This is a genomic window from Paractinoplanes hotanensis, from assembly GCF_023717965.1.
Classification (GTDB): Bacteria; Actinomycetota; Actinomycetes; order Mycobacteriales; family Micromonosporaceae; genus Actinoplanes; species Actinoplanes polyasparticus.
On sequence record NZ_JAMQOL010000040.1, the window covers coordinates 56264 to 111242 of the forward strand.

At 71.9% G+C, this 54979-nt stretch carries 53 protein-coding genes and 1 pseudogene (2 of these 54 cut by a window edge); 24 read left to right on the forward strand and 30 right to left on the reverse strand.

The window, feature by feature from the left end; genetic code table 11:
* Positions 1-689 carry the 5' portion of a KPN_02809 family neutral zinc metallopeptidase gene (ypfJ, locus tag LXN57_RS27760; protein ID WP_251801162.1) on the reverse strand. It extends 208 nt beyond the left edge of the window, so only the first 689 of its 897 coding nucleotides appear in the window; it begins with the start codon at positions 687-689; its stop codon lies off the left edge, out of view.
* 219 nt (positions 690-908) lie between these two features.
* On the opposite strand from ypfJ, the gene LXN57_RS27765 reads away from it, so the two are divergent.
* From LXN57_RS27765 to LXN57_RS27780, 4 genes are all read left to right on the forward strand, one after another.
* Positions 909-2513 (forward strand): ABC-F family ATP-binding cassette domain-containing protein, encoded by a 1605-nt coding sequence (locus tag LXN57_RS27765; RefSeq protein WP_251801163.1) that lies wholly within the window; start codon positions 909-911, stop codon positions 2511-2513.
* 426 nt (positions 2514-2939) lie between these two features.
* On the forward strand, positions 2940-3167 hold the full coding sequence (locus LXN57_RS27770; RefSeq protein ID WP_127501473.1) for a helix-turn-helix domain-containing protein: 228 nt from the start codon (positions 2940-2942) through the stop codon (positions 3165-3167).
* The gene (locus LXN57_RS27775) at positions 3164-3949 is read left to right on the forward strand and encodes an enoyl-CoA hydratase/isomerase family protein (protein ID WP_251801164.1); all 786 of its coding nucleotides are present in this window, start codon (positions 3164-3166) and stop codon (positions 3947-3949) included. The genes LXN57_RS27770 and LXN57_RS27775 overlap by 4 nt, the downstream gene beginning before the upstream one ends.
* 79 nt (positions 3950-4028) lie before the next feature.
* Positions 4029-5960, forward strand: coding sequence for an ABC transporter ATP-binding protein (locus LXN57_RS27780; protein WP_251801165.1), 1932 nt, complete (start codon positions 4029-4031; stop codon positions 5958-5960).
* 127 nt (positions 5961-6087) lie between these two features.
* Here the strand turns inward: LXN57_RS27780 and LXN57_RS27785 are convergent, their stop codons facing one another.
* The 4 genes from LXN57_RS27785 to LXN57_RS27800 form a co-directional block, all read right to left on the reverse strand.
* Positions 6088-6645 carry a TIGR03086 family metal-binding protein gene (locus LXN57_RS27785; RefSeq protein WP_251801166.1) on the reverse strand — a complete coding sequence of 186 codons (558 nt, stop codon included), beginning with the start codon at positions 6643-6645 and terminating at the stop codon, positions 6088-6090.
* 60 nt (positions 6646-6705) lie between these two features.
* Entirely contained in the window at positions 6706-7251 is a 546-nt protein-coding gene (gene mug, locus LXN57_RS27790) for a G/U mismatch-specific DNA glycosylase (RefSeq protein WP_251801167.1), read from the reverse strand.
* A 240-nt stretch (positions 7252-7491) separates the two neighbouring features.
* Positions 7492-8253, reverse strand: coding sequence for an SDR family oxidoreductase (locus LXN57_RS27795; RefSeq protein WP_251801168.1), 762 nt, complete (start codon positions 8251-8253; stop codon positions 7492-7494).
* 60 nt (positions 8254-8313) lie between these two features.
* Positions 8314-9093: a helix-turn-helix domain-containing protein gene (locus tag LXN57_RS27800; RefSeq protein WP_251801169.1), complete on the reverse strand. Its 780-nt coding sequence runs from the start codon at positions 9091-9093 to the stop codon at positions 8314-8316.
* Between the two features lie 124 nt (positions 9094-9217).
* Between LXN57_RS27800 and LXN57_RS27805 the strand changes: the two genes are divergently transcribed.
* On the forward strand, positions 9218-9580 hold the full coding sequence (locus LXN57_RS27805; protein ID WP_251801170.1) for a nuclear transport factor 2 family protein: 363 nt from the start codon (positions 9218-9220) through the stop codon (positions 9578-9580).
* 21 nt (positions 9581-9601) lie between these two features.
* Here LXN57_RS27805 and LXN57_RS27810 read toward each other — a convergent pair whose 3' ends face one another.
* The 4 genes from LXN57_RS27810 to LXN57_RS27825 all read right to left on the reverse strand — a co-directional run bounded on the left by LXN57_RS27810 (position 9602) and on the right by LXN57_RS27825 (position 12553).
* Positions 9602-10126 (reverse strand): SCO6045 C-terminal-like domain-containing protein, encoded by a 525-nt coding sequence (locus LXN57_RS27810; RefSeq protein WP_251801255.1) that lies wholly within the window; start codon positions 10124-10126, stop codon positions 9602-9604.
* 98 nt (positions 10127-10224) lie between these two features.
* A complete protein-coding gene (locus tag LXN57_RS27815) occupies positions 10225-11040 on the reverse strand; it encodes an MbnB/TglH/ChrH family RiPP precursor modification enzyme (RefSeq protein WP_251801171.1) in 816 nt (271 codons plus the stop codon).
* Entirely contained in the window at positions 11033-11905 is an 873-nt protein-coding gene (locus LXN57_RS27820; RefSeq protein ID WP_251801172.1) for a TIGR04222 domain-containing membrane protein, read from the reverse strand. Before LXN57_RS27820 ends, LXN57_RS27815 begins: the two co-directional genes overlap by 8 nt.
* Before the next feature lie 69 nt (positions 11906-11974).
* Entirely contained in the window at positions 11975-12553 is a 579-nt protein-coding gene (locus tag LXN57_RS27825) for a TetR/AcrR family transcriptional regulator (RefSeq protein ID WP_251801173.1), read from the reverse strand.
* A gap of 164 nt (positions 12554-12717) precedes the next feature.
* Between LXN57_RS27825 and LXN57_RS27830 the strand changes: the two genes are divergently transcribed.
* A complete protein-coding gene (locus LXN57_RS27830) occupies positions 12718-13371 on the forward strand; it encodes an HAD family hydrolase (protein ID WP_251801174.1) in 654 nt (217 codons plus the stop codon).
* Between the two features lie 143 nt (positions 13372-13514).
* Positions 13515-14432, forward strand: a complete 918-nt coding sequence (locus tag LXN57_RS27835) for a serine protein kinase RIO (protein WP_438870948.1) — start codon at positions 13515-13517, stop codon at positions 14430-14432.
* 58 nt (positions 14433-14490) lie between these two features.
* Here LXN57_RS27835 and LXN57_RS27840 read toward each other — a convergent pair whose 3' ends face one another.
* Positions 14491-14736, reverse strand: a complete 246-nt coding sequence (locus tag LXN57_RS27840; RefSeq protein WP_251801175.1) for a DUF2630 family protein — start codon at positions 14734-14736, stop codon at positions 14491-14493.
* A 61-nt stretch (positions 14737-14797) separates the two neighbouring features.
* Between LXN57_RS27840 and LXN57_RS27845 the strand changes: the two genes are divergently transcribed.
* The 4 genes from LXN57_RS27845 to LXN57_RS27860 are packed head-to-tail and all read left to right on the forward strand — an operon-like array spanning position 14798 to position 19687.
* Positions 14798-15484: a response regulator transcription factor gene (locus tag LXN57_RS27845; RefSeq protein WP_251801176.1), complete on the forward strand. Its 687-nt coding sequence runs from the start codon at positions 14798-14800 to the stop codon at positions 15482-15484.
* A complete protein-coding gene (locus LXN57_RS27850; RefSeq protein ID WP_251801177.1) occupies positions 15481-16821 on the forward strand; it encodes a sensor histidine kinase in 1341 nt (446 codons plus the stop codon). The genes LXN57_RS27845 and LXN57_RS27850 overlap by 4 nt, the downstream gene beginning before the upstream one ends.
* Before the next feature lie 56 nt (positions 16822-16877).
* The gene (locus LXN57_RS27855; RefSeq protein ID WP_251801178.1) at positions 16878-17597 is read left to right on the forward strand and encodes an LmeA family phospholipid-binding protein; all 720 of its coding nucleotides are present in this window, start codon (positions 16878-16880) and stop codon (positions 17595-17597) included.
* The gene (locus LXN57_RS27860; protein ID WP_251801179.1) at positions 17594-19687 is read left to right on the forward strand and encodes an MMPL family transporter; all 2094 of its coding nucleotides are present in this window, start codon (positions 17594-17596) and stop codon (positions 19685-19687) included. The genes LXN57_RS27855 and LXN57_RS27860 overlap by 4 nt, the downstream gene beginning before the upstream one ends.
* Here the strand turns inward: LXN57_RS27860 and LXN57_RS27865 are convergent.
* The 6 genes from LXN57_RS27865 to acnA form a co-directional block, all read right to left on the reverse strand.
* A complete protein-coding gene (locus tag LXN57_RS27865) occupies positions 19646-20488 on the reverse strand; it encodes an ABC transporter permease subunit (RefSeq protein WP_251801180.1) in 843 nt (280 codons plus the stop codon). The genes LXN57_RS27860 and LXN57_RS27865 overlap by 42 nt on opposite strands.
* Complete coding sequence (locus tag LXN57_RS27870; protein ID WP_251801181.1) at positions 20485-21381, reverse strand: ABC transporter ATP-binding protein; 897 nt, start codon at positions 21379-21381, stop codon at positions 20485-20487. Before LXN57_RS27870 ends, LXN57_RS27865 begins: the two co-directional genes overlap by 4 nt.
* Entirely contained in the window at positions 21378-22433 is a 1056-nt protein-coding gene (locus LXN57_RS27875; protein WP_251801182.1) for a hypothetical protein, read from the reverse strand. The genes LXN57_RS27870 and LXN57_RS27875 overlap by 4 nt, the downstream gene beginning before the upstream one ends.
* A complete protein-coding gene (locus LXN57_RS27880) occupies positions 22430-22969 on the reverse strand; it encodes a sigma-70 family RNA polymerase sigma factor (RefSeq protein ID WP_251801183.1) in 540 nt (179 codons plus the stop codon). The genes LXN57_RS27875 and LXN57_RS27880 overlap by 4 nt, the downstream gene beginning before the upstream one ends.
* Before the next feature lie 234 nt (positions 22970-23203).
* Positions 23204-23611 carry a pantetheine-phosphate adenylyltransferase gene (gene coaD / locus LXN57_RS27885; RefSeq protein ID WP_251801184.1) on the reverse strand — a complete coding sequence of 136 codons (408 nt, stop codon included), beginning with the start codon at positions 23609-23611 and terminating at the stop codon, positions 23204-23206.
* A gap of 222 nt (positions 23612-23833) precedes the next feature.
* The gene (gene acnA / locus LXN57_RS27890) at positions 23834-26635 is read right to left on the reverse strand and encodes an aconitate hydratase AcnA (protein ID WP_285904683.1); all 2802 of its coding nucleotides are present in this window, start codon (positions 26633-26635) and stop codon (positions 23834-23836) included.
* 175 nt (positions 26636-26810) lie between these two features.
* Between acnA and LXN57_RS27895 the strand changes: the two genes are divergently transcribed.
* The 3 genes and pseudogenes from LXN57_RS27895 to LXN57_RS27905 all read left to right on the forward strand — a co-directional run bounded on the left by LXN57_RS27895 (position 26811) and on the right by LXN57_RS27905 (position 30929).
* Entirely contained in the window at positions 26811-27200 is a 390-nt protein-coding gene (locus LXN57_RS27895; protein WP_251801185.1) for a DUF6841 family protein, read from the forward strand.
* A gap of 46 nt (positions 27201-27246) precedes the next feature.
* Positions 27247-30072: pseudogene (gene pulA, locus LXN57_RS27900) on the forward strand (pullulanase-type alpha-1,6-glucosidase); the annotation flags it as partial.
* 92 nt (positions 30073-30164) lie between these two features.
* Complete coding sequence (locus LXN57_RS27905) at positions 30165-30929, forward strand: class I SAM-dependent methyltransferase (protein WP_251801186.1); 765 nt, start codon at positions 30165-30167, stop codon at positions 30927-30929.
* On the opposite strand, the gene LXN57_RS27910 is transcribed toward LXN57_RS27905, so the two are convergent.
* Positions 30922-32151 (reverse strand): RNA polymerase sigma factor, encoded by a 1230-nt coding sequence (locus tag LXN57_RS27910; RefSeq protein ID WP_251801187.1) that lies wholly within the window; start codon positions 32149-32151, stop codon positions 30922-30924. The two genes, LXN57_RS27905 and LXN57_RS27910, sit on opposite strands and share 8 nt — an antisense overlap.
* Positions 32148-32567 (reverse strand): YciI family protein, encoded by a 420-nt coding sequence (locus LXN57_RS27915; protein ID WP_251801188.1) that lies wholly within the window; start codon positions 32565-32567, stop codon positions 32148-32150. The genes LXN57_RS27910 and LXN57_RS27915 overlap by 4 nt, the downstream gene beginning before the upstream one ends.
* Positions 32568-32706: 139 nt before the next feature.
* On the opposite strand from LXN57_RS27915, the gene LXN57_RS27920 reads away from it, so the two are divergent.
* Positions 32707-33195 (forward strand): hypothetical protein, encoded by a 489-nt coding sequence (locus LXN57_RS27920; protein ID WP_251801189.1) that lies wholly within the window; start codon positions 32707-32709, stop codon positions 33193-33195.
* A 37-nt stretch (positions 33196-33232) separates the two neighbouring features.
* On the opposite strand, the gene LXN57_RS27925 is transcribed toward LXN57_RS27920, so the two are convergent.
* Together LXN57_RS27925 and LXN57_RS27930 are read right to left on the reverse strand one after the other, a co-directional pair.
* A complete protein-coding gene (locus tag LXN57_RS27925) occupies positions 33233-34702 on the reverse strand; it encodes an aminopeptidase P family protein (protein WP_251801190.1) in 1470 nt (489 codons plus the stop codon).
* A gap of 50 nt (positions 34703-34752) precedes the next feature.
* Entirely contained in the window at positions 34753-35400 is a 648-nt protein-coding gene (locus LXN57_RS27930; protein WP_251801191.1) for a superoxide dismutase family protein, read from the reverse strand.
* Between the two features lie 96 nt (positions 35401-35496).
* Between LXN57_RS27930 and LXN57_RS27935 the strand changes: the two genes are divergently transcribed.
* A complete protein-coding gene (locus LXN57_RS27935) occupies positions 35497-36435 on the forward strand; it encodes a carbohydrate kinase family protein (RefSeq protein WP_251801192.1) in 939 nt (312 codons plus the stop codon).
* On the opposite strand, the gene LXN57_RS27940 is transcribed toward LXN57_RS27935, so the two are convergent.
* The 4 genes from LXN57_RS27940 to LXN57_RS27955 are packed head-to-tail and all read right to left on the reverse strand — an operon-like array spanning position 36428 to position 38986.
* Positions 36428-36817, reverse strand: coding sequence for a thioesterase family protein (locus LXN57_RS27940; protein WP_221381750.1), 390 nt, complete (start codon positions 36815-36817; stop codon positions 36428-36430). The genes LXN57_RS27935 and LXN57_RS27940 overlap by 8 nt on opposite strands.
* A gap of 25 nt (positions 36818-36842) precedes the next feature.
* Positions 36843-38240 carry a PH domain-containing protein gene (locus LXN57_RS27945; protein WP_251801193.1) on the reverse strand — a complete coding sequence of 466 codons (1398 nt, stop codon included), beginning with the start codon at positions 38238-38240 and terminating at the stop codon, positions 36843-36845.
* Positions 38237-38731 (reverse strand): PH domain-containing protein, encoded by a 495-nt coding sequence (locus LXN57_RS27950; RefSeq protein ID WP_251801194.1) that lies wholly within the window; start codon positions 38729-38731, stop codon positions 38237-38239. Before LXN57_RS27950 ends, LXN57_RS27945 begins: the two co-directional genes overlap by 4 nt.
* 9 nt (positions 38732-38740) lie before the next feature.
* Entirely contained in the window at positions 38741-38986 is a 246-nt protein-coding gene (locus LXN57_RS27955; protein ID WP_251801195.1) for a hypothetical protein, read from the reverse strand.
* 255 nt (positions 38987-39241) lie between these two features.
* Here LXN57_RS27955 and LXN57_RS27960 point away from each other — a divergent pair, with 255 nt between their 5' ends.
* Genes LXN57_RS27960 through LXN57_RS27970 form a run of 3 tightly spaced genes read left to right on the forward strand, consistent with a single transcriptional unit; the run spans position 39242 to position 42284 of the window.
* Positions 39242-40369, forward strand: a complete 1128-nt coding sequence (locus LXN57_RS27960; RefSeq protein WP_251801196.1) for an AAA family ATPase — start codon at positions 39242-39244, stop codon at positions 40367-40369.
* Positions 40351-41337 carry a DUF58 domain-containing protein gene (locus LXN57_RS27965; protein WP_251801197.1) on the forward strand — a complete coding sequence of 329 codons (987 nt, stop codon included), beginning with the start codon at positions 40351-40353 and terminating at the stop codon, positions 41335-41337. The genes LXN57_RS27960 and LXN57_RS27965 overlap by 19 nt, the downstream gene beginning before the upstream one ends.
* Positions 41334-42284, forward strand: a complete 951-nt coding sequence (locus LXN57_RS27970; protein ID WP_251801198.1) for a VWA domain-containing protein — start codon at positions 41334-41336, stop codon at positions 42282-42284. The genes LXN57_RS27965 and LXN57_RS27970 overlap by 4 nt, the downstream gene beginning before the upstream one ends.
* Before the next feature lie 347 nt (positions 42285-42631).
* Here the strand turns inward: LXN57_RS27970 and LXN57_RS27975 are convergent, their stop codons facing one another.
* Entirely contained in the window at positions 42632-43642 is a 1011-nt protein-coding gene (locus LXN57_RS27975) for an alpha/beta hydrolase (RefSeq protein WP_251801199.1), read from the reverse strand.
* A 244-nt stretch (positions 43643-43886) separates the two neighbouring features.
* On the opposite strand from LXN57_RS27975, the gene LXN57_RS27980 reads away from it, so the two are divergent.
* Genes LXN57_RS27980 through LXN57_RS27995 form a run of 4 tightly spaced genes read left to right on the forward strand, consistent with a single transcriptional unit; the run spans position 43887 to position 48557 of the window.
* Entirely contained in the window at positions 43887-45239 is a 1353-nt protein-coding gene (locus tag LXN57_RS27980; protein ID WP_251801200.1) for an MATE family efflux transporter, read from the forward strand.
* Positions 45236-46441, forward strand: a complete 1206-nt coding sequence (locus tag LXN57_RS27985; protein ID WP_251801201.1) for a hypothetical protein — start codon at positions 45236-45238, stop codon at positions 46439-46441. The genes LXN57_RS27980 and LXN57_RS27985 overlap by 4 nt, the downstream gene beginning before the upstream one ends.
* Positions 46438-47133: a hypothetical protein gene (locus tag LXN57_RS27990; RefSeq protein ID WP_251801202.1), complete on the forward strand. Its 696-nt coding sequence runs from the start codon at positions 46438-46440 to the stop codon at positions 47131-47133. The genes LXN57_RS27985 and LXN57_RS27990 overlap by 4 nt, the downstream gene beginning before the upstream one ends.
* Positions 47121-48557, forward strand: a complete 1437-nt coding sequence (locus LXN57_RS27995; protein WP_251801203.1) for a condensation domain-containing protein — start codon at positions 47121-47123, stop codon at positions 48555-48557. The genes LXN57_RS27990 and LXN57_RS27995 overlap by 13 nt, the downstream gene beginning before the upstream one ends.
* A gap of 55 nt (positions 48558-48612) precedes the next feature.
* Here the strand turns inward: LXN57_RS27995 and LXN57_RS28000 are convergent, their stop codons facing one another.
* From LXN57_RS28000 to LXN57_RS28010, 3 genes are all read right to left on the reverse strand, one after another.
* A complete protein-coding gene (locus tag LXN57_RS28000; protein WP_251801204.1) occupies positions 48613-50718 on the reverse strand; it encodes an MMPL family transporter in 2106 nt (701 codons plus the stop codon).
* Positions 50719-50843: 125 nt separating this feature from the next.
* Positions 50844-51509, reverse strand: coding sequence for a response regulator (locus LXN57_RS28005; RefSeq protein ID WP_251801205.1), 666 nt, complete (start codon positions 51507-51509; stop codon positions 50844-50846).
* Between the two features lie 26 nt (positions 51510-51535).
* On the reverse strand, positions 51536-52711 hold the full coding sequence (locus LXN57_RS28010) for a sensor histidine kinase (protein ID WP_251801206.1): 1176 nt from the start codon (positions 52709-52711) through the stop codon (positions 51536-51538).
* 168 nt (positions 52712-52879) lie between these two features.
* On the opposite strand from LXN57_RS28010, the gene LXN57_RS28015 reads away from it, so the two are divergent.
* Complete coding sequence (locus LXN57_RS28015) at positions 52880-53959, forward strand: inositol-3-phosphate synthase (protein WP_251801207.1); 1080 nt, start codon at positions 52880-52882, stop codon at positions 53957-53959.
* Positions 53960-54019: 60 nt separating this feature from the next.
* Here the strand turns inward: LXN57_RS28015 and LXN57_RS28020 are convergent, their stop codons facing one another.
* Together LXN57_RS28020 and LXN57_RS28025 are read right to left on the reverse strand one after the other, a co-directional pair.
* Positions 54020-54679 (reverse strand): 4'-phosphopantetheinyl transferase family protein, encoded by a 660-nt coding sequence (locus LXN57_RS28020; RefSeq protein WP_251801208.1) that lies wholly within the window; start codon positions 54677-54679, stop codon positions 54020-54022.
* Positions 54672-54979, reverse strand: the 3' end of a protein-coding gene (locus LXN57_RS28025) for an acyl-CoA dehydrogenase family protein (RefSeq protein WP_251801209.1). 850 nt of this gene lie beyond the right edge of the window; only the last 308 of its 1158 coding nucleotides appear in the window; the start codon falls outside the window, past its right edge; the stop codon is at positions 54672-54674. The genes LXN57_RS28020 and LXN57_RS28025 overlap by 8 nt, the downstream gene beginning before the upstream one ends.

Genomic DNA, 54979 nt, shown 5'->3' on the forward strand with positions numbered 1-54979 from the left:
CCCTTGGTGTCGGTCGTCTCGGTGGCCGCTTTCGACCACACCCCGGCGTAGCAGTCGGCCTGCAGCTCGAGCTTCACCGACAGCGCGTTCTGCTCGCTCTCGCTCGCGCCCTGCTGGGCCCGGCGCATCTTGGACTCCTGGCCGGTGATGTTCTGGATGTGGTGGCCGTACTCGTGGGCCAGCACGTACGGCTGGGCGAACTCGCCCGGCGCGCCGAGCTGCTCGGCCAGCACGTCGTAGAAGGTGAGGTCGATGTACACCTGGTTGTCGCCGGGGCAGTAGAACGGCCCGACCCCGGAGTCGGCGGCGCCGCAGGCCGTGTTGACCCGCTGCGAGAAGATCACCGTCTTGGCCGGCTCGTACTGCTTGTTGAAGTACTCCGGCGTCGCCTTGGTCCAGTACGCCTGGATCGAGTTGATGAAGAGGACGTTGCGGCACTCGAGCTGCTGGGTCGCGTTGTCCTGCGCACACGTCTGCTGGATGTTGGCGTTGTCGCCGGTATCACTACCGCCGCCGATCTGGTTGATGCCGAAGTAGCCACCGACCACCGCGACGACGATCGTGATGATGATGCCGACCAGGCCACCACCGCCGATCGGCAGGCCACCCAACCCGCCACCACCACCGCCGGAACCACGTCGGTCCTCGACCTGACTGGTGTCGATGTCGGCGTTCTCGTTGAGTTCCATCTCATCCTCACAGAGCCGGGGCGGCGGGGGTGTCCGATGCGTACCCGTTGATCTTGGTCGGTAATCGGGTGGGAGCTACACGGGGGTGCCCGGTACTATTACCCCGTGCTGCTCTGCGAAGGCTGACCTGCCCCGCGCCGGACCGTCGGGAAATTCGATGGCCGGCGCTCATCTGTGCCCGGAGCCAGCCTTCTTCCTCGAGAGCGAGAGCCAGCAAACATGATCACCGCCACCGGACTGGAACTGCGCGCCGGCGCCCGGATCCTGCTGTCCCCGGTCACCCTCAGGGTGCAGCCGGGCGACCGGATCGGCCTCGTCGGCCGCAACGGCGCCGGCAAGACCACCACGCTCAAGGTCCTGGCCGGCGAGGGCCAGCCCTACGCGGGCGCCGTCGAGCGCACCAGCGAGGTCGGCTACCTGCCGCAGGACCCGCGTACGGGTGACCTGAACGTGACCGGCCGCGACCGGGTGCTCAGCGCCCGTGGCCTCGACTCGATCATCGCCGAGATGCAGAAACTCGAGATCGAGCTGGAGGAGAGCGCCGACGACAAGCTGGTCCGGCGCTACGGCAACCTGGAGGACAGGTTCTCGGCTCTGGGTGGCTACGCCGCCGAGGCCGAGGCCGCCCGCATCTGTTCCAACCTCGGTCTGCCCGACCGCGCGCTGGCCCAGACCATCGGCACCCTGTCCGGCGGTCAGCGCCGCCGGATCGAGCTGGCCCGCATCCTGTTCGCCGACTCCGGCCAGAACGGCAAGGGCATCCTGCTCCTCGACGAGCCGACCAACCACCTCGACCAGGACTCGATCTCGTGGCTGCGCGGCTACATGGCCCAGCACAAGGGCGGCCTCGTGGTGATCAGCCACGACGTCGAGCTGCTCGAGGCCGCGGTCAACAAGGTGTGGTATCTCGACGCCAACCGCTCGGTCGTCGACATCTACAACGTCGGCTGGAAGAAGTACCTGGAGTCGCGCGAGACCGACGAGCGCCGTCGCCGCCGCGAGCGGGCCAACGCCGAGAAGAAGGCCGGCGCCCTGATGGCCCAGGCCGACAAGATGCGGGCGAAGGCGACCAAGACCGTGGCCGCGCAGAACATGGCCCGGCGGGCCGAGAAGCTGCTCGGCGGCCTGGAGGAGACGCGCGTCGCCGACAAGGTGGCCAAGGTGCGGTTCCCCAGTCCCGTGCCCTGCGGCAAGACGCCGCTGACGGCGACCGGCCTGTCGAAGTCGTACGGGTCGCTCGAGATCTTCACCGACGTCGACGTGGCGGTCGACCGCGGCTCGCGGGTGGCCATCCTGGGCCTCAACGGCGCCGGCAAGACCACGCTGCTGCGCATGCTCGGTGGCCTGCTCCGGCCCGACACGGGCGAGGTGCGCCCCGGCCACGGCCTGCGGCTGGGCTACTACGCCCAGGAGCACGAGACGCTCGACGTCGACCGCACGATCCTGGAGCACATGCGCAGCGCCGGCGGCGACCAGAACGACACCGAACTGCGGAAGATCCTCGGTGCGTTCCTCTTCTCGGGTGACGACGTCGACAAACCGGCCGGAGTCCTTTCGGGTGGCGAGAAAACGCGGCTGGCCCTGGCTACGCTGGTCTGCTCGGGCGCCAATGTGCTGTTGCTCGACGAGCCCACCAACAACCTCGACCCGGTCAGCCGCGAGCAGGTGCTGGACGCCATCGCGAACTACCCGGGCGCGATTGTGCTGGTCACGCACGATGCCGGGGCGGTGCAGGCGCTCAAGCCGGACAGGGCGATCCTGCTGCCCGACGGCGACGAGGACGCGTGGAGCGACGACCTGCTGGAGCTCGTCGAATTGGCGTGATCTGCGGATCATCGCCATCGTCTCTTGTCAACCAGTGCCCACACAGACAGTGCGACGTTCGGGCGTTTACGGTCAGGTCGGGCACCGATTCGGGCATCCCCAACTTGGCACAGCCGGCTCGGCAGCGGTGGGTAGGCGACGCATCGACGCTCAGTCATGCCGGGCGGCCGGTGGTCCTCGATCGAGAGTTTCCGCAGGTGATCGATGGTCTTGCGGAAATGACCGCGGATCCCGGCCCGGAGAGTGAAAGCTTTCACGGCAAACGACTGTTAACTGTCTGACATTGATGGACGCCGTCATCGTCAAGTTCCTGACAGTGATAAATGGGCACGTTGGCTACGCCTGGATACCTAGCGCATGATCGTTGGAGGCGGTCTAATAGGTGAGACCGTATGAACCGCACAGTCTGGGACGTGAGGATTCAACATGCCAGCCACGGGCACTGCCACCAGCACCGAGAAGGGTCGCCGAATCGTCGGCAGCGAGCGCCAGTCATTGGCGAAGGATCTGGTGAAGCGCTACACCTCGGGTGAGAGCATTCGTGCCCTTGCCGCATCGACCGGCCGGTCCTACGGATTTGTGCACCGGGTCCTCACCGAGTCCGGTGTGCAACTCCGCCAGCGTGGCGGCGCGCGTCGCCGCAAGAAGGCGTGACGATCGGCGACGCCGCATCCGGCCTCCCCGCCGACGAGTCGGGCGTTCGCTACGACCTGGACGGGCCGGTGGCAACGGTGACGTTGTCCCGGCCCGAGGTGCTCAATGCGCAGACGCCGGCGATGTGGTCCGAACTCTCGAACATTTCGCGGAAATTACCGGGTGACGTGCGAGTTGTCATTGTCCGAGGCGCCGGCCGTTCCTTTTCCGCGGGCCTGGATCTGTCGGTCGCGCGCGGTGAAGGCGATTCTTCACTCGCGAAGCTCGCGCAGTTGTCACCGGAGGAGAGCGCGGATCGGATTGCCGGCTTCCAGTCGGCGTTCACCTGGCTGCGTAACCCCGGGATCGTGACGATCGCCGCTGTGCAGGGCCATGCGATCGGCGCCGGTTTCCAACTGGCGCTCAACTGTGACATGCGTGTCCTGGCCGACGATGCCCGATTCTCGATGGCCGAGGTGACGCTCGGGCTCGTACCCGATCTGGGCGGCACGAAGCGGCTGACCGAGCTGGTCGGTCCCTCCCGCGCGCTCGAGATCTGTGTGACCGGTCGTCGCATCGGCGCGGACGAAGCTCTCTCCCTGGGGCTCGCCACCGCTGTCGTGCCGGTCGCTGAGCTCGAGGCCACCGTCGCCGACCTGACCGCCGCCGTGCTCGCCGCCGATCGGGGCGCGGTTGCCGAGATCAAGGCACTGCTGGCCGGGGCTACCCAGCGTACGTACGCCGAACAGGACCGCGCCGAGCGTGAGGCGCAGACCCGCCGCGTGCGTGATCTGACGGAATAGTCCCTTCGCCTTCCGGAGTTGTCATACCCGCCGGGCAGACTCTGACTGCCCGCACCGATGACGCCCGGGAGGTGACGAGATGAGCATGTCCGGTTGGAACATGCTGCGCTCGATTCAGAACTCGGACCGGGTGGCCGAACACAGTCTCCGCCGGGGCACGACCCGCCGGATCCTGCGCTACGCCCGGCCCTACCGCCGGGACATCCTGGTCTTCCTGTTCACCGTGGTGCTCGCGGCCGTCATCGGCGTCGCGACACCCCTGCTCGCCGGCGATGTGGTCAACGCCATCACCGGCGCCGGCCCCGACGCGGCCTCCACCGTGATCCGGCTCGCCGTGATGATCGCGGTGCTCGCCGTGGCCGACGCTTTCCTCTCCCTCGCCCAGCGGTGGTATTCGGCCCGCATCGGCGAGGGCATCATCCTCGACCTGCGCACCCGGGTCTACGACCACGTCCAGCGCATGCCGCTGCAGTTCTTCACCCGCACGCAGACGGGCGCTCTGGTCAGCCGGCTCAACAACGACGTCACCGGCGCCCAGCGCGCCTTCACGTCCACGCTGTCCGGTGTGGTCAGCAACGTCATCCAGCTCGTGCTCACGGCCGCGGTGATGTTCACCCTCTCGTGGCAGATCACCACGCTGTCGCTGATGCTCCTGCCGCTGTTCATCATTCCCGCGCGCCGGGTCGGCAAGCGCCTCGCCGAGATCACCCGCGAGTCGTACAACCTGGACGCCAAGATGAACGCGACGATGACCGAGCGGTTCAACGTCGCCGGCGCCATGCTGGTCAAGCTGTTCGGACGCCCCGGCGCCGAGGCCGACCGTTTCGGCGAGCGGGCCGCCCGGGTCCGCGACATCGGCATCCAGCAGGCCATGTTCTCGCGTACGTTCTTCGTCGCCATGCTGCTGGTCGCCTCGCTGGCCCAGGCCCTCACCTACGGGCTCGGCGGCTGGCTCGCGGTCACCGGCAGCGTCACGGCCGGCACGGTGGTCACCCTCGCCCTGCTGCTGACCCGGCTGTACGGCCCGCTGACCGCGCTCAGCAACGTGCGGGTCGACGTGATGAGCGCGCTCGTGTCCTTCGACCGGGTCTTCGAGGTGCTCGACCTCAAGCCCGGCATCGAGGAGCGTCCGGGCGCGGTCGCGCTGCCCGAGGGCGCGGGCCGGGTCGAGTTCCGCGACGTGCACTTCCGCTACCCGAGCGCGAGCGAGGTCTCGCTGGCCACGCTCGAAGACGTGGCGACCCTCGACCGTACGGAGAACGCACCCGTCCTGCGCGGGGTCGACTTCACCGTCGAGCCCGGCCAGATGGTCGCGCTGGTCGGCCCGTCCGGCGCCGGCAAGTCGACCACGTCCATGCTGGTCTCCCGCATCTACGACGTCACTACGGGCGCCGTGCGGATCGACGGGGTCGACGTGCGGGACGCGACGCTCGACTCGTTGCGCGACACCATCGGCGTCGTCACCCAGGACGCCCATCTCTTCCACGAGACGATCGCCGAGAACCTGCGGTACGCGCGGCCCGAGGCGACCGACGACGAGATGTGGGCGGCGCTGCGCGGCGCCCAGGTCGCCGAGCTGGTGGCGTCGCTGCCCGACGGGCTCGAGACGGTCGTGGGCGAGCGCGGCTACCGGTTCTCCGGCGGCGAGAAGCAGCGGCTGGCCATCGCCCGGCTGCTGCTCAAGCGCCCGTCGATCGTCGTGCTCGACGAGGCCACGGCCCACCTCGACAGCGAGTCCGAGGCCGCGGTGCAGCGGGCGCTGGCCGTGGCCCTCGAGGGGCGGACGGCGCTGGTGATCGCCCACCGGCTGTCCACGGTCCGCGACGCCGACCAGATCCTGGTGCTCGACGACGGCCGCATCGTCGAACGTGGCCGCCACGAAGAGCTCGTGGCCGCGGGCGGGCTCTACGCCGAGCTCTATCGCACCCAGTTCGCCACCGCCTCGCCACCACCGGCCTACGCCGACGACGTCGAGATCGTCACCGTCCCGGCCGGCCAGATCGAACCCTGATCGCCCGGCGCCGAACCCGGCCGACCGGCTCATCGGCTCGGGCCCCGGCCGCCTGGGCGCTTGTTCGGCCGGGCGGCGCCGTGCCGAGGGTCGGCGGTTCGGTGCGCACCCCGAGCCGGCGCGTGTGTCAGGCGACGGTGCGGCCGATCAGCGCCAGGAGGCGCTCGAAGATGCCGGCGTCTTCCGGGGCCGGCACCTCGTCGCCGAAGGCGCCCATCTGGCGGCCGGTCGGCGCCATCTGCTGAACGAACGGGAACAGGTGGTCCACGGCGGCGTCGGCCGGTCGATAGGGCTGGCCGGTCGCGGTGGCCAGATCCCAGCCGTGCACGGTCAGGTCGGCCAGGGCCAGGTTGCCCACCAGCGGCTGGGGCATGCCCATGCCGGGCGAGATGCCGTCGAGGGCCGCCGGATCCGACCAGGCGGCGATCATGCGCTCGGTCTCGGTGGCGAAACGGTCGCGCCAGCCCTCAGTCACGAAATCGGGCGTGGCGGAGAAGTCGAGCGGCTCCTTGCGGGCGGCGCCCTGAAAGCTGACGACCACCTGAAAGAGGTGGTTGAGCAGGTCACGCACCTGGAACTTGTCGCACGGCGTCGGATCGCCCAGCTGGTCGTCGCGAATTCCCTGGACGATGGGGACGGTCCGCTCAGCCGCCGCCGTCATCAACGTGCTGATCTCGGTAGTCATGACCCGACCGTAGCGATATCGCCCCCTGCGGTGGGGCCCTGACCCCCGATCGAGCGTGCGTCAGCTGCCGGCAGCCTCGCGCAGCTCGGCGTAGGCGGCGGCGAGAGTGTCCACGGTGTAGTGGGCGTTGAGGCCACTCGGGTTGGGCAGCACCCATACCGGTACACCCCCGACCCGGTCGGGCTGAAGGCCGATCGCGCCCTTGGGCTTGGCGAAGGCGGTGCGGTACGCCGTGACGCCGAGGACGGCCAGGTAGCGGGGCTCCCATTGCCGAGCCAGAGCGGCCAGCACCTCGCCGCCGGCGACCAGTTCGGCCGGCGAGAGTTCGTCGGCCCGGGCCGTGGCGCGGGCGACCACGTTGGTGATGCCGAGGCCCAGCGACGGCAACTCGAACTGCTCGGACGGGTGCAGCTGACGCTCGGTGAAACCGGAACGGTGCAGCGCCGGCCAGAAGCGGTTGCCCGGCCGGGCGAAGTGGTGACCGGTGGCCGCCGAGTAGAGGCTGGGGTTGATGCCGGAGAAGAGCACCCGGAGATCCGGGCCGATCAGGTCGGGGATGGTGCGGCCGGCAGCGGCCGCCACCTCCGCCGCGGTGGGCGCAGACACCGCACGAGCGTATCCACCGGCCCGCAGGCACCGGCAACCGTCCGCCGGGCTGCTCGACGTGCGGCGGTCACTGCTCCTGATGGCACGCCGCCGGGCTCGCGCCGTTAAGGGCTGTTTGGCGGGCGCCGGATCGGTGGTCGCCTGCGGCCTGATGGCACGCCGCCGGGCCGTGTCGGTGAGGGTTGTTCGACGGGCGCTGGACCGGCGGTCACCCGCGGCCTGGGCTGGTTGGGGTGCTGGTCAGAGGGTGCGGAGGACGCCGCCGTCGATGGCGATGGTGGTTCCCGTGATGTAGCTGGCGGTGGGGGAGAGCACGAACGCGGCGGCGCGGCCGAACTCGGCGGGCTCGCCCAGGCGGCGGAGCGGGATGCTCCCCGCTGCTTCGGCCGCCGCGGCTGAGGCGTCGCCGGAGGCCTCGAAGAGCTCGAGGTTGCGGTCGGTCAGGAAACGGCCCGGGAGCAGGCTCACGATCCGGACGCCCCGCGGCGCGTACTCGTCCGCCATGTCCTTCGCGGCCATGGCGAGACCGGGACGCAGGCCGTTGGAGAGTCCGAGATTGGTCATCGGCGTCTTCACCGTCGTCGACAGGACCAGGGCGATCGCGCCGCTCTCGGGCAGGGCTGCCGCGAACATCCGCGCCGCTCGAACCGAGCCCAGGAACACGGTCTCGAAAGCATCGCGCCACTGCTCGTCGCTCAGCGCGGCGGCCCGGCCCGGCGTCGGACCGCCGACCGAGATGAGGGCGCCGTCGAACCGGCCGAACTGCTCGCTGGCGGTGTCGATGAGCAGGCGAGGGGTCTGGGGATCGGTCAGGTCTGCGATCACACCCACCGCGTTCTCGCCGCCGCCGAGGGAATCGACCGCCTCGGCCACCCGCTTCTTGTCGCGGGACGAGACCACCACCTTGGCGCCGTCGGCCACCAGCGCCTCGGCCGTGGCGAAACCCAGCCCGCGCGAGGCTCCGGTGAGGACGTAGACGCGATCAGCGAGCCCGAGATCCATGGCCCCGATCCTGCCACCCCCGCGGCTCAACGGTGCAGTGCCGTCAGTGGCGCAGCGCGGTCAGTGGCGCAGTGGCGCAGTGCCGTCAGTGGTGCGGTGCAGTGCGGCGGCGGTGCTGGGATCGGCGGGCAGGAAGGACTCGATGGCCAGCTCGGAAAGGGTCACATCCAAGGGGGTGCCCAGCACCGACGTGATGCTGAAGAAGGACAGGTCGTCGAAGCGCAACGGCACGACCAGGCCGTTCGGCGGCGAGCCGGTCGCGGCCGGGCCGCCGGGGTAGGCCGTCAGCTCGGCCAGCAGCTCGCGCAGCACCGGGTCGTTGGTGGCCGTGGCCTGCTGGTCGAGGCGGTGCAGCAGGTGGGCCCGCCACTCGGGCAGGTTGCGGATGCGCGGGGCCATGCCGTCGGGATGCAGCGACAGACGCAGCACGTTGACCGGCGGTTCGAGCAGCCAGGGCGCGCAACCGCCGGTGAAGCGCCCGACCGCGTCGTTCGCGTCGACCATCGTCCAGTGCCGGTCGATGAGCACGGCCGGGTAGGGCGCGTGCCCGGCCAGCACGTCCCGCAACGACGCGAGCACCGTGGCGAGCGGCGGACCGTCAAGAGCCGATTCGGCGTACGCCGGTGCGAAGCCCCCGGCGAGCAGGAGCTCATTGCGTGCCCGCAGCGGAACACCCAGCTCCTCGGCCAGCCGCAGGATCATGTCGCGGGTCGGCCGGGACCGCCCCGTCTCGAGGAACGACAGGTGCCGGGCCGATACCCCGGCCCGCACCGACAACTCCAGCTGGCTCAGGCGCCGGTCCGACCGCCACCCTCGCAGAAGCTCGCCCACCCCGCTCATCCGCACCCCTCCGGCCCGCAGCGTAGGCGCCGCCCGGGAAGCGTGCCCATTACCTCGCGGGTAATCGACTGGCGTCCGGCCGGCGAGCGACAGTCAGCGGACACCGAAACGGGAGGACCGAACGATGACCGACTTCAACGCCGTGATGGACCGCTATCTGGCCGTGTGGAACGAGCCGGACGCCACGACACGCCGGAAGGCCGTGGACGACCTGTTCGCCGACGGGATCCGCTACGTCGACCCGCTGGCCGCAGTCGAGGGCAGGGAAGCCCTGACCGCCCTGATCGGGGCCGTGCAGCAGCAGTTCCCCGGCCACACGTTCGCTTCCGGCGGCCCGGTCGACGCCCACCACGACCAGATGCGCTTCACCTGGACCCTGACGGCAGGCGCCGGTGACCCGCTGGTGATCGGCTTCGACGTCGCCGAACTGGACGCCGACGGCCGCATCCGCCAGGTGCTGGGCTTCATCGACAAGGCGCCGGGGTAGCGGCTTCATGACGAGGCGGCGCTACGGGCGGCGGCGGAGGAGCCAGACGCGGCCGGCTACCTGCAGGGCGATCGCTCCGGACGCGGTACGGACGGTGGGAATGCGGCGGGAGCTGGGGGCCGAGGCGCCGTCGTAGCGCCAGGCGGCCTCGCGTTCGGCCAGTTCGGCGGCGGCCATCGGGGGCAGGGCGCCGCGTCGGGTCAGGTCGCGGGCCAGGTCCCAGCCGTCGCGCAGGGAGCCCAGGGTCGGGCGCGCGGCGGCCCAGGTGGCGAACTCGCGCTTCCACCGGTCGCCGAAGCTCGCGGCGAGCATCGGCCAGTGGCGGGCGACCTCACCCGCCCGCTTGCGCAGCAGCGCCAGCCGCGCTGCCTCGAAGCGGAAACCGTCGAATCCTTCGGGTACGGGCCGGCCGGCCGTCAGCGCCTCGACCAGGGCGAGCTGCCGGTCGGCCAGGCTCGGGCCGCGCGCCGGCGACGGAACCGGCCCGGCCGGCGGATGCTGCGCCGGGCCGGGGTTCGGCGGGGCACCGGGACTGGCAGCCGACATGGTCGAGGCCGACGATTCGGCCGGGCTCGGGCCAGGTGGCGCGGAGTCGGTAGTCGCGGCGGACGGGCGCGAGATGTCGCCCGAGAGGCCGGGGGTGGTCATGTGACGGGTGGGTAGCCGGAGGCCTTGGCTATCGCGTCGAGGTCGGCGGCCAGGGCGGGGGCGGGTGGGTAGTCGCCGTCGCGTTCGAGCATCAGCGCCGGGGGGACGTGGCGGGCGCACAGCGCGGCGACCAGGTCGAGCACCGGCTGCGGGACCGCGTCGGTGTGAGTGTCGTGGTAGAGGCCCTGATGTTCGGCGCCGCCGGCCACGTGGACGTAGGCGATCCGGTCGAGCGGCAGCTCGTCGAGCAGAGCCTCGGGGTCGGTGCCCCGGTTGCGGGCGTTGGCGTAGACGTTGGCCACGTCCAGCAGCAGCAGGGCGCCGGAGCGGTCGAGGATCTCGGTGAGGAACTGGGCCTCGGTCAGCTCGTCGTCGGGCCAGTCGAACAGGGCCGCGATCGGCTCGAGGGCGATCGGGACCGGCAGAGCGGCCTGCACGCGCCGGACGTTGGCCACCACCGCGTCCACCGCTTCCCTCGTGCGGGGCAGGGGCAGCAGGTGGCCGGCCTCGACGCCGCCCGCGCGGACGAAGGCGATGTGCTCGCTGACCAGCGGAGCGTTCAACCGTACGGCCACGGCCGCGAAGTGGTCGACCCGAGCCGGGTCGACCGGCTCGGCGCCGCCCAGCGACAGTCGTACGCCGTGCGGAACGACCGTCACGCCGCGGTCGAGCAGCGCCTGCAGGCCGGTGGGCAGCTCGTCGTGGGCGTGCACCGACTCGGCCACCACCTCGGCGAAGCGCAGGCCGGGGAGATCCGCCACGAAGCCGGCGATCTCGGGCCGCCATCCGATGCCCACGCCGTACTCAGCCACCGCAACCGCCGCCACCGCCGCAGGAGCTGCCGCTGCTGCACGAGCTGCTACTGCTGTCGGTTCCGCCGGTGCTGCCGCCGGTGGCTGCGCTGCGCTGCACCTCGGCCTCCGCTGCGAACGCCGGGTCCATCGAATAGAGGGCGGCCCCGCCGTACAGCGCGACGCCCATCGCGGCGCCGGTGGCGCCGTAGGTCGCGTAGGACGGCGAGTTGACCGGCGCCAGGTGGGTGTGCCGGGACCGCAGCTCGCGCAGGCCCTTGTGAGCGGCGTCGGTTGCCCAGCGGCGGGTGCGCAGCATGGTCAGCGTCAGGACGAACGCGGCGATCGTGGCGACGATCAGGAAGCCGACCGGCCTGTCGTTGCCGAGGCCGGCCACGACGCGCGCGATGCCGATCACCACGAGGGCCAGGCCGCCGAGCACCCACAGCCGGGCCTCGCGCATCTTGCCCGCGCTGACCGCCAGGCCGCTGCGCTCGAGGTGGTCGCGCAGCTGCTCGATCGCCGAGGCGACCCACTGGTCGTTCGGCAGGTCACGGGTGCGCACGCCGTTGCCGGCCGCGTTGTAGATCGCGCTGTCGAGCGGCGTCACGCCGCTGGGCAGCGGGCCGGTGCGGACGAGGGTGCGGCCGGGGCCGCTGCCCAGCGCGTTCGCCGCCCGCAGGCCGCCCATCGACGAATAGATCGCCAGGCGGTCGCCGCCGTTGAGATAGGCCACCTGCTGCGGGCCCAGGTTGTCGACGCGGGCCGAGCGGTCGCCGCGGAACAGCGCCTTGCGGTGGACGGCGGCGATGATCACGATCGCGATCGTCGCCCCGATGAAGTAGGTGAGGAAGGTCGGGCCGGAGATGCCCCAGGTGTCGTTCATGGGCTGGGCCTTCCTGCTCGTCGCGGCGTTTCTCCAGGCCCATTGTGCAGAGCCGCGCAAGCGTTGTGATCAGGCCCTTCGGACGGCTTCCTCGACCAGATCGAGGACCCGGCCGAGTTCGCCGGGCGGGCGCCCCGTGGCCAGGTGGAGCACGAGGCCGTCGTACGCCAGCTCGAGGAACTGGGTGAGCACCTCGACCGGCACGTCGTCGCGCAGCACGCCCGCCTCCCGCTGGCGTTGCAGCCGGTCACGGGTGGCGTCGGCGATGGCCGCCGACCGCTCGGTCCAGCGCTTGGCGAACGCCGGGTCGGTGCGCAGCCGCCGGGACACCTCGAGCTGGGTGCCGAGCCAGCCGGCCGTGTCGCCCTCGCTGCCGCCGGCCCGGGCCAGCAGGTCACGCATCACCTGAACGAGGCCGTTGCGGGCGACCGTCTCGACCATCGCGGCCGCGTCGTCCTCGGCGACGGCCAGGAAGAGCGATTCCTTGTCGCGAAAATGGTGGAAAATCGCCCCGCGGGACAGCCCGGTCGCGTCCTCGAGCCGCCGTACCGTCGCACCCTCGTAGCCGAACCGTGCGAAACAGTCGCGCGCCGCGGCGAGAATCTCGGTGCGGCGGGCGTCCAGCTGGTCCTGACTTACTCTGGGCACGCTCTGGATCGTGTCACGTGCCCCCTTTCGCATGCAATCCGTACGTACGTCTTGGCAAGGGCGCCCCGCACACGGGCGGATGGTGCGAATTCCCCCATCCCGCCCGTCAGTTGTTAACAGTCCTGGGCTGTTCGGTGCCCTCCCCGCTCACGTAAAGTGCCCGGGTGCCTCTTGTCCTGATAGCCCTCGACGACACCCTGCTCGATCGCAGCGGTGCGTTCCGGCTGTGGGCCAAGGGATTCCTCGACGAGATCGGGGCGGCACAGGACGATCTCGACTGGTTACTCTCCGTCGATGCGGATGGCTTGACCTCCCGCTGGGACCTGGCCGACCTCATCCGCGACCGCTACCAGCTCACGATTCCCTCGATCGACCTCGTGGAAGAGCTGCACGAGGGTCCGCTGGCGTACGAGAAGCTCGACCCCCTGGTCGGCTGTGCGCTGCAGATCGCCAAGGACGCCGGCCTCGTCCCGGTGGTGGTCACCAACGGACGGGCCGAGATCCAGGACGTCCGCATCCGGCGCACGGGTCTGGACCGCTACGTCGCCGATTGGGTGATCTCCGAGCAGGCCGGTGTGAGCAAGCCCAACCCGCGCATCTTCGCGCTCGCCGCGCAGCGGGTGCGGATGAGGCTGGGCGGCGCGTGGGTGGTGGGCGACAGCCCCGAGGCCGACATCGGCGGCGCCGCGGCGATGGGTCTGCCCAGCGTGTGGCTGCATCGCGGCCGCGAGTGGGTGGACAACCGGTTCGCCCCGACCGAGATCGTCGGCAACGTGATCCAGGGAATCTCGGCGATCATGGCCGCCGCGAATAAATAGGTTGCGCCTTCCCGGGCCGGTTCGGGAGAGTAGGCGCGTCGCCCGCAGAGGGCCTGAGAGAGAAGGGGGTGTGAACACATGGCTGTCGTTGTGATGCCTCGTGTCCAGATTCGCCACCCTTCCTCTCTCAAGGAGACCCTCCAGTGCGCGAGCACGACTCTTTCGGCCCGGCAACCATGCGCCGCGGCCGTCGCAAGTTCGACGACGACGATCTGACCTTCCAGAAGCGCGGCGGTCCAGGCCCGCAGCTCAAGGAGGACCCCGACCTTCCCAGCACCGGTGACGGCTGGTCCACCTGGGACGGCGCGCTTCACGGCCCCGTTCCCCGGCCCGACTGGGTCCGCACCGAGCACGGCGCGGTCGATACCGAGCTCGGCATGCTGAAGACCGGCAAGGAAGCCGACGTCTATCTCGTACGCCGGGAACTTCCCGACACCGACAAGGTGAGCGTGCTGGCCGCCAAGCGTTACCGCGACGGCGACCACCGGCTGTTCCACCGCGACGCCGGTTATCTCGAGGGGCGCCGGGTCCGCCGGTCCCGCGAGATGCGGGCCATGACCAACCGCACCGCGTTCGGTAAGGAGATGATCGCCGGGCAGTGGGCGATGGCCGAGTTCGGCGCGCTCACCCACCTGTGGCAGGTCGGCCAGGAGAGCGGCCTGGTGCGGGTGCCCTATCCCGTTCAGCTGATCGGCACCGAGCTGATGATGGAGTTCATCGGCGACTGGGAGACCGGCGAGGCAGCGCCGCGGCTCGCGCAGGTGCGGGCCGATCCCGACCAGCTGGCCGACCTGTGGCGGCAGATGACCGACGCGCTGTCGGTGCTGGCCCGCGCGCAGGTGGCGCACGGTGACCTCTCGCCCTACAACACCATGGTCCACGAGGGGCGGCTGGTGCTGATCGACCTGCCGCAGATCGTGGACGTGGTCGCCAACCCGCAGGGCGGCGACTTCATCGCGCGTGACGTGCGCAACGTCGCGGCCTGGTTCACCCAGCGCGGGCTGAAGGTGGACGCGGACGAGCTGCTCGAGAGGCTGCTCTACGAGGCAGGCCTCAAGTGAGATGCCAGGCGTTCCGGCCGCGGCCGCCCAAACAGAGGCGGCCGCGGCCGGTGCGGCGTCACTGCAGGTAGCCCTCGACCTCGCCGACGCTGTGGGCCTGCTCGGCGTCGGGGTTGTTGCCCACCTCACGGGCGGCCCGGCGCCGGCGCAGCAGGTCCCAGCACTGGTCCAGGGCCTCTTCCAATTCCTTGAGCCGGGCGTGCTCCTCGCTCGACGAGATCTCGCCCCGGCTCAGCTGCCCGCGCAGCGTGTGCTCCTCATCGACCAGGCCGTGGATCCGGCTCAGCACAGTCTTGTCATCCATGCCGGAAGCCTATGCGCTCTCTCATCGGCTTCTCATCCGGCCGTGGTTCGATGAGAGCGACATGACCCCCAAGATCCTTGTTGTGGACGATCAGCCCAACATCGTCGACATGCTGCGCACCGTGCTGTCCTTCCACGGGTTCGCCGTGGACACCGCGGCCACGGGCGCGCAGGCCATGGCGGCCGCGGGCGAGAGCAGGCCCGATCTGGTGCTGCTCGACGTGATGCTGCCCGACGGCGACGGCCGCGAGGTCTGCCGCTCGCTGCGGGCCGGCGGGCACGACGCCGGAGTGATCTTCCTGACGGCCCGGGACGCCCGGGAGGATCTGATCGCCGGGCTGGCCTACGGCGGCGACGACTGGATCACCAAGCCGTTCGACGTCGACGTGCTGCTGGCCCGGGTGCGCGCGGTGCTGCGCCGGACCGGCACGCCCGCCGAGCCCGACCGCGTGCTGCGCTATGCCGACCTCGAGCTCGACCGGGACACGCTGGCCGTGCGCCGGGCCGGCGAAGCGCTGCACCTGTCGCCCACCGAGCTGAAGCTGGTGCGCTTCTTCCTCGAGAATCCCCACCGGGTCCTCTCCCGGGCCGAGATCCTGCGGGCCGTCTGGGAGTACGACCTGGAGGCGGCGTCCAACGTCGTGGACACCTACGTCGGCTACGTACGCCGCAAGCTCGACCGCCTCGGGCCGCCGCTGATCGTCACCCACCGCGGCTTCGGCTACGCGCTGCGCGCCGGACGACCGTGACGCTGCGGCGTTCCCTGCTGCTCGCCGTGGCCGGCCTGACCGCGGCGGCCCTGGTGGCGGTGAGCCTCACGGCGGTGCTCGCGCTGCGGGCCCATCTGCTGCACCAGACCGACGAGCAACTGACCGGCGCCGCCCGCCTCGCCCAGTCCCGCGCGGTGTTGCTCGCCGTCGACCCGACGCTGCGCGGGGATGCCGTGCGGGAGGTCGTCTCGGTCACCGAGTACGTGATCGAGCTGCGCCGCGGGGACAGCGGCACCGTACGGATCGTCGGCGGCCCGCCCCTGCCGCCGCGCCCGTTGCTGGCGAGCGCGCGCCTCGACGATCCGGCCCCGCAGAACGTGGCCGGCTACCGCGCGGTCGTGGTCGCCGACGGTGACTTCACGGTGCTGGTGGCGCTTCCGCTCGAACCCCTCCACGCCACCGTGCGCCGCCTCGCGCTGATCGCCGCCGTGGCCTCGGCGAGTGTGCTGGCGGTGTTGATGCTGCTGGCGCGGTGGCTGGTGACCCGCCGGCTGCGGCCGCTGAACGAGATCGCCGCGGCGGCCACCGACCTGGCCGACGGGCAGCTCGACCGGCGGGCGCCCGAGCCACCGGACGCCCCGCGTACCGAGGTGGGCCGGCTGACCCTGGCCATCAACGGCATGCTGGGCCGCATCGAGGCCGCGCTGGCCGCCCGTGGGCGCTCCGAGCAACGCATGCGGGACTTCGTGGCGGACGCCTCGCACGAGCTGCGCACCCCGGTCACCTCGATCCAGGGGTACCTCCAACTGGTCCGGAGCGGGGTGGTCGACCTGCGGGACCGGCCCGATGTGCTGCGCCGGCTGGAGGAGGAGTCGTCCCGGATGGGGTCGCTCGTCACCTCGCTGCTCTACCTGGCCCGGCTGGACGCCTCGCCGGCGGTCACCCGGACCCCGGTCGACCTGGCCGCGCTGGCCCGCGACGCCGTCGCCGACGCGCTCGCGGTCGAGCCCGACCGGGCGCTGAGCGTCGACGGCCCCGAGGAGCTGCTGGTCACCGGTGATGTCGACACCCTGCGCCAGGTGATGGCCAACCTGCTGGCGAACGTCCGGGCCCATACGCCGCCGGGAACGGCGGCGCTCGTCCGAGTGCGGCCGGGCCCGGAGCTGGTGCGGGTCGAGGTGACCGACGAGGGCCCGGGGTTCAGCGAGCACGCCGCCGCACACGCCTTCGAACGTTTCTGGCGGGCCGACGCCGCCCGGACGACCGGCGGCGCGGGGCTGGGACTGGCCATCGTGGCCGAGGTGGTGCGCGCGCACGGCGGCGAGGCCGGGGCCGCCGGTTCCACGGTGTGGTTCACGCTGCCCCGCGACTCTTGACGAACTCTCATCCGCCTCGCATCGGGTTGCCGTCCTGAGCTGGTTGCCTTCTGCGGGTGACCAGACTGAAGTGGATCGCCGGCGGGGCGGTCGCGGCGCTGCTCGTGCTGCCGGTGGCCGCCGACCGGGTGGCGGCAGAGGTGATCGAGCGCCGGATCGCGTCCCGGCTGGCCTGCGCGGCGGCCCTGGCCACGGCGCCGGAGGTGACGGTCGGCGGTTTCCCCGTGCTCGACCAGTTGGCGGCCGGCCGGCTCGACGAGGTGCGGGTGAGCGCGGCCGACGTGACGGTGTCCCGGGTGACGCTGCGGCAGGTCTCGGTGGTGGCCCGCGACCTGGCCCTGTCGGGTGGCCTGACCGCCGGCTCGCTGACGGCCGACGCGACCGTCGACTGGGCCGCGGTGGGCCGCCTCGGCGGGGCCGCGCGCATTGCGGGGGCGGACGACGGCGGCCGGTTGGTGCTGGAGGCCGAGGTGCCGGTGCGGGGGATCACCCTGCCCGCCACCGTCTACGCCGACATCGCCCTGAGCGGCGACGCGCTCACCGTGACCCCGGCCGAGATCGAGCTGTCCGCGCTCGGCCTGCGCCTGCCGGCCGAGCGACTGCCCGCCGCGGCCCGGCAGAGCCGCCGCATCGACCTGCCCGAGTTGCCCGCCGGAGTCGCGTACGACCGGGTCAGCGCGACGAGCGACGGCCTGACCGTGTCCGTCACGGCGAACCAGAAGATCACCGCCGGCGGCGACGCCGGCCGGAAACAGACCTGTGGAGGTCAAGAGTGAGCACGATCGAGCACGGGCCGCTGTACCCGGTGATGGCCCGGGTGGCCCGCTTCGTCACGCGGCGGCCCCGGGCGGTGCTGGCCGCGTGGCTGCTCCTCGCGGCCACGGTGATCGCCCTGGTCGCCGGCTTCGGCCGGCCCACCGAGGACGACACGAAGCTGCCCGGCAGCACCGCCCAGCACGGGCGTGACCTGTTGGCCGAGCACTTCAGCGGCTCCGGCGACGCGTCCGGGCAGGTGATCTATCAAGCCTCGCCCGGCGCGTTGCCCGACCTGGCCCCGCCGGCCGCCCGGCTTGCCGAGGTGGAGCACGTCACCGCGGTGGGCCGGCCGGTGATCAGTGCGGACGGCCGCACCGCCTACCTCGATGTGACCTTCGATCTCGGGCCGCGCGAGGTCACCGGGCACGTCATCGACGAGGTGCTGGACGCGGCGGAGGTCGGCGGGACGCGGCCGTTGCCCGCGGGCGCGCTGGCCCGGCCGGAGACGGACAGCCGGGTCAGCGAGGTGATCGGCCTCGCCGTGGCCCTGGTCGTGCTGGTCATCGCGTTCGGCGGTCTCGTCGCCGCGACGCTGCCGCTGATCACCGCGATGGTGACGCTCGTCTGCGGGGTCGGCGCGATCGGTCTGGCCGGGCACCTCACCGGTATTCCAGGGGTCGCCACGACACTCGGCACGATGATCGGCCTGGGCGTCGGCATCGACTACGCGCTCTTCCTGCTGACCCGCTACCGGACGCTGCTTGCCGCCGGCACACCGGTCGCGCCCGCGATCGTGGAGACCGTCGCCTCGTCGGGCAGCGCGGTCGTCTTCGCCGGCGGCACGGTCGTGGTCGCCCTCGGCGGGCTGGCCGTGGCCGGCGTCCCGATCCTGACCACCCTGGGCTGGACAGCCGGCGTGGTCGTGCTGATCGCCGTCGCCTCCGCCACCACGCTGCTGCCGGCCCTGCTCATGCTGCTCGGCCCGCGGGTCGGCCGGGTGCGGCAAACCGGGCGGCCGTCGGTCTGGGGCCGGCTGGCCGACCGCGTCACCCGGCGACCGTGGCCGTACGCGGCGTCCAGCGTGGTGGTGCTGCTGGCCCTGGCCGCCCCGGTGCTCGGCATGAGCCTCGGGCAGACCGACGAGGGTGACGACCCCGCGGGCTCGGCCACCCGTCAGGGCTACGACGCGCTGGCTGCCGGCTTCGGACCGGGCATCAACGGCCCGCTCACCGTGGTCGCCGCTCTCGACCAGAAGGCGGCCGACCCCGCCGATCCCCGGCTGGCCTCGCTGGGCGCGGCGGTGTCGCGGGTCGAGGGGGTGGCGGGCACGCAGCCGGTCCGGCTCTCGCCGGACGGGCTGGTGGCCTCGATCCGGGTGCTGCCCACGACGGCCCCGAGCGACCCGGCGACGCTGCGCACGGCCGACCGGCTCGACGCGCTCACCGTCGACGGCGCCGAGGTGGCGGTGACCGGTCAGACCGCGGTCCGGGGCGCCCTGGCCGACCGGGTCGCCGAGCGGATGCCGTACGTCATCGGGCTTGTCGTCCTGCTCAGCGCGCTGCTGGTGCTGGTGGCCTTCCGGGCGCCGGTCGTCGCGGCGAAGGCGGCCGTGATGAATCTGCTGTCGGTCGGCGCCGCCTACGGCGTGCTCACCGCCGTCTTCGAGTGGGGCTGGGGCGTACGCCTGACCGGGCTCGACGGGCCGGTGCCGATCGAGGCGTACGTGCCGATGATGCTCTTCGCCCTGCTCTTCGGCCTGTCCATGGACTACGAGGTGTTCCTGCTGACCGCGGTGCGCGAGTCGTGGCAACGCCACCGCGACAACCGCGCCTCGGTACGCGAGGGCCTCGCGAGCACCGGCGTGGTGATCACGTCGGCCGCGCTGATCATGGTGTGTGTCTTCGCCGGCTTCCTGCTCAGCGCCGACCCGGTGATCAAGATGATGGGTCTGGGCCTGGCCGTGGCCATCGCCGTCGACGCCACGGTGATCCGTGGCCTGCTCGTGCCGGCGACGATGGCCCTGCTCGGCCGGGCCAACTGGTGGAGCCCCCGGTTGCGCCGCCGTCCGTCAGAGGTCGCGGCGCTGGAAAGCGAGGCCGGCCAGCGCTAGCACCAGGGCCACCCACACGGCCGCCCAGGCCAGGTAGGTGCCGGTCAACGGGTCCGCGCTGAGGAACGGGTGGCCCTCGAACGCCTCGCTGAACTGCGACAACAGGGACGGGTCCTGGAACGAACGCATCGCTCCGCGCCACAGGCCGTCGGTGGGCAGCAGCATCTGCGACACGGTGCCGATGCGTTCGACGCTCTCGTTGCCCAGGGCCTTGCCCAGACCGCCGACCACGCCCGCGATCCAGGTCGCGCCGAACAGGCCGACGGCCACCACGCCCGACGCCATCGGGGAGATCACCGTGGACAGCAGCAGTCCCAGCGTCAGCAGCGTGACCGTCTGGGCGGCCAGCAGCGCCAGGCCGGTCGCCGGGTCGGGCGGCCAGTAGCCGGTGGTCACCTTGACGATCACCAGCTGGGCCGCGCCGGCCGCGGCCACGAAACCGGCGCCGAACGCCACCAGACCGAGCCACTTGCCCAGCAGCACCCACACGCGGCGGACCGGACGGGCCAGCACGGCCAGCGCGATGCCGGACTCGGCCTCGCCGGCCACGGTCGGACCGGCCAGGAACGCCGTGCCGAGCGCGGCGATCAGGCTCAGGCCGAACATCACCAGGTTGAGCACCAGGGCGGCCGCGAACTTCGATTCGCCGCTGGTCAGGCCGCCGAACTCCGCGTTGATCCGGGAGAAGCCCCAGGCGCTCAGCGAGAGCAGCACGATCGTCAGCACGGCCAGCGAGCGCAGCACCCGTCGGCGGGCTGCCTCGCGCAGGGTCAGACCGGCGATGGTGAGCACGATTCTCATGCGGCCTCCCCGCCACGGATGATGTCGAGCAGGCGCTCCTCGAGCGTGATCCGCCCGGGTTCCACGGCGTGCACGCGGACGCCGAGCTTCACCAGCTCGGCGACGAGGTCGGGCACCTCGTCGAGGTCGCCGATCGGCACGACGAAGGTGTCACCCTCTCGCCGGTGGGCGCCGATCCGGCTCTCCGCCGCGGGCGTCACGCCCTCCAGCCGGAGCCGCAGCTCCCGCTGTCCGAGCAGCTCAGCCAGGGTTCCCGAGGTGGCGACGCGGCCGTGGTCGAGGATGACGACCCGGTCGCAGACCCGTTCCACCTCGCCGATCAGGTGCGAGTTGAGCAGCACGGCGACGTCCCGCTCGCGCAGGGAGAGAAGCAGGTCGCGTACGTCGGCCCGGCCGATCGGGTCGAGCGCGCTGGTCGGCTCGTCGAGCACCACCAGCTCCGGACGGGCGACCAACGCGACCGCCAGCCCGAGGCGCTGCTGCATGCCCTTGGAGAAGCCGCCCACCCGGTCGCCGGCGCGGTCCGCCAGCCCGACCAGGCCGAGGCATTCACGCTGCTCCGCGTCGGGAACAGCCGTGCTCGCCAGCCGTGTGTGGAGCCGCAGCACCTCGGCCGCGGTCAGCCACGGCTGGTAGCGGAACAGCTCGGGCAGGTAGCCGACTCGGGCCCGCGAGCCCGGTTCCGTGCCGGGCCGGCCGAGCAGCATGACCTCGCCCGCGTCGGGCCGGACGAGACCGAGCAGCATCTTGATGACCGTCGTCTTGCCGGCCCCGTTCGGGCCGAGCAGGCCGACCACCTCGCCCCGCCCGACCTCGAACGTCACGCCGTCCACGGCCTGCCGCCGCCCGTACCGTTTGCGCAGGCCCGAGGCCCACACCGCGGGAGAGGTCACCGGAGCCCCCGGGCCACCGACAGCACCTCGTCCGCGCTCACCGAGCCCGCCACCGCGGTGACCACGCCGTCGCGTACCCAGACCACCGCGCTCAGCACCCCGTCGCTGGCGGTGAGCAGGGTCGCCGGCACGCCGTCGACCTCGGTCGGCTTGCTCGTCATCTCTTCGGGCATCACGTGCAAGGGCAGCGTCGTGCCGTCGGCGGTGAAGCTGCGCAGCTGCTTGGCCACGTCCGCGGGCAGCCCCGACAGCGACAACAGGTAGTCCCGGGCCGTCGCGAAGGGCACCCCCGTCGAGTACGCGGTGGGCGCGACCGCCCGGGCCACGATCAGCGACGGAACGCCCTGCCTGCTCGACCACACGGCGGCGGCGCCCGGGCCGGCGGTCAGCCGGAAGCTGCTCCCGTCCAGGCCGGCCGGCATGGGCGGGGTGGCCTCGCCCCGGCTCTGGGCGAACGCGGCCACCTTGGCCGCCCGGAACGTGAAGGTCGCGCTGATGCGCCGGCCCGCCTGATACGCCGGCTCGCCGGTCACCCCGCGCGGCAGATCGGCGACCCGGGGCAGGGCGAGGCCGCTCTCCTTCTCGGCGGCGGCCGCGTCGGCGACCTGGTGGATCCGCGGGCGTGAGGTGATCTCGACGTCGCCCCACGAGGACAGGTCGGGCATGGCCATGAGGTCGGCCTGGTGCACCGTGACCGGGGCGATGCGCTCGGTCCGGAAGATCGGGAACCAGTCGCCCGCGGCCGCCGCGCCCGCCCCCGCGAGAAGCACGGCCACGGCGGCGCCGGCGATGATCGGACTGCGGAACCGGGCGCGGACCCGGCGCGGCGCGCTCACCGGCTCGGCAACCCGCAGGCGTTCCCATCCGGCGTCGACATCCGGATCGGCCGCCGTGTGCAGGCTCTCGGCGGCGAAGGCGGCGTCCTGCCGGGCGGTGACCAGTTCCGCGCTGCAGCTCGCGCAGCTCGCGACGTGCTCGCGGTCGGCGTCGGCGACCCCGGCCGGCTCGTCCACCAGCCGGCGCAGCACGCCGTCGTTCGGGTGGCGTCTCATGCGTTCAACTCCTTGCGCAGAGCGGACTCGGCGCGTCGCACGGTGGTGCCGACGCTGCCGGGGGAGAGGTCGAGGGCGGCGGCCACCTCGGCGTAGCTGAGGCCGCTGTGCCGCAGAACGAGGGCGATCGCCTGTTTCCGGGGCAGCCGGGCGAGGGCGGCCCGCACCCGGCGGCGCTCCTCGGCGGCCACCACCGCGTCGGCGACGTCGGGCACCACTGTGTCGTGGGACCGGGCGGCCCGCTCACGGCCGGCGCGGCGTTTTCCCGTACGGATGTGATTGAGCGCGGTGTGGGCGGCCGCCACGGACAGCCAGGGCAGCGCCTCACCCGCCGGCACGTCGGAGCGGCCGAAGGTGAGGAACACCTCCTGCGCGACGTCCTCCGCCTCGTCGCGCGAGCCCAGCACGCGGGCGGCCACGGCCACCACGCGCGGGTAAGCGGCCCGGAAAACCTGCTCCAGGTCGGGCCGGGCCGCCCGGGTTCTTCTCGACAGGGCCACGCTGTCCTTCCCGCCGTGGGCCAGTGCTAAGTCCATGCCAGGTAAGCACCGCCGGCCCCGCGGTTGTGACAGCGCCGTCTAGAGAATGATGTTGACCAGCACGGTCAGCACGATCGAGGCCACCACCGACAGCACGATCATGCCGAGACAGCCCAGCGGCCCACCCAGAAACCGAACTTCCGAATTTCCGATACGCATGGCGCGCTTACCCGCTGCGCCGGCGCCGAAGCCTGTCGATCGTCGATGCGAGCGGGGTCCGGCCACGTGAGGTCAAGCCTGGACCGCCCGGACGGTGGTCGAGGAAACCGCGGCCAGGGTCGGCCGGGCCGGCATGAGGAGGGTGGGGACGCCCAGGGACTGGTTCATGGCGGCCAGTTCCTGCTCGTGGCGGGCATCCGTGGGATTGCGGACGCCGCGGATGATGACGTCCGCGCCGTGGCGGTGGCAGTAGTCGACGGTGAGGCCCTGCCAGGCGGCCACCGTGACGTTGTGCCAGGCGGAGGGCAAGGCGGCGCGGACGGCTTCGGCACGGGCTTCGCCCTCGCGCGTGGGGTGCTTCGCGGCGTTCACCGCCACCAGCACGATCAGCTCGTCGAAGAGGCGGCGGGCCCGGTCGGCGACGTCGAGGTGGCCGGCCGTGACGGGATCGAACGTGCCGGGGAAGACCGCGCGCGTCATCGCTCGAGCATAAATCCGCGCCGGCGGGCACGCGGCTGCGCCGAGGTGGACCCCGCCCTCCACCGGGGGCCCCCGGCCACGGCCGATTTTATCGTTTTGGCTGATTCGCGGAGCCGCAGTCCGGCCGTCCTGTGGACAAGCGCGGATTGTGGATAACGGACGGCGCCCAGAACGAAGCCCCGCCTGCCGGAACTGGCAGACGGGGCTTCAGGAACACTCGGCTCAGCTCGCGAGCATCTTGCGGAGGACGTACTGGAGGATCCCGCCGTGGCGGTAGTAGTCCGCCTCGCCGGGGGTGTCGATGCGGACGTCGGCGTCGAACTCGACGCCGGTGTCGGTGCGGACCTTGACCGTCGAAGGGGTGTCGCCGTCGTTGAGGGCCGTCACGCCGGTGATCGTGAAGGTCTCGGAGCCGGTGAGGCCGAGCGACTCGGCGTTGGTCTTGGGCGGGAACTGCAGCGGCAGCACGCCCATGCCGATCAGGTTGGAGCGGTGGATGCGCTCGTAGCTCTCGGCGATGACGGCGCGGACGCCCAGCAGCATGGTGCCCTTGGCCGCCCAGTCGCGCGACGAGCCCGAGCCGTACTCCTTGCCGGCCAGGATGACCAGCGGGACGCCGGCTTCCTGGTACGCGACCGAGGCGTCGTAGATCGTCGTCCGGTCGCCGGTGAGGTGGTTGACCGTGAAGCCGCCCTCGACGCCCGGCACCAGCTGGTTGCGCAGCCGGATGTTGGCGAACGTGCCGCGGATCATGACCTCGTGGTTGCCGCGGCGCGAGCCGTAGCTGTTGAACTCGTGGCGCGGGACGCCGTGCTCGGCCAGGTACTTGCCGGCGGGGGAGTCGGCCTTGATCGACGACGCGGGCGAGATGTGGTCGGTGGTGACCGAGTCGCCCAGCTTGGCCAGGACGCGGGCGCCCGCGATGTCGTTCACCGGCTGCGGCGAGGGCTGCATGCCCTCGAAGTAAGGGGGCTTGCGGACGTACGTCGAGTCGTCGGCCCACTCGAAGGTCTTGCCCTCGGGGGTGGGCAGCGACTGCCACTGCTCGTCGCCCGCGAACACGTCGGAGTAGGCGGTGCTGAAACCCTCGGCCCCGATCGCCGAGGCGATGACGTCGTCGATCTCCTTGGCGCTGGGCCAGATCTCCTGGAGGTAGACCGGCTGACCGTCGGACCCGATGCCCAGCGGCTCGGTGGTGATGTCGATGTCCATCGAGCCGGCCAGCGCGTACGCCACGACCAGGGGCGGGGACGCCAGGTAGTTCATCTTGACGTCCGGGTTGATCCGGCCCTCGAAGTTGCGGTTGCCGCTCAGCACGCTGACCGCGGTCAGGTCGGCCTCGTTGACGGCCGCCGAGACCTCCTCGGGCAGCGGGCCCGAGTTGCCGATGCAGGTGGTGCAGCCGTACCCGACCAGGTTGAAGCCGATCTTGTCGAGGTAGGGCGTGAGGCCGGACCGGTCGTAGTAGTCGGAGACGACCTTGGAGCCGGGGGCCAGCGTGGTCTTGACCCACGGCTTGCGGGTCAGGCCGCGCTCGACGGCCTTCTTGGCCAGCAGCGCCGCACCGATCATGACCTGCGGGTTCGAGGTGTTGGTGCAGGACGTGATGGCGGCGATCACCACGGCGCCGTGGTCGAGCTCGTACTCAGAGCCGTCCTCGCCGACCACGCGGGTGGGCTTGGAGGGGCGGCCGTCGGCGCCGTTGGCCGCGCTAAACACGTGCGGCTTGTCGGCGGCCGAGTCCTCGTGGTTTGCCGGCGGGTCGCTGGCCGGGAACGATTCTTCGCTGGCCTCGTCGGCCGGGCCCTGGTCGGACACGTAGTTGGTGAGCGCGTCGCGGAACATCTGCTTGGCGGCGTTCAGCGGCACCCTGTCCTGCGGGCGCTTCGGGCCGGCCAGCGACGGCACGATCGTCGACAGGTCGAGCTCGAGCTTCTCGGAGTAGTCGGGCTCGGCCTGCGGGTCGAGCCAGAGGCCCTGCCGCTTCGCGTACGCCTCTACCAGCGCGACCTGCTCGTCGGAGCGGCCGGTCAGCTTGAGGTACTTGATGGTCTCGTCGTCGATCGGGAAGATCGCCGCGGTCGAGCCGTACTCGGGCGACATGTTGCCGATGGTGGCCCGGTTGGCCAGCGGCACAGCGGTGACGCCGGGGCCGTAGAACTCGACGAACTTGCTGACCACGCCGTGCTCGCGGAGCATCTCGGTGATTGTCAGCACGAGGTCGGTGGCGGTGGTGCCGGCCGGCATCTCGCCGCTGAGCTTGAAGCCGACGACCCGCGGGATGAGCATGCTGACCGGCTGGCCCAGCATGGCCGCCTCGGCCTCGATGCCGCCGACGCCCCAGCCCAGCACGCCCAGGCCGTTGACCATCGTGGTGTGCGAGTCGGTGCCGACCACGGTGTCGGGGTAGGCCTGCATGCTTCCAGACGAATCTGCGCGCGCCATGATCGTACGGGCCAGGTATTCGATGTTGACCTGGTGCACGATGCCGGTGCCGGGCGGGACGACCTTGAACTCGTTGAACGCGGTCTGGCCCCAGCGCAGGAACTGGTAGCGCTCGCGGTTGCGCTGGTATTCGAGCTCGACGTTGCGGGCGAACGCGTCCTCGCGGCCGAACAGGTCGGCGATGACCGAGTGGTCGATGACCAGCTCGGCCGGGGCGAGGGGGTTGACCTTGGTCGGGTCGCCGCCCAGCTCCTTCACGGCCTCGCGCATGGTGGCCAGGTCGACCACGCACGGCACGCCGGTGAAGTCCTGCATGAGGACCCGGGCCGGGGTGAACTGGATCTCGACGCTGGGGTCGGCCGTCTGGTCCCATCCGCCGAGCGCGCGGATGTGGTCGGCGGTGATGTTGGCGCCGTCCTCCGTCCGCAGCAGGTTCTCGAGCAGGATCTTCAAGGAGTAGGGCAGCCGGTCGTGCCCCTCGACCTTGTCGATCGTGAAAATCTCGTAGCTCGCGTCACCGACGCGGAGCTCGCTCTTCGCACCAAAGGTGTCGAGGCTGGCCACCGTCATCTCCTTCACACCCAGCGACTGTCGTTCAAGTCTTTCGCACCGAAAGGGCGGCCTTCTGGTTAGGCATACCTAACTCTCGGTTTACGTCCGTCTGTAAACCGTACGTCCGTCTTGTAAGCCGGCGCAAGCCGGGGTCGTCCTCCTTCACGTTTACCCCGGTCGCGCGCCGGGCACATCGGCAATCGTGCAGGCGCCTACCGACCGGGTCGGACTCAGCGAGTTCTTCGACCGCTACGGCACCGCTCTGACCAGCGGAGACGTGGTCGCCATCGCGAACTGCCACGCGCTGCCGGGGATGGTGGTCGCCGATGCTTACAGCTTCACTTTCGCCACGCCGGCCGCCGTCGCGCTGTCGTTCCTCGGCGCAGCCCCCAGCTACGAGGAGCGTCAGATCGTGGCGGCGCACGCTCAGTTGCTCGACGTGCAGGCGTTGTCGCCGGCGCTGAGCCTGGTGTCGGTCGAGTGGGAATACCTGGATTCGCGGGGAAATGCGGTGCCGGGGGAGAGTTACAGCTATCTGCTGCGGCTTGGCGCCGATGGGCCAAGAATCACCACGGTCATCGCCAGGCGCTGAAACTGTCGGGCCCTGGTGCGAGTATGGCCAGGTGATCAGCTCTCCCGACGTCGCGGTGATCCACTACCAGCGGCCCGCCGGCGACTATGCCGGCTGGGGCCTGCACGCCTGGGAAGGCGCGATCACCAAACCCGACTGGCGCCGCCCGCTCAGCCCCGCGTCGTTCGACGAATTCGGCGCCGTCTTCTCGGTTCCCGTACGCGACGACGCCATCGGCCTGCGTTTCGTGCTCCACCGCGGCGACGAGAAAGATCTGCCCGACGACCAGCGGCTCGATCTCACCGTGGCCCGTGAGGTCTGGCTGCGCGCCGGTGAAGCCCACCCCGTGCGCCCCTCGCTCGGCAGCCTCGGCCCCGAGCTCGACCGGGCCCGCGCGTTCGCCGTCTTCGTCGACCGCACCACGATCGCCCTGCCCGCCTGGCTCGCCGAGCGCGCGGTCACGTTCTCGCTGCTCGGCGAGGTCGCCGTCCCGCTCACCGCGCGTCCGGGCGGGCTCTTCCAGGCCCAGAGCCGCCGGTTCCCCCACCTGCGGGCCTACCGCGCCTTCTCCGTACGCGAGATGGGCGACGCCGCCCTGGGCGAGCTGCTCCGCGGCCCGGTGCTGGTCGAGGGCCGCGATGCCGGGGGCCAGGTCACCGCGCTGACCGCCGTGCAGCTTCCCGGCGTGCTCGACGACCTGTACGCCGACGCCGCCGACGCCGAGCTGGGCCTGATCCTCCTCGACGAGCGCCCGCGGCTGGCGGTGTGGGCGCCCACGGCCCGCACGATCGAGCTCGAGCTGTTCAAGACCCCGGACGACGAGCCGCGCCTGGTGCCGATGGAAAGGGACGCGCTGACCGGCGTCTGGTCGGCCGCGCTCAAGCCGAAGTGGCTGGGCCGCTACTACCGCTACCGGGTCGAGGTGTGGCACCCGTCGGCCCAGCGCGTGGTCACCACCAGCGTCACCGATCCGTACTCGCTGGCCCTGGCCACCGACTCCACCCACAGCCTGCTCGTCGACCTGGCCGACCCCGCGCTGAAGCCGTTCGGCTGGGAATCACTGGCCAAGCCGCCCGCCGTCGCGCCGGCCCGCATGCAGATCAGCGAGGTGTCGGTCCGCGACTTCTCGATCTTCGACCACTCGCTGCCGCCGGCCGAGCGGGGCACGTACGCGGCCTTCACCCGGCCCGGCTCGGCCTCGATGAGCCACCTCGGCTCGCTGGCCGAGGCCGGGCTGACCCACGTGCACCTGCTGCCGGCGTTCGACTTCGGCAGCGTGCCCGATCGCCGCGCCGACCAGGCCACCCCCGACTGCGACCTGGCCGCCCTGCCGCCCGACTCGCCCGAGCAGCAGCGCGCCGTCATGGCGGTCGCCGCGTCCGACGGGTTCAACTGGGGCTACGACCCGTGGCACTACACGGCCCCCGAGGGCAGCTTCGCCGTCGACCCGGCCGGGCCGTCCCGCATCCTCGAGTTCCGCCGCATGGTGGCCGCCCTCAACGCCGCCGGCCTGCGCGTGGTCATGGACGTCGTCTACAACCACACCATGGGCGACGGGCTCGACCGGTTCAGCGTCCTCGACCGGATCGTCCCGGGTTACTACCACCGCCTGCTGGCCGACGGCTCGACCGCCGAGTCCACCTGCTGCCCCAACACCGCGCCCGAGCACATGATGATGAGCCGCCTGGTCGTCGACTCCGTGGTCACCTGGGCCCGCGAATACCGGGTCGACGGCTTCCGCTTCGACCTCATGGGCCACCACCCGCGGGCCAACATCCTCGAGGTCCGCGTCAACCTCGACCACCTGCCCGACGGCCGCGACATCTGTCTCTACGGCGAGGGCTGGGACTTCGGCGAGGTCGCCGGCAACGCCCGGTTCACCCAGGCCACCCAGGTCAACATGGCCGGCACCGGCGTCGGCACGTTCAACGACCGGCTGCGCGACGCGGCCCGCGGCGGCGGCTCGTTCGGCGACCCGGGCGTGCCCGGCTTCGCCACCGGGCTCGGCTCGTCGACCCCGCTGCACGTGCACGACCAGATCAAGGTGGGCCTGGCCGGCGGCCTGGCCACCTACCGCTTCACCACCCACACCGGGGCCGAGCACAGCGGCGCCCAGGTCGACTACAACGGTTCGCCCAGCGGCTACGCGCAGTCCCCGGGCGAGACGATCAACTACGTCGACGCCCACGACAACGAGATCCTGTACGACGCGATGGCGTTCAAACTGCCGATCACGACTGCCCCCGTCGACCGGGCCCGGCTCCAGGTCTTGGCGCTGTCGCTGGTGGTGCTGGGGCAGGGCGCCGGCTTCGTCGCGATGGGTAGCGAGCGGCTTCGCTCCAAGTCGCTCGACCGCAACTCGCACAACTCCGGCGACTGGTTCAACCAGATCCGCTGGGACCCGGCCCTCGGCAACGGCTTCGGCCTGGGCCTGCCGCCGGCCGGCGAGAACGAGGACCAGTGGCCCCGTGCCCGCCCGTTGCTGGCCGAACCGTCCCTGGTGCCGCCGCCCGACGTCATCGAGCTGACCGCTGAGCGCTACCGCGAGCTGCTGCGCATTCGCTGCTCCTCCCCGGTGTTCGGCCTGCCCACGGCCGAAGAGGTGCAGCGCCGGGTGGCGTTCCCGCTCGGTGGCCCGGGCGAGACCCCCGGCGTGATCGTGATGTGTCTCGACGGCACCGGCCTCGACCCGAAGTGGAGTCAGCTTGTCGTCGTCTTCAACGCGACCGACGAGTCCACCGTCCAGGCCGTCCCCGGTGTCTCCGAGAGCCTGCACCCCCACCCCGAGCTGGCCCGATCGGCCGACCCGCTGGTGCGTACGGCCAAGGCGGCCGCCGGCAACCTGACCGTCCCGGCCCGCTCGGTGGCCGTCTTCGTGGCCGACGCCGCCTGAGGTTCGGCTGTGAGTCGCCTCCCGGATGGCTGTGGGGGGTCGCGCTCGGCCTCGCACTGGGAAAGGATGGGAGCCGGGGAAGGGGTGTGCTGTTGCGCGAGGTTAATTACGACGACCGGCAACATCTGGTCTATGCGCGGGCTCGCGCGTTGACCCCCGACAGGCTGGCCGAGTGGCTGCGCGTGTTCGCGCGGCATGCTCCCGCCCGGCGCCCGCTCGAAGTGCTCGACCTCGGCTCCGGCACCGGCCGCTTCACCCCGGCCCTGGCCGCCGAGTTCGGCGGTCCCGTGTGGGGGGTCGAGCCGTCCGAGCACATGCGAGCCGTCGCCGGCGAACACGGCGACCAGCCGGGCGTCAGCTACCTGTCCGGCTCCGCCACCGAGATCCCGCGGCCCGACGAGAGCTGCGACCTCGTTCTGCTGTTCCTGGTGCTGCATCACGTCCGCGACCACGCGGCCGCGGCGGCCGAGATCGCCCGCGTGCTGCGGCCCGGCGGCCGGGTGCTGATCCGCAGCCTGTTCCCCGACCGCATGCCCGAGCTGCCGTGGTACAGCTACTTCCCCGGGGCCCGGCTCATCGACGAACAGGTCTTCCCGCGGATGGACCCGTTGCTCGACACGTTCGCCTCGGCCGGGCTGAGGTTCGTGACGGTCGAACGGGTGCAGGAACGCATCGCCGACAGCCTGGCCGACTACGAGCACCGGTTGAAGCTGCGTGGATCGTCCACGTTCGAGCGGCTGACCGAGCTCGAGATCATCGAGGGGTTCGACGCGCTCGAGGCAGCGGTGCGGGCCGAGCGCCGGCCGCGGCCGGTCGAGGAGGAAAGCGATCTGCTCGTCCTGGAAAGGACTAGCTGAGCGCCGCAGCCTTCCGGACGAGGACGGCCCGCTCCCGGGCGTTGCCACAGAGCCGGGCGGCCAGCTCCAGCTCGGCGCGGGCCTCGGCCGTGCGGCCCAGCCGGCTGAGCAGCTCGCCCCGCACACTCGGCAACAGATACGAGCCGGGCAGCCGGTCCTGGGCGACCAGCTCGTCGACCATCAGCAGGGCCGGGGCCGGGCCGCCGGCCATGGCCACCGCCACCGCGCGGTTCAGCTCGACGATCGGCGACGGCGCGACCCGGCCCAGGGCCTCGTAGAGCAGCACTATGCGTTCCCAGTCGGTCTCGGCGACCGAGGCGGCGGTGGCATGGCCGGCGGCTATCGCGGCCTGCAACCCGTACGGGCCGAGGCCGCGACCGGCCGCAGTGGCCTGAGCCAGCGCCGCCAGGCCGCGGCGGATCGCCGAGCGGTCCCAGCGCCGGCGATCCTGGTCCTCGAGCAGGATCGCCGAACCGTCCGGGGCGGTGCGGGCCGGGAAGCGCGCCGCGGTCAGTTCGCACAGGGCGATCAACCCGAACACCTCGGGCTCGCCGGGCAGCAGCGCGGCCAGCGTCCGGGCCAGCCGGACAGCCTCGTAGGCCAGGTCGGTGCGGAGCAGGCTGTCGCCCGTCGTCGCCGTCGAGCCCTCGGTGAAGATGACGTAGAGGACGCTGAGGACGCCGCCGAGCCGTTCCCTGCGGTCGGCCGACGGCGGCACCTCGAACGGCACCCGGGCGGCCGCGATCGTCTTCTTGGCCCGGGTCACCCGGGCCTGGATCGTCGCCACCGGCACCAGGAACGCCCGCGCGATCTCCTCGGTGGACAGACCGCCGACCGTACGCAGGGTGAGCGCCACCCGGGCCTCGGGCGAGAGCACCGGGTGGCAGGCGACGAACATCAGCGCCAGCACGTCGTCGTCGATCCGGTCCGGGTCCCACAGGTGACCGTCGCCGCCGTCGGTGTCCTCGGACGCCAGCAGCGCGTACTTCTCGTCCCGGACGGCCCGGCGGCGGAAGCTGTCGATCGCCCGCCGCCGGGCCGTGTTCAGCAGCCAGCCCACCGGGTTGGCCGGCTCACCGTCGCGCGGCCAGCAGACGAGAGCCTCGGCCACCGCCTCCTGAGCCACGTCCTCGGCCAGTTCCAGGTCGCCGCCGGTGTAGCGGGTGAGCGCACCGACGATGCGAGCCGACTCGATGCGCCAGACAGCCTCGAGTGAGGTCACAGCTGGCCGGTCTGCTCGCGCCAGGCCCGCTCCTTCTTGATCCACTCGTTGTCCTGCGGGAACTCGTCGATGCCGGGGACCCGGCGGATCTCCGTCTTCGAACCGGGGAAGGCCGGGATGCGCTTGGCCCACTCGACCGCCTCCTCCTTGGAGGCGACGTCGAGGATGTAGAAGCCGCCGAACAGCTCCTTGGTCTCGCCGTAGGGGCCGTCGGTGACCACCGGGGTGTCGCCGGTGTGATCGACGACCACGCTCTGCGCCGCGTCCTCCAGGCCCTCGGCCGCCACCAGGACGCCGGCCTTGATCAGCTCGTCGTTGAAGCGGCCCATCGTCTCGAGCATGTCGTCGAACGACGCGTCGATCATCTTCGTCAGGGACTCGTCGCTGTTCCGCATGATCAGCATGTACTTCGCCATGGTGACGTTCTCCTCGGTATCCGATCCGGTCGCTCGTCGACCTTCTCATCCCCAGGTCGAACGGGCGCGCCCCCGATCGACACGGCCCGCGACAAATCTCGGGGGTGCGTCGTTGCGTTACATTGCGTATCGATTTTCGGTGAGGGGAGACGTTGTGCGGGTGCAATGGGCCTTGGGTGGCATCGCTCTGGTGGCGCTGATCGGCGGGTGCACGTCGTCGTCGGATGACGCCAAGACTGCCCCGGTCGCGCCGGCGTCGCCGCCGGCGTGGACCGAGCCTGCGGCGTACTCCTATGTGCTGGCCCGGGGCTGCGACGCGGCCACGCCGACCGGCCGGTACCAGGTGGACGTGAAGTCGGGGGCGGTCGCCGCGTCGAAGCGGCTGGACGCCACCTCGGTGAAGCCGTCGGACGGGGACGAGGCGGATCTGGGCCCCGCCACCGGTGACACCGGGGAGGAGATCGAGGCCTTCACGCTCAAGGAGCTGCTCGAGATGGCCCAGACCGCGGCCGACGACGGCGGACAGGTCACCAAGGCGTTCGACAACGCCGACGGCCACCCGGTGAAGGTGACCATCGACGTCGGTTCCGGCCCGGAGTGCTGGAACGTCAGCGACTACAAGCTTTAGGGCGGGATCCGGTTCCCCCGGCAGGCCGCCCGGACGGTCAGCCGGGGAGTCGCGGACCGGCTTCGCGCTGCGCGGCCATCCACGTCTCGACCTCGGCCGAGGAGCGGGGCAGGCCGGCTGAGAGGTTCCGGCAGCCGTCCGCGGTGACCAGCACGTCGTCCTCGATGCGGACGCCGACGCCCCGCAACTCGGCCGGGACCAGGTCGTCTTCCGGCTGGAAGTAGAGACCGGGCTCGACGGTCAGCACGTAGCCCTCCTGCAGGGGGCCGTCACGGTAGGTCTCGTTGCGGGCGTTGTTGCAGTCGTGCACGTCGATGCCGAGCATGTGGCCGAAGCCGTGCAGCGTCCAGCGGCGGTAGACGGTGCTCTTCTCGTCCATCGCCTCGTCGACGCTGACCGGCAGCAGGCCGAGGTCGGCGAGGCCCTCGGCGAGCACCCGCATGCAGGTCTTGTGCACGTCCTTGAACAGCACGCCCGGCCTGATCGCGTCCATGCCGGCCTGCTGTGAGGCGTGCACGATGTCGTACACCTGGCGCTGGAGCGGGGTGAAGCGGCCGTTCACCGGCACCGTGCGGGTCACGTCGGCGGTGTAGAAGTTGTGGCCCTCGACGCCCATGTCCATGAGCAGCAGCTCGCCCGGCGTGGTGGTGCCGGTGTTACGTACCCAGTGCAGGATCGTCGCGTGGGCGCCGGCCCCGACGATCGAGCCGTAGCCGACGTCGTTGCCGTCGTGCCGGGCGCGCAGGCCGAAGACGCCCTCGAGCAGGCGTTCCTTCACTCCGCGGTCGGCCGGCAGCACGCGGGTCACGTCTTCGAAGCCGCGGACGGTGGCGTCGGTCGCGGCCTGGAGCTGGGCGATCTCCCACTCGTCCTTGATCAGCTTGAGCTCGCTGAGCACCCAGGCCAGTTCGCGGTCGCGCGGCTTCTCGCGGTCGGGCTCGTAGGCGAGCACGGTGCGGTCGACATTCGGGTCGAGGCCGCGCAGCACCCGCGTACGCCCCGGGGCGGAACCGGCCAGAGCCGCGCCCAGCTCACCCAGCGAGGCCGTCTCGACGCCGAGCTCGGTCGACTTCTCGGCCAGGGTGTGGGTGCGGCCGACCCAGAGCTCGCCGTTGCGGCTGCGGAAGAAGGCGTCGGTGTCCTTCGAGTTGCGCTGGTGGGTGTAGAGCACAGCGTCGTGACCGGAGCCGCTGGGGCGCAGCACGAGCACGCTGTCGGGGTCGCGGTCGCCGGTCAGGTAGACGAAGTCGCTGCCCGGGCGGAACGGGTAGTCGGTGTCGTTGGCCCGGACCTTCTCGTTGCCGGACGGGATGATCAGCGTCTCGCCGGGGAAGGCCTCGGAGAGCGCGTTGCGCCGTTTGGCGTAGTTGGGCGCCTCGGGCAGCGGGCTGACGGCCAGCGGGTCCTCCCGCCACCCGGACCGCATGAACTGCAGGAAGGCCTCGGGGAAGGCAGGGTCGTGGGATTCCGTCTTGGCTGCGGGTTGCGCAGCCTTCTGCTCGGCCATCGTGGCGCCTCCGATCGTGTGACCCCGACGTTACCGCCTTCCCCTGACACTCAGCGCCGCGGCAGGGTCAGACAGGCCACCCGGGGTCCGGCGGTGCCGGCGACACCGGCGGCGGTCTTGGTCTGCTGCGCGTGCAGGATCAGCGACCGGGCCGAGCGGCCGGCCGGGAACGTCCAGCCCTGCACGGTCGACACGGTCGCGGTGCCGTAGCCGTCGGCGCTGAAATCGAGCCACACCTCGTTCCGCGGGTTGGCGTAGGACGGGTCGACCGACGGGGTCTTCGGGTCCTTCTGGTGCTGGTAATGCGGGCCGGCCTGGTCGGGCACGGCGGTGCACGGCTCGGTGTGCAGGTGGGCCCCGTACGCGCGCCGGGGGATCAGTCCGGCCGCCTCCAGCCGTACCTCGGTGGTCCTGGGCATCTGGGCGACCGCGACCGTGGCCGTCGCGCCCGGCGGAACCACTGCGGGGTCGTAGGTGATCGCCGTCGCGCCCGGCCGGAACGGCAGGAACGTGCCGGTGGCGACCGTGTCGGGCGCCCACGAGGCCGAGGGGGCGGGGCTGGGCGAGCCCTGGTAGAGCGTCCAGGCCGAGGCGGAGGTGATCATCGAGGTGGACGTGGTGGGCCCGATCGGCACCGAGTTCGCGCAACCAGTGATCATGAACAGAGGAACGGTGAGGGCGAGCGCGCGTGAGAACATCCGGCGATCATCCCAAATATGGACATATTGCGCGAGCACTGGCGTGGCGCGTGCCGGAACGCGAGGCTGGTCCCACCACGACACAGGAGGCATGGCATGGGCTACGCGGTGGTGCTCGGCGAGGCGCTGATCGACCTTCAGGAGGCCGAGCGCGACGGTGAAGTGGTCTACCGCCAGGCCATCGGGGGCGCGCCACTCAACGTCGCGGTGGGGGCGACCCGGCTCGGCGGCCAGGTGCAGTACGTCGGCTCGCTGAGCGACGACGTGCTGGGCAACCGGCTCGCCGTGTTCCTCACGGAGCGCGGCGTCGGCACGGCCGGCGTCAAGCGGGTCGCCGTGCCGACCACGCTGGCCGTCACCACGTTCGTGGGCGCAGAACCGACCTTCACGTTCTACGGCGAGCCGCCGTCCTACGCGCTGCTCGGCCCGGCCGACCTCGACACGGCCATGGTGAGCGGGGCCGACGTGCTCTACACGGGCTCGATCTGCCTGCTGCGCGAGCCGTTCCGGGCCGCAGCCCGGGCCGCGTGGGCGGTGCCCGGGCCGCTGCGCGTCTTCGACCCCAACGCCCGGCCCACCCTGCTGCCGGACGGCGCCGCCGTGACCCACCTGCGGGAGCTCTCCGAGGAGTTCTTCGCCACCGCCGACCTGGTCAAGCTGAGCGCCGCCGACGCCGAGGTGCTCTACGACGGGGCGACGCCCGAGCAGGCGGCCGAGCGCATCCGCGGCCTGGGCGCCAGGGCCGTCGTCGTCACGTGGGGCTCGAAGGGGGCGTACGTGTCGGCCGGCGAGGGCGCGGTGATGCTGCCCGCGCCCAAGGTCGACGCGGCCGACGCCACCGGCGCCGGCGACTCGGTGATGGGCGCGCTGGTGCGCCGCCTGCTCGCCGACGGCCTGCCCAAAGACCTGGACGGCTGGCAGCGCAACGTGCGCTTCGCCCTCGCGGTGGCCGGCCTGGTCTGCGAGCGCCGCGGCGGCGCCGTGGCCATGCCGACCAACGAAGAGGTGACCGCCCGGTGGGGCACGCTCAGCTGAGGGTCTTCTCGATGAAGCGCTGACGGTCGAGCATCATCCGCTCGACCAGCACCTCGGCCGCCAGCGTCTCGCCCATCCGCACGACGACCTCGAAATACAGCTTGCGGCCCTCGGCCTTGGCCAGCGTGGCCAGCGCGTGCACCGAGCCGCCGACCGGCGTGGGCACCAGGTGGTTGATCTCGGCCCGGACGCCGACCGTGGTGAGACCGCCCGGCAGGTGCCGGGCGGTGGCGGCGACGGTGGCGGCCTCGGCCAGCGCCAGCACCCGCGGCGTGGCCAGCACCGGCACGTCACCCGACCCGAGCGCCTGCGCGGTGTCGGCATCGGTGACGGTCAACTCGACCCGGGCGCTGAGACCGGGCGGGAATTCCGGAAGCTCCATGCCAAGAGCTTAGGGCTTATAAGCCCTAGGGCTGTGCGGGCGACTGCCAATACGCCTCGGGGGTGGCGGTGTCCGGCTTGCGCGCCTGCCGGGCCCGCACGGCGAGTTCGGCGGCCAGCGCGTACGCCTCGGCGAGGTCGCGATCCTTGGCCTGCCCGGACCGGCCGCGCGCGGTGTCGGCGTACACGGTGGCCAGGCCCAGCATCCGCTGCAGGGGGCCCTGCACGACCCGGACGCTCTGCAGCCGCGCGTACGGCACCAGGTGCATCTCGCGCGTCAGCAGCCCCCACCGGGTCACCAGCACCTCGGGTGTCAGCCCGACGCCGATCGACCGCAGCGCGATCGGGTTGAGCCAGCGCGCCCGCTTCGGCGGCGGCGAGGTTGCCAGCGCGGCCAGGTCGACGCCGGGCAGCACCTCCCACACCAGGGAGCGGGCGGTGTCGAACTCGCCCACCGGCAGCAGGCGGTCGGAGCGCTTCGCGTCGCCGCCCTCGCCCGCGTAGCCGGCCACGGCCAGCCGCAGGTGCAGCCAGCCCTGCCCGCGCCAGAGCAGCGGCCACGTCGCGCCGACCGCCTGCACCCGGTTGAGCGGCACGATCTGGCTGCGCGTCTCGAGCAGCCCGTAGCGCACCATGAGCCTTTCCTCGGGGTCGCGGGCCAGGCGGAAGTCCCAGTCCTGCAGCACCCGCCGCACCGGCTGCAGCAGCACGCCGGCCATCGCCGTCATCGTGCTGGCGATGCCGACGAAGGTCCACGACCCCTCCATCACGAACTGGAGCACCACGAACGCCACGCCGACGGGCAGGAAGAAGGCCTGCGGGGTGAGCAGCTGGCTGACGACCAGGTCGCGGTTCCTGACCCGCAGCAATGGGCGTTCGAAGGCGGGGGCGACGGGCGCCGCGTCTGCGGGCTGGTCGGTGGGTTGCGCTGCTGCCTGCGTACGACCGGCGAGCGCGAGAAGCCGCTGCCGGAGCGCCGATGCCTCGCGCACCGTCAGGTAGGCCAGCGGCGCCTCGGTCTTGCCCCCACCGATCACCTCGAGGCGCAGCTCGGCCAGCCCGGTCAGCTGGGCCAGCAACGGCCGCCGCAGCTCCACCGCCTGCAGCCGTTCGAGCGGGATGGCCCGGTTGCGCCGCCAGATCACGCCGTCGGTGATGCGCAGCTCGCGACCGACCACCTGGTAGCCCGTGGTCAGCCAGCCGAAGATCGAGAAGACCACCACGGCGACCGCGATGACGGCCACCACCAGCGCGAACCGTTCGAGACCGACCTGCGACAGCGTCTGCCAGGAGAGGGCCGCCACGACCACGGCGATGCTCTTGGCGCCGTGCAGCACCGGGCTGAGCGGGTGCAGCCGGCGGCGCGGCTCGGCGACGGCGGCCTCGGGCGGCGCGGTCGGTTGCGGGGGACCGGTGGCGGTCACAGGCCCTCGGCCCGGTCCTCGCCGAGCGTGGTGAGCCGGTCGCGCAGGCGAGCCGCCTCGGCCGGCGGGAGCCCGGGGATCTGCGCGTCGCTGGCCGCCGCGGCGGTGTGCAGCTGCACCGTGGCCAGCCCGAAGGCGCGTTCGAGGGGACCGGCCGTGACATCGACGAACTGCATGCGCGCGTACGGGACGATGGAGAGCCGCCGGACCAGCAGGCCGTGCCGGACCAGAAGATCCTGATCGCGTTCGGCGTAGCCCCAGGCGCGCACGGCCCGGACGGTGACGAACGAGCGCCAGATCGCGTTGACCACGACCAGGGCGATGCCGAGCCGCCACAGCCAGTGGCCCTGGAGCACCAGGCCGACGCAGAGGCCGGCAACCACGATCACCGTCCAGCTCCAGCGGACGATCAGCTCCACTGTGATCAGCTTCGGGGAGACCGAACGCCATTCGACGGTGTCGGGCCAGGGGGTCAGGGCGTCGACGGTCACCCCTTGAGCCTAGGAGATGCTCGCATCGGTTGCTGTACCGAAGGGCGTCACTTCGCGCAGGAATCCCCGGACCTCGAGGAATTGGCCCAGCGTGACGCGGTGGTCGTCGCAGGCCAGCCAGGTTTTGCGGTAGTCCGGGGTGTGCAGCTTGGGGTTGTTCCACTGAAGCTGCCAGGTCGCGTCGGCGCGACAACCTTTGGCGGAGCACTGAGGCTCAGCGGGGCCATTCATAACGGGCTGAGCAGGGCCATCCATGTGCCTAAGAGTATGAGCGCCGGGCGACCACGGGGGAAGTCGCCCGGCGACGGGGACGATGTTACACGCTTCGGGACGCCGCGCATCCTCCCCGCGGAGGTGCCCGATCCGGCGTATCGCGCAGAAAGATCAAAGCCTGTGGACCATGGTCAGGCGCACCGGCGGAGCGTAATGCGACACCAGAAGCACGCTCTCAGGCCGGTCGTGTAAGGCTTGAGCGTCGGCAATGTCTTTTCGACCCGCTGTGGAGGACTGGTGGCGCAGCCGCTCACGCCCGAGACCGAGACTCACCCCGGTGCCGGTGCGCCCGTGCCCCCGGCACAGGACGCGTCCCAGCTCGAGCGGGCGATGTTCGAGGTCAAGCGGGTGATCGTCGGCCAGGACAGGATGGTCGAGCGCATGTTCGTGGCGCTGCTCGCGCGCGGGCACTGCCTGCTCGAGGGCGTGCCCGGCGTGGCCAAGACGCTCGCGGTCGAGACGCTGGCCCGGGTGGTCGGCGGCTCGTTCTCGCGCGTCCAGTTCACCCCCGACCTGGTTCCGGCCGACATCGTCGGCACCCGGATCTACCGTCAGTCCAGCGAGAAGTTCGACGTCGAGCTGGGCCCGGTGTTCGTCAACTTCCTGCTCGCCGACGAGATCAACCGGGCCCCGGCCAAGGTGCAGTCGGCGCTGCTCGAGGTCATGGCCGAACATCAGGTGTCGATCGGCGGGCAGACCCACGAGGTGCCCACGCCGTTCCTGGTCATGGCCACCCAGAACCCGATCGAGCAGGAGGGTGTCTACCCGCTGCCCGAGGCCCAGCGCGACCGCTTCCTCATGAAGATCCTGGTCGGCTATCCCACCGACGCCGAGGAACGCGAGATCGTCTACCGGATGGGCGTGAGCGCCCCCGAACCCAAGACGGTCTTCACCACCGAAGACCTGCTCGGCCTGCAGCGCCGCGCCGACCAGGTCTTCGTGCACAACGCCCTGGTCGACTACACGGTCCGGCTGGTGCTGGCCACCCGCGCCCCGGCGCAGCACGGCATGCCCGACGTGGCCCAGCTGATCCAGTACGGGGCCAGCCCGCGCGCCTCGCTGGGCATCGTCCGCGCGACCCGGGCCCTGGCCCTGCTGCGCGGCCGCGACTACGCGCTCCCGCAGGACGTGCAGGACATCGCGCCCGACATCCTGCGCCACCGCCTGGTGCTCAGCTACGACGCGCTGGCCGACGACATCCCGGCCGACCACATCGTCGCCCGCATCATGCAGAGCGTCCCGCTGCCCTCGGTGGCGGCCCGGCAGGGCACGTCGCCCAACGGCACCCACCCGGTCGCCCCCGTCAGCGGCGGGCCGCAGCCCCACGCCCCGCAGTCCGGTGCGGTATGGCCGGCACAGCACTAGGCGGCGAGGCCGGCACGGCCCGGGCCGAGGCCGTCCTCTCCCGCCTCCAGCTTCTGGTCACCCGCAAACTCGACGGGCTGCTCCAGGGCGACTACGCGGGCCTGCTGCCCGGCCCCGGCAGCGAGGCCGGCGAGTCCCGGGAATACCGTCCGGGCGACGACGTGCGCCGCATGGACTGGCCGGTCACGGCTCGCACCACTCTGCCGCACGTGCGCCGCACGGTCGCCGACCGCGAGCTCGAGACGTGGATGGCGATCGACCTGAGCGCCAGCCTCGACTTCGGCACCGCGAAATACCTGAAGAGCGATCTGGTGCTGGCCGCCGCCACGGCGATGGCCCACCTGACCGTACGCGGGGGAAACAGGATCGGCGCGGTCGTCGGCACCGGCTCCGGCGTCGCGAAGTCGCCGGGCCGCTTCCGGCGTCGTACGGCCGAAGCCCCGCCCGCCGCGCCCGTGATCCGCCTGCCCGCCCGGCCCGGGCGCAAGGAGGCCCAGGGTCTGCTGCGGGCGATCGCCGGCACGCAGATCCGGCCCGGGCGCACCGACCTCGGCGCCCTGATCGACCTGCTCAACCGGCCGCCCCGCCGCCGCGGGGTGGCCGTCGTGATCTCCGACTTCATGGCGCCGGTCGACGGCTGGTCCCGGCCTGTCCGCAAGCTCGGCGTCCGGCACGACGTGCTCGCCATCGAGGTCGTCGACCCCCGCGAGCTGGAACTGCCCGACGTCGGCGTGCTCGCCCTGGCCGACCCCGAGACCGGCGAACTGCACGAGGTGCAGACCGCCGACGCCAAACTGCGACACCGGTACGCCGAAGCGGCGGCCGAGCAGCGCGGCGCCATCGCCGCCGCCCTGCGCGCGGCCGGCGCCGCCCACCTGCGCCTGCGCACCGACACCGACTGGCTGCTGGACATAGTCCGCTTCGTGGCCGCCCAACGACACGCACGCACCCGGGGGACCACCCGATGATCCGATTCCTCGAGCCGTGGTGGCTCCTGGCGCTGCTGCCGGTGCTGGCCCTGGCCGGCCTCTACACGTGGCGGCAGTTCCGCAAACGCACGTACGCGATGCGGTTCACCAACGTCGACCTGCTACGCACCCTCGCCCCCAAGGGCCTGGGCTGGCGCCGGCACATCTCGGCGGCGGCGTTGCTGCTCTCCCTGCTGACTCTCGGGGCGGCCCTGGCCCGTCCGTCGGTCGACAAGGAACAGCCGCTCGAACGGGCCACGGTGATGCTGGCGATCGACGTGTCGCTCTCGATGGAGGCCGACGACGTGGCCCCCAACCGCATCGAGGCGGCCCAGGAGGCGGCGAAGGCGTTCGTCAACGAACTCCCGCCCACCTACAACCTGGGCCTGGTGTCGTTCGCGAAGGCGGCCAACGTGCTCGTCTCGCCGACCAAGGACCGGTCCGAGGTGATCTCGGCGATCGACGGCCTCACCCTGGCCGAGGCGACCGCCACCGGCGAGGCGGTCTTCACCTCGCTCGACGCGATCCGCTCGGTGCCCGCCGACGGCGCCGCCGGCGCGCCCCCGGCCCGGATCGTGCTGCTGTCGGACGGCTACCGCACGTCGGGCCGCTCGGTCGAGGACGCCGCTACGGCCGCCTCCCAGGCCAACGTGCCGGTGTCGACGATCGCCTTCGGCACGGACGCCGGCGTGGTCGACATCCGCGGGGCCCTGCAGCGGGTGCCGGTCGACCGCTTGTCGTTGCAGCAGCTGGCCGAGAAGACGGAGGGCTACTTCTACGAGGCGGCCTCGGTCAGCGAGCTCAAGCAGGTGTACGAGGACATGGGCAGCTCGATCGGGCACCGCGTGGAGCCCCGCGAGGTGACGCAGTGGTATGCCGGGCTGGCGTTGCTGCTCGGCCTGGCGGCGGCCGGTCTGTCGCTGATCTGGACGTCCCGGCTGCCCTGACCCGCGGTCAGGGCATGCTGTGGGCGAGGACGAACAGGACGACCACGTAGACCGCGGCGACCGTGAAGGTCAGGGGTGCGATGAGGTTCTTCATCGGAGGCTTCTTCCGCTGGTGACCGGGCGTTATCAGCGCACGTCACGTCGCGGCCGGCACCCACGCGTCGTCGTCGCGGCGCACACGACTGAACCCCGGGAACGGGGCGATGCGGGGTTGAGAGAGGTCAGCGGTCAGGCCCGCTGACGGGCGGCCCGGCCACGACTAGGAGGATCGCTATCTCGCACAGCGATCACCTCCAACAAGTCGTTCGGCGTCAGGACCGCCCGGAACTGTACCCCTTAAGACGCTGCTAAGAAACGCGGCCCGGCAAGTCGTGTCGAGGACCACCCGACAGGACGACCCCGGCCACGGCTCGCAACGTGGAACTGCCCGGCACGAGATAGCAGTCGTGCCCGGCGACACCGTCGGTGGGCAGGGCGTACGCGCCGAAGTCAGGCGACGTGGGCCGGCGCCCCAGCCCCAGCCCCAGCACGCGAACCTGCGGAATGCGGCGGATCCAATCGGTCGGGGCGAGCGCCGACCAGACCCGCGCGCCACCGAGCTCGCCGGCCCGGTCGACGCCGATGCCGGGCGCGCCGAGCGTGACGACGTCGGCCACCTCAGGCAGATCCTTGGCGGCGAGCCCGGCGACGATGGACCCGTAGCTGTGGCCGATCAGGGTGACGTGTTTCTCGGGCAGCAGGTCGCGCACGAAGGTGGTGAGAGCGGCGGCGCCGTCGCGGGCGCGGCCCTCGGTGGCGGCGGCCAGACCGATGCCGTCGGGCGCGTCGTAGCCGAGCCAGGCGATGACGGCGGTGTGCGGGTCGCGCTTGGCGAGCAGGTCGTGCAGGGCGCGGGCCTGCACCCCGGGAGCACGCCGGGGCACGCCACCGAGTCCCCGGTCGAAGTCGGTGAGTGTGGTGTCGACACCGGGAATCAGGACGGCGACCCGGGTGGCGGTCCCGAGGTCGCCGAGAACCTCGGCGGCGCGGCCGTGGCCGGCCGGGTCGAAGAAGAGGAAGTGGCGGCCCTGAGCGGCCCAGGTGGCGTAGGGGCAGCCGGCGGCGAGCATGCGGGTCGCGGTCGCGCGGTAGGTGGCGACGAGCGAGACCTGGAACGGGCCGCTGCGGACCGGCACGCCTGTGGACAACGGACGCCACGATTTTCCGGGCTCCGCTAGGCTGCCCACCCTGGGTGGGGCGGCGGCGTCGTCGGCGTTGGCGGCGGGGTTGGTGTCGGACGTTTGGCGTGGGCGCGCGGGGATTGGCAGCGCGAGGGCGGCGAAGCTGATCAGGACGATCGCGAGCGGCAGGATTCGCATGGCCGCAGCGTCGGGCCGAGGTGTCCCTCGGCACGTCACACCAGGGACCGCAATCGCGAGTGCCACCCAGGTATGACCCTGCTCAGCCCGGCCTCCCGGGCCGCGCCGTCTCCATGGGCATAGCCCATCGGGCAGCTTGTGAGCCGGATTCGCGCCGACCTACGGTCGGAACACTCGTGCATCCAAAATGGAGGTGGCTCATGCCCGTGTGTCCAGTCGCCGGTGTTCCGGCGGCGGTGCCGTCGTGAGCACCCAGGAAACCAGTCCGTCGGCGCCGGCCGCAGTCGTCTGGACCGGTCCGGGCCAGATCCGCCGCCTCGCCACCGCGATCGCCTTGGGGGAAGCGGCCGGTGTGCTGGTTCCGGTGGTGGTGATCGCGCTGATGGCCAGGATCAGCACCGAAGCCATGTATGTGCGATCGCTCTATGTGCCGCTGGCGCTTCTCTTCGCCGCGCTGCAGGTCGGCTTCGACGTGAGCAACCAGGTGGCGGCGTCGGTGAGCCGCGGTGCGGGCCGGTCGCAGGACGTGCTGCCGGTCGCGGCCAGCATGGCCCGGATCGGCCTGGCCGTGTGGGGGGCGGTCAGCGTGGCCCTGATGGTCGCGGCCCCCGGCCTGGCGTCGCTGCTGAGCGTTCCGGAGGCCTCGGCCGGTGAATTCGTCGCCTTCACCCGCTGGGCCGCCCTGGCCAATCTCATCTTCTTCCCGACGGTGCTGCTCTCGTCGAGCTTGCGCGGGCAGGGCCGCCCGCGCTCGGCGGCGGCGGTGGTGCTGACCGGCGCCACCGTGGAGGTGGCGGGCGTCGCGATCCTGGGCTTCGGCACGGATCTCGGGGTGTTCTCCCTGCCGATCGCCATCGCGGCCGGTGGTGTGGCTGCCCTCACGGTCGGCGCGGTGCAGGTCTACCGCTGCGGTCTCTGGCAGGTCCGCGGGCCGATGGTCTGGCGGTCCGAGGCGATCGGGCGGCTGACCTCCGTGGGGTTGCCGGTCGCCGTGTCGTTCATCGTCATGGCTGTCGCCGGGGCGGGTCTGCTGTGGGCCCTCGGCCCGTTCGGAACGGATGTGGTGTCCGGTTACTCGGCTGCCGGCGCGCTGCAGAACCTGCTGATCGTGCCCGCCTCGGCGCTCGGGTCCGCCACGGCGATCGTGCTGAATCAGCTGCGGGGCGCCGGGCGGCACGGCGACGGGCCGGCGGTCCTGCGCGCCGGTCTGCGCCTGACCGCGGTCGTGTACGCCGTGCTGGCCGCCGCGATCTGGCTCGGCCGGGAACCGCTGGCCGAGCTGCTCGCGGACGACCCGGCGGTGTCCGCGGAGACGGTGACCTTCCTGGCGATCGTCGGTCTGACCTACTTCTGCCTGGGCCTGAACGTGATGACGCTGCTGCTCGTCGAGCAGGTCGGCGGCGGGCTGATCGCGTTGCTGCTCAACGTGCCGTACTTCGGCGGCATGGTCGTGCTGGGCAGCATCATGGCACGCACCCAGCACGACCCGTCGGCGCTCTACTGGACCATAGCGGCGCTCAACCTCTGCGGCGTGCTCATCGTGCCGCTGATCACGTGGCGTCACGTCCGTCGGATCAGCCGGGTGGAAGCCTCATGAGCGGACCGGTGTGGCGGGCGGAGGAGGTCCGCCTCAGTGTGGCGATCATGCACCATCCGGTCCGCGGCGGCGCCGCGGACCGGATCGTCGAGGCGTGCCGGCCGCTGTCCGCGCGGATCGTTCCGGACCCGGCGCCGGACGCGGTCCGCAGTCCGTTGCGGACGGCCAAGGTGGCTTGGGCCGCGATCGCCGATGGAGCCACTCATCACCTGGTGCTTCAGGATGACGCCCGGCTCGTCGCCGGGTTCGCCGACCGTGTGGCTGACGCCGTCGCCCGGCGGCCGGCGGCCGGCATCGCGCTCTACACCGACTGGAGCAGCCCGCAGAACAGCTATCTGTCCCGGCTGGCCGCGGTGGTGGGATCGCCCTGGGCGCCGTTGTCGCCGATGGAGTGGACTCCCGCGCTGGCACTGCTCCTGCCGGCCGGGACCGCCGCGGAGCTGGCCGCCTATCTCGCCCCGATACCGGACGAGGTCACCGACGACGATCAGATGATCGCCCGGTTCTGCCGTGAGCGGGACCTGCCGATGCTCGCCACGGTGCCCCACCTGGCCGACAACCGGGGAATGCCCACGCTGGTCGACGGTCACGGCGGCCGGCACCACGCCACCGTGTGGGCCGCGCCGCCGACGCCGTCCGCCGCCCACTGGGACGTCGATCCACGGACCGACGCCGCCCTGGCCGCCCGGTCGCGCTACCGGCGGCACGACGAGTACATGGTGCAGGTCAAGGACTCGCGGTGCCTGATCCGGCTGCTCCGGCCGCATACCGGTGAACCGGGGGGCAACGAGTTCTGCTGGTACTGGGACGACTGGTGCGACCTGATCGGGGTCAGCGGGCGTGAGGTCACCGCCGGACTGGCGGCCCACCTGGACACCCTGGACGGTCTGCGGCCGCCGCCCCGGCCGGCCATGGAGCTGTGGGCCGCCGGATACCTGCTCGGCCTGGACGCGGCGCGGGTGCGCGAGAGCCTGCCCGCACCGCTGGCACCCGCTCGGGACAGCACGATCCGGGCCGCCGTGGCGTCCTGGGCCGGCTCCGGACTGACCGCGGCCGACGCCGGGGCACTCGACGCGGCCGGTCGCGCGGCGCTGATCGACCTCGGCGCGGCGGCGGTCGCCCTCGGGCTGCGCCGCGGCGGCACGGCCCCCTTCGTCGCGGCCGGCGCACCGGCCGGCCCTCATGGAGAGGAACCCGCATGACGACTCTGGCCACCACTTCCGGCCCGGCGCTGGACACTCTGGTCGAACGGATGGCGCGCCGCGAGGTCGCGGCGCACTTCCTCGTGCCGGCCGACCAGCCGCCCGGAGTGATCCGGCCGCCGGCGCCGCCGATGGCGGTCCGGATCCTGCCCTGCCCGGTGTGCGGGGCCGACGCGGCCGCGTTCCGGTCGGCCGGCATCCCGCTGCCCTTCGCCGAATGGCGGATCACCGAGGCCGGCGAGCCCGGCCCCGGCGACCTGCCCGCGATGACCGTGCTGGGTTGCGAATGGTTCGCGCCGCGCGCGGTGCTGCCGGTGGCCCTCGCGATCGAGCGGTTCGGCCCGGTCGTGGCCAACGGATTCCGCAGCCGTGGGGTTGCCCTCACCGAGCTGCCGGGGCTGTCGCTGGGCGCCGCGCTGGCCGAGCTCGACCGGCAGGAGGACTGGCTGGAGGCGCTGCTGGACGAAGGAACGGACAGCTTCCCGGATCGGTCCGACTGCACCGTCCCGGCGGCCAGCCGGCCGGTCGGCCCGGCCGCCACGTGGGGCGCCTACCGTGACTCACTCACCGCGCGTTTTGTGGGCCCGCACGCCTCCGACGCCGACCTGGGCCGGTGGAACGACTCGTACCTGGCCGTCCGCCGGACCACCGCGGCCCGGACCCTCGGGGGGTACGCGACATGCCGAGCCTGACCACCGACGTGCGCCGGCGCGAGGTTCCGTTCACCGGATCGCGGGCGATCACCGGGCAACTGACGTGGGGGCAGGTGCTGGTGGAGCGTGACATGCGGCGGATGCCGCCCGGGACGGCCTACAACGTGACCGTCCCGGTGCTGATCCCCGCCGGGGTACGAACGGCCGACGTGTTCGCCGCGGTCGGGGCGTTGGTCGGCCGGTACGAGGCACTGCGTACGAGGTTCCCGCGGGAGAACGGCGTCCTGGTCCAGGAGGTCCTGGCGGCCGGCACCGTCCCGGTCGTGGTCTGGTCGGACGACGGTCCGGCCGACGAATTCGCGGCCGGGGCGCGGAAGCTGGACGAGCAGCTCGAGGCGGCCCCCTTCGACCATCAGCGGGACCTGCCGCTGCGAGTGCTCGTCTGCGTCCACCGGGGCGTGCCGCGGGCCCTGGTCCTCTGCGTCTCGCACCTGGTGGCCGACCTGCAGAGCAGCCGGCTGGCCGCCCGGGTCCTGGCCGAGCTGCTGACGGCCCGGGCGGCGGGCCGGCCCGATCCGGACCCGCCGGCCATGGTGCAGCCGGCCGATCTGGCCGCCTTCGAGCGCTCGGACCGCGGGCGCGCGCTCAGCGCGGCCGCCGTGGCCCACCTGCGCCGCCAGCTGACGGCGGCGCCGCTGGACAACTTCGCCGGGCTCGCGCCGGTGCCGGCGGCCGAGCCCCGGTACTGGCGCGGGGTCGTCGACTCGTCGATCTCCGGATCCGCGTTGGGGCTGATGGCCGACCGGTACCGGACCAGCACCGCCACGATCGCGCTGGCGTTGACCTCGGCCCTGCTGGGCGCGGTGGCCGGCGCCGACCGGTGCGGGCTGTTGCTGGTCACCGGGAACCGCACCACGGCGGCCCAGCGTGCTTCGGTCGGCACCCTGACCCAGCACATGCCCACCGTCGTGGATCTGACCGGTCCGGCCTTCTCCGACCTGGTGCGGCACTGCTGGGGCGCCGCGATGCGGGCGTTCCGGCACGGCCGCTTCGATCCCGTCGACGGTTGGGCGGCGGTGGACGAGGTGAGCCGCCGGCGCGGGGCCGAGCCCGAGATCCGGTGTTTCTTCAACGACATGCGGGCGGGCCTGGAGCCGGCCGCGGCCGCCGAGCCGCCCGACCGGGAGTCGGTCGCTCGGGAGCTCGCCGAGCCGCGCTTCCGGTGGACCGAGCGCCGGGCGGCCGGTTCGTCGTTCTTCATGGAGCTCGGTGACGTGCTCGACGTTCCCGGCCGGTTGCGCTGGACGCTGCTCGCGGACACCACGCTGCTGCCGCCGGAGACCATCCGGGCCGTGCTCACGGGCGTGGACCGCTTGCTCGTGCGCCTGCTCGACACCGACCTTCTCCTTTCCGACGTGGCCGGGGCGGCCGGCCTGCCGGACCGTGTGGCGGCCGCGAGCTGACGGATCTCGCCGGGGACCGGGGCGGGGCAGCGCATGCTGCCCCGCCCCGGGTTTTTCATCGCCGGGCGGCGGTGACCATCTCCGGTTCGGAGTCGGCCGGCGGAGCGGGGGACCCCAGCGGCCGGCCGCCCAGGAAGCGGGGGGCCCACCAGGCGGCGCGCCCGAGGAGCGTCATCGTCGCCGGCACCAGCAGCATCCGGACGATCACGGCATCGATCAGGACAGCCAGCACCAGCCCCAGGCCGACCTCCTTGATGGGCGCGAATCCGCCGGTCATGAACCCGGCGAAGGTGACCGCGAGGAGCAGGGCGGCCGCGGTCACGATGCCGCCGCTGCGTTGCAGGCCCTCCCGCACGGACTGGTCCGGGCCGGCTCCGGCCAGCCGGCGTTCCCGGATCCGGGAGAGGACGAAGATCTCGTAGTCGGTGGCGAGGCCGAACGCGATCGCGCCCACCACGACCGGGACGGTCAGGTCGATCCCGTCCTGTTGTTCGGCGCCGAGCAGTCCGGTCAGGTGCCCGTCCTGGAAGACCCAGACCACCACGCCGAGCGCGGCGACCAGGCTCAGCAGGTTGGTGATCAGCGCCTTGAGCGGGATCAGCACGGACCGGGTGAAGGCCAGCAGCAGCACGAAGGTGGCGAGCAGGACGATGCCACCGACGATCGGGAGCCGGTCGCGCAGCTCCTGCTTGTAGTCGACCAGCCGGGCCGCGTCCCCTGTCACCTGCACGGTGAAGGGCGCTTCGAGGTCGCGGATGTCACGCACCGCCCGCGCGGTGTCCGGGCTGCTCGTCGGGTGCTCCGGGGTGGCCTGCAGCACGGTCAGGCCGCCCCCGCTGCGGCCCGGGTTGACCGCCGCGACTCCGGGCACCGCCGCGATCTGCCGCTGGAGCTCGGCCAGTTCGGGACTGTCCGGGGAAGTCCGTGCGGCCACCGTGATGGCGCTCGGGCCCGCCTGCTCGGGGAAGTGCTGCCGCAGCGCCTCGGTGAGCTGCCGGGTCGCGCTGTCGGCGGGCAGCGACTTCGGATTGCTGGTGTCCAGCCGCAGGCCGGTCAGCGACAGACCGGCCACGATCAGGCCGATCAGCACCAGGAACACCGTCAGCGCGGGCATCCTCTGCACGCCGCGCGCAACCGAGGCGAAGATGCGGCCCCGTTCGCGCCGGCCCCCACGGGCCGGCTTGATCTTGTTACGCAGCAGCTGGAGCAGTGCGGGCAGCAGGGTGATGGCGGCGAGCATGTCGATCAGCACCACCGCGGCGCCGGCCACGCCGATCGACCGGAGGAACGGGTCGGCGAAGGCCACCAGACTGACCAGGCTGACCGCGACCGTGAGGCCGGAGAAGACGATGGTCCGGCCGGCCTTCTCCGAGGCGCGAGCGAGCGCCTCGGCCGGATCGGCGATCTCCGCCCGTTCCTCCCGGAACCGGCTGACCATCAGCAGGGCGTAGTCCACACCGAGGCCGATGGCGAGCATCGTGGTGACCTGGATCGAGTAGATCGAGACGTCGGTGAAGAAGCTCATCACCAGCAGCGCGGTGAAGGTGCCGCCCACGCCGACCAGAGCGATCAGCAGCGGCAGGCCGGCCGCTATGAGGGACATGAACACCAGGAGCAACAGCAGCAACAGCAGCGGGGCGGAGATGATCTCGGCGCGCCGGGTGTCCGAGGTGGCCTGGTTGTTGAACTCGCGGTCGGTGAGCGGGCCACCGGAGACCACCACGGTCGCGCCGGTGATGCCGGTCAGCTCCTTCTGCACCTTGTCGGCCAGGAGGTCGCCGTTGTGCGCCAGCTCCACACCGACCAGCACCGCCCGGCTGTCGGAGGCGACCGGCGCCTTCGGCCCGAACGGGTCGTTGACGTTGAGCACGCCGTCGATGCCGCGCAGCTGCGTGACCGCGCCGGTGACCGCGCTGCGGAAGGCCGGGTCAGTGGTCGGCCTGCCGCTGATCACCGCGTTGATCACCGGTGGGGACAGCTTCGCGTCGCCGATCGCCTTGGCTCCCTGCTGCGACTCGCTGCCCGGGATGGCGCCGACGGTGGTGGTCATCCGGGCGAAGACACCGTTGCCGACCGTGAAGCCGGCCGCGGCGATCACCAGCCAGATGACGAGCACGAAGGCGGGACGCCTGCGTGCGAAACGGGTAACGGCACGGATCATCGCAAGCTCCTCAGACAGGAAAATCTCTGTCCTGTCATCGTGCTGACCCGGCTCGGCGGGCGGATCGCCGACGAGAGTGAAGTCCGCTCTCACCCGCGCGGGGGAGCCCGTTCGGGGCGGACGCCTCAGTCGAGCGCCTCACCCGGGCTGATCAGGCCCGCCTCGTACGAGAAGACCACCGCCTGGACCCGGTCGCGCAGGCCGAGTTTGGTCAGCACATTGCTGACGTGGGTCTTGACGGTGTGGTCGCTGACGGTCAGGCGGGCGGCGATCTCGGCATTGGACAGTCCGCGGGCGATCAGGCGCAGCGTCTCCCTCTCCCGGGCGGTCAGCTCGTCCAGCAGGGCCGGCGGGCGCAGCGCCGCGTGCGGCCGGCGCAGCAGGTCGGCGATCACCCGGCGGGTCACCGTCGGCGCCAGCAGGGCTTCGCCCTCCGCCACGATCCGGACGGCGTCGACCAGCTCGGCCCGGCGCATGGTCTTGAGGAGGAAGCCGTTCGCGCCCGCCCGCAGCGCGTCGTGCACGTGCTCGTCGACGTCGAAGGTGGTCAGGATGAGCACCCGCGCGTCGGTGGTCGCGCAGATCCGCCGGGTGGCCTCGATGCCGTCGATCGGGCCGTCCATCCGGACGTCCATCACCACGACGTCCGGGCGCTTCTCGGCCACCACCCGGAGCGCCTCCAGACCGTCGGCCGCCTCGCCGACCACCGTCATGTCCTCCTCGGCGTCGAGGATCATGGCGAAGCCGCCCCGCACCAGTTCCTGATCGTCGACGACCACGATGCGCAACATGCCGGCAGCACTCCTCGAATCACGGCTCACTCGGTCGGAAGAACGGCGTGCACCACGAACCCGGCGCCGGTGGGACCCGGACCGACCCGCAGTTCGCCGCCGCACGCGGTGACCCGCTCCCGCATGCCCATCATCCCGTACCCACCGCTGATGTCAGCCGCGCCGGTGCCGTCGTCGGCGACCGTGAGGCGGATGTCGCGTGGGGTGAACTCGATCAGCACGTCCACATTCGACGCGTGCGCGTGCCGGATGGTGTTGGTCAGCGCCTCCTGGACCACGCGGAAGGCGGTCGCGTCCGCCTCGGTCGACGGCGCCCGCTGCTCGCCCTGCCGGCGCAGGGTCACCTCCAGGCCGCTGCGCCGGGCCTCCTCGAGCATGCCGGGCACATCGGCCAGGCCGGGACCGGGGCGGGCCGGTCCGTCGCCGTCGGCCGAGCGCAGCGCGGCCAGCGAACGGCGCAGCTGGGCGATCGCCGTCCGGCCGCTCTCCGCGATCACCTCGAAGGTCTTCTCGGCCCGCTCCGGATCGTTGCGGGTGACCACGGGCCCGGCCTCGGCCTGCACCACCATGACGGCGACGGTGTGCGCGACGATGTCGTGCACCTCGCGCGCGATCCGGTTGCGGTCCCGGGCCGCCGCGGCCGCCCGCTCCTCCTCGACCCGGGCCGCCCGCTCCTCCAGCATGGCGATCCGGTCGCCGCGGCCGCGGGCCCCGACGCCCAGGCTGTAGGCCGCCACGTACGCCATGCCCACGTACCCGAAGGTCGCCGGGTCCTCGCCCGGGATGATCAGCGACACCACCACCGCCACCGACTGCACCACGATCGCGGTCTGCCGCCACGGGGAGGGACTCAGCAGCGCGAACGTGTACGTCGCGACGAGCGACCCGAACGGCAACGGGGGCAGCTGGTGGGCCAGCCCGAGCACGCTGATCGCCGCGCCCACTGTCGCGGTGGTCAGCAGCGGGGCCCGGCGACGCCAGAACAGCGGCAGCGACGCCAGGGCGGCCGCGATCAGGTGCCACCACTGCCCGTCCGGCGAGAGCAGCACGGGCAGGGCGGTGGCGACGAACACGCCGACGGCGATCAGCCCGTCCACCCACGGCTGCGCGTTGCGTGGCAGGCGCCTGGGCCACGAGCGGGCAGCCGCCGGCAGTCTGGGCCACGAGCGGGCGGCCGCCGGCAGGTACGAGGGCAGCGGCACGGGCGGCTCCTGACAGGGCGGGGGTCGGTCTCAGTATGCCGGTCGAAGGCCCCCCGCCCCGGCCCCGAGCGCACCCGCCGGCCTCCATGTCTTGTTTAAGACATGGAGGTGGATGACCCGATGGGCGGGCCAGTTGGATGAAGTCTTCCGAAGAGAAGGAGACACCACGTGAGCACAGTCCGCGTCGCCATCGCCGGGGTCGGCAACTGTGCGGCATCGCTGGTGCAGGGCGTCGAGTATTACCGGAACGCGCTGCCAGACGACTCCGTTCCCGGTCTCATGCACGTCGTCTTCGGCGAGTACCACGTCGGTGACGTCGAGTTCGTCGCGGCGTTCGACGTGGACGCGAAGAAGGTGGGCCAGGACCTTTCCGAGGCCATCGTCGCGAGCGGGAACAACACCATCAAGATCTGCGACGTTCCGCCGTCCGGGGTCGTCGTCCGCCGCGGTCCCACCCTGGACGGCCTCGGCGAGTACTACCGGGAAGTGATCGACGAGTCCGACCAGCGGGCCGTCGACGTCGTCCGGACGTTGCGCGAGTCGGGGGCCGACGTCCTGGTGTCGTATCTGCCGGTGGGCTCGGACGAGGCCGATCGGTTCTACGCGCAGTGCGCCCTGGAGTCCGGGGTGGCGTTCGTCAACGCCCTGCCCGTCTTCATCGCCTCGGATCCGGCCTGGGCGGCGCGGTTCACCGAGGCCGGCGTGCCGATCGTCGGCGATGACATCAAGTCACAGGTCGGCGCCACCATCACGCACCGGGTGCTGGCGAAGCTCTTCGAGGACCGCGGGGTCCGGCTCGAGCGGACGTACCAGCTCAACTTCGGCGGCAACATGGACTTCATGAACATGCTGGAGCGCAAGCGGCTGGCCTCGAAGAAGATCTCGAAGACCCGGGCCGTCACGTCCCAGGTGCCGCGCGAGATGGCGGCCAGTGACGTCCACATCGGACCGAGCGACTACGTGCCGTTCCTCGAGGACCGCAAGTACGCGCTGGTCCGGTTGGAGGGCCGGGCGTTCGGCGACGTGCCCCTGCAGCTCGAGTACAAGCTCGAGGTCTGGGACTCGCCCAACTCGGCCGGGGTGATCATCGATGCGGTGCGGGCCGCCAAGATCGCCAAGGACCGGGGGATCGGCGGGCCGCTCCTAGCCGCCTCCTCGTACTTCATGAAGTCGCCGGCCGAGCAGTACGACGACACCACCGCCCGGGACGCCGTCGAACGGTTCATCCGGGGCGAGATCGAGCGCTAGCAGCGGAGAAGCTGAACAGGGGAGAACCGGTTTCCGGTTCTCCCCTGTCGCGCGTACGGTCTAGATGTCCCGGTCGAAGCGGTACACCCGGCACGACGCCGGCTCCGTTCCGGCCAGCGCCACCGCGCCGACATGCTCGCCATCGGCGGGCAGGTCGCGGACGAAGTAGCAGCCGGTCAGCCGGCCCGACGGATCGCGCACCACCGCGCCGGCCACCGGCAGCCGCAGACCCAGGGCCAGCCGCGCGCCGGCGGCCTTGACGCAGGCCTCCTTGCGGGTCCACAGACGCAGGTACGTGCGATATGCGCCCGCCCCGGCCGCGGCCACGTCGGACGCCTCCTCGGCGGTGAAGAAGCGGGCCGCCATCCGCCGCGGGTCGAGCCCGGGGCGGGGATGGTCCACGTCCACCCCGAGCTCCCGCCCGGCCACCGCGACCAGGGCCACTTCGCCCGCGTGGGCGAGGCTGAAGTGCACCGGGACTCCGGCCAGCCAAGGCCGGCCCCGTTCGGTGCGGCGAAACGGCAGATCCGCCGGCCGGAGGCCGAGCCGGCCGGCGAGGATCGCGTTCAGCGCGGCGTGGGCCACGACGAAGCGCCGGAGCATGTCCGGATCGCCGATGCCGCCGGCCCGCCGCCGATCGTCGGCGGTGAGCCACCGGGCGGCGTCGGCGGTCCGGTCGAGCGGGACGGTCCAGACGTCGACGACGTCCGGTTCAGTCACGATCGAGCTTGCCCTGCAGCAGGCCCTGGAAGGTGTTGAGCCGCTGGATGTTGCCAGTGCCTTCCATGAACTCGACGCCACGCGCGTCGCGGACCAGCTTGTCCAGCATCGGCTGGGTCAGCCGCGCTCCTGGTCCGAAGTAGTCCAGCGCTTCCAGCGTCACCTCCTCGGCGAGCCGGGCCGCGCGGGCCTTCGCCGCCGAGGCGAGATGTCCGTCGGACGGCCGGGCGTCCACGACGGCCGCGGCCCGCAGGATGAGCTGCCGGACTCCGGCGATGCGCCGGCCGGTCCGCTCCCAGC

What these genes read in the sequence shown, in the direction of transcription:
- LXN57_RS27770 (WP_127501473.1), top strand. Translation starts at nt 2,940, where the DNA reads ATGCCAGCCACGGGCACTGCCACCAGCACCGAGAAGGGTCGCCGAATC.
- LXN57_RS27765 (WP_251801163.1), top strand. Translation starts at nt 909, where the DNA reads ATGATCACCGCCACCGGACTGGAACTGCGCGCCGGCGCCCGGATCCTG.
- LXN57_RS28005 (WP_251801205.1), bottom strand. Translation starts at nt 51,509, where the DNA reads ATGTTGCGCATCGTGGTCGTCGACGATCAGGAACTGGTGCGGGGCGGC.
- LXN57_RS27865 (WP_251801180.1), bottom strand. Translation starts at nt 20,488, where the DNA reads ATGAGAATCGTGCTCACCATCGCCGGTCTGACCCTGCGCGAGGCAGCC.
- LXN57_RS27935 (WP_251801192.1), top strand. Translation starts at nt 35,497, where the DNA reads ATGGGCTACGCGGTGGTGCTCGGCGAGGCGCTGATCGACCTTCAGGAG.
- LXN57_RS27955 (WP_251801195.1), bottom strand. Translation starts at nt 38,986, where the DNA reads ATGGATGGCCCTGCTCAGCCCGTTATGAATGGCCCCGCTGAGCCTCAG.
- LXN57_RS27785 (WP_251801166.1), bottom strand. Translation starts at nt 6,645, where the DNA reads ATGACTACCGAGATCAGCACGTTGATGACGGCGGCGGCTGAGCGGACC.
- LXN57_RS27965 (WP_251801197.1), top strand. Translation starts at nt 40,351, where the DNA reads ATGGCCGGCACAGCACTAGGCGGCGAGGCCGGCACGGCCCGGGCCGAG.
- LXN57_RS27985 (WP_251801201.1), top strand. Translation starts at nt 45,236, where the DNA reads ATGAGCGGACCGGTGTGGCGGGCGGAGGAGGTCCGCCTCAGTGTGGCG.
- LXN57_RS27800 (WP_251801169.1), bottom strand. Translation starts at nt 9,093, where the DNA reads ATGAGCGGGGTGGGCGAGCTTCTGCGAGGGTGGCGGTCGGACCGGCGC.
- LXN57_RS27975 (WP_251801199.1), bottom strand. Translation starts at nt 43,642, where the DNA reads ATGCGAATCCTGCCGCTCGCGATCGTCCTGATCAGCTTCGCCGCCCTC.
- LXN57_RS28000 (WP_251801204.1), bottom strand. Translation starts at nt 50,718, where the DNA reads ATGATCCGTGCCGTTACCCGTTTCGCACGCAGGCGTCCCGCCTTCGTG.
- LXN57_RS27795 (WP_251801168.1), bottom strand. Translation starts at nt 8,253, where the DNA reads ATGGATCTCGGGCTCGCTGATCGCGTCTACGTCCTCACCGGAGCCTCG.
- LXN57_RS27805 (WP_251801170.1), top strand. Translation starts at nt 9,218, where the DNA reads ATGACCGACTTCAACGCCGTGATGGACCGCTATCTGGCCGTGTGGAAC.
- coaD (WP_251801184.1), bottom strand. Translation starts at nt 23,611, where the DNA reads ATGACGCGCGCGGTCTTCCCCGGCACGTTCGATCCCGTCACGGCCGGC.
- LXN57_RS27820 (WP_251801172.1), bottom strand. Translation starts at nt 11,905, where the DNA reads ATGAACGACACCTGGGGCATCTCCGGCCCGACCTTCCTCACCTACTTC.
- LXN57_RS27940 (WP_221381750.1), bottom strand. Translation starts at nt 36,817, where the DNA reads ATGGAGCTTCCGGAATTCCCGCCCGGTCTCAGCGCCCGGGTCGAGTTG.
- LXN57_RS27810 (WP_251801255.1), bottom strand. Translation starts at nt 10,126, where the DNA reads ATGTCGGCTGCCAGTCCCGGTGCCCCGCCGAACCCCGGCCCGGCGCAG.
- LXN57_RS27995 (WP_251801203.1), top strand. Translation starts at nt 47,121, where the DNA reads ATGCCGAGCCTGACCACCGACGTGCGCCGGCGCGAGGTTCCGTTCACC.
- LXN57_RS27875 (WP_251801182.1), bottom strand. Translation starts at nt 22,433, where the DNA reads ATGAGACGCCACCCGAACGACGGCGTGCTGCGCCGGCTGGTGGACGAG.
- LXN57_RS27930 (WP_251801191.1), bottom strand. Translation starts at nt 35,400, where the DNA reads ATGTTCTCACGCGCGCTCGCCCTCACCGTTCCTCTGTTCATGATCACT.
- LXN57_RS27990 (WP_251801202.1), top strand. Translation starts at nt 46,438, where the DNA reads ATGACGACTCTGGCCACCACTTCCGGCCCGGCGCTGGACACTCTGGTC.
- LXN57_RS27915 (WP_251801188.1), bottom strand. Translation starts at nt 32,567, where the DNA reads ATGGCGAAGTACATGCTGATCATGCGGAACAGCGACGAGTCCCTGACG.
- LXN57_RS27780 (WP_251801165.1), top strand. Translation starts at nt 4,029, where the DNA reads ATGAGCATGTCCGGTTGGAACATGCTGCGCTCGATTCAGAACTCGGAC.
- LXN57_RS27970 (WP_251801198.1), top strand. Translation starts at nt 41,334, where the DNA reads ATGATCCGATTCCTCGAGCCGTGGTGGCTCCTGGCGCTGCTGCCGGTG.
- LXN57_RS27845 (WP_251801176.1), top strand. Translation starts at nt 14,798, where the DNA reads ATGACCCCCAAGATCCTTGTTGTGGACGATCAGCCCAACATCGTCGAC.
- LXN57_RS27880 (WP_251801183.1), bottom strand. Translation starts at nt 22,969, where the DNA reads ATGGACTTAGCACTGGCCCACGGCGGGAAGGACAGCGTGGCCCTGTCG.
- LXN57_RS27840 (WP_251801175.1), bottom strand. Translation starts at nt 14,736, where the DNA reads ATGGATGACAAGACTGTGCTGAGCCGGATCCACGGCCTGGTCGATGAG.
- LXN57_RS27925 (WP_251801190.1), bottom strand. Translation starts at nt 34,702, where the DNA reads ATGGCCGAGCAGAAGGCTGCGCAACCCGCAGCCAAGACGGAATCCCAC.